We start from the raw sequence: 57532 nt of genomic DNA on the forward strand, positions 1-57532 counted from the left end.
AGCCGCCACTGCAGGAGCCCGCGAATCACGGCCTCGTGCGCGGTGGCCCGCTTGTGCGCCAGGAACATCCAGTACAGCGCGGGCTCGAGGTCCGGACCGTCCGGGCCGGTCCCGTAGTGCGCCAGTGCCCGGCGCAGCTTCGCGACGAAGGACTGCGGCAGGCCCTCGGTGTCCCGGGACTGGAGGAAGGAGTGCAGGTACTCCTGCGGGTTGCGGCCGTCGTCCGGCTCGACCGTGTCCTCGCCCGCGCGCTCGCGCCGGTTGCGCGACAGCGCGGACAGGTCGGTGAAGATGCGCAGCACCGCGGTCTCGCCCGCGAGCACGGCGGGGTCGGCGCCGGGCAGCGCGGCCCGCGCCTTGTCCAGCGTGGAGACGAGCGGGGCGGCCTCGCGGGCGTCGACGTCGTAGCCGAGGACCTGCCAGCGCAGCGCGGTCAGCACGTCCGCGGCGACGTCCGCCGGGTCGTCGGTGACCGACGTGCCCGCCAGCGCGGTGAGATCGGCGCGGTCGCCGCTCGCCTCGACGGCGCCGCCCTCCGCGGCGGGCTCCAGCCGGACGAGCTTCGTCCCGCCCTCGACCTGGGTGTTCGCCGGCACGAGGACCTCGGCCACGGTGCCCGCGAAGGGCGCACGCAGCGCGGTCTCGAGCTTCATCGACTCGACGACGGCGACGACGTCCCCCTCGGCGACCTGCTGCCCGGCCGTGGCCGGGACGGCGACGACCATGGCGGGGGCGGGCGCGCGGACCATGCCCGCCTCGCCGCCGGAGATGCGGTGCACGGCCCCGTCGACCTCGACGAGGTAGTCGCTGCCCTGCGGCGCGGCGAGCACCGAGTAGGTGGTGCCCGCGACGGTGAGCCTGCGCTCGAACCGGCCGACGTGCTCGACGTCCACCTCGACGCGCGTGCCGTCGAGCTCCACGCGGTAGCGCTTGGCCCGGACGCGGGCGACGCGCAGCCGGTAGCTCTCGCCGACGGCCCGGACGTCCGTCTGGTGCCAGGTCTCGGCGCCGACCTCGGGACGGCCGCGCTCGGCGGCGGCGAACAGCCGGTCCTGCTGGCGGGCCACGTGCCCGTCGTGCGCCTCGACGGCGGTGGCGAGCAGTGCGACGTCGAGCCTGCGCGGCGGGGTGTAGCCCTGCGCCATCAGCCCGTCGAGCCAGGTGGTGTCGGTGTCGCCCTCGACGAGCTCGGGGCGCTGCAGCAGGTCGAGCAGGAAGGCCTTGTTCGTGGTGCCGCCGTCGATCACCGCGGCGGTCTGGCGCAGGGCGCGCAGCAGCCGCGCCCGCGCCTCGTCCCGGTCCCGGCCCCACGCGATGATCTTCGCGATCATGGAGTCGAACTGGGCCGGGATGAGGTCCCCGGTCGCCACGCCGGTGTCCACCCGGATCCCCGGGCCCGAGGGCAGCGCGAGGTGCTGGATCAGACCGGGGGCGGGGGCGAACTCGCGCTCCGGGTCCTCGGCGGTGAGCCGGGCCTCGATGGCGTGGCCGGTCCCGCGGGGGGTCTCGGCGGCGATGTCGGCGAGCTTCCCGCCGCCCGCGATGTGCAGCTGCAGCTTGACGATGTCCACGCCGGTGCACGCCTCGGTGACCGGGTGCTCCACCTGCAGCCGCGTGTTGACCTCGAGGAACGACAGCAGCCGCTCCTTGGGCTCGTAGAGGAACTCCACGGTGCCCGCGTTGACGTACCCGGCGGCGCGGGCGAGCTCGGCGGCCGAGCTGCGCAGCAGGGCCTCCTGCTCGGCGTCGAGCGCGGTGGAGGCGGACTCCTCGATGACCTTCTGGTTGCGGCGCTGGACGGAGCAGTCCCGGATGCCCAGCGTCCACACGTCACCCGTCGCGTCGGCGACGACCTGAACCTCGACGTGCCTGCCGCCGGAGATGGCGCGCTCCAGGAAGACGGTCGCGTCCCCCGCGGTCTTGGCCGCCTCGGAGGAGGCCCGCTCGAAGGCCTCGGCGAGGTCGTCGGGGTGGTTCACCTTCCGGATGCCGCGCCCGCCGCCGCCCGCGGTGGCCTTGACCATCAGCGGGTAGCCGATGGCCTCCGCCTTCTCCCGGGCCTCGGCGAGGTCCGCGACGGGCCCGCCGGACCACGCCGCCAGCGGCACACCGACGCGCTCGGCGAGCTTCTTGGCCGCGATCTTGTCGCCCAGGTCCCGCATGACCTCCGGCGAGGGCCCCACGAAGGTGATGCCGAGCGTGCGGCAGAGCTCGGCGAACTCCGCCTTCTCCGACACGAAGCCCCAGCCCGGCCACACGGCGTCGGCACGGGCGACCCGCAGCGCGCGCTCGAGCTCCGCGTAGTCCAGGTAGGGCGACGGTCCGAGGTGGTCGGGGTCGTCCGGGCCGATGAGCACCGCCTCGTCCGCCTCGCGCACGAACATCGCGCGCCGGTCCACGGCGGTGTAGAGCGCGATGGTGCGCAGCGGGTGGTGTCCCGCCGCGTTCCACTCGCGCACGGCGTGGATGAGCCGCATCGCGGGCTCACCGCGGTTGACGATCGCAATCCGGGAGAAACTCACGGAGCCCATCCTGCTATACCGCTCAGGCACCGAAGGCCACCCGAACGTCGTCGCTCGTGGTGGGGGCGACCGCCGCGGGCGCCGCGGGCGCCGCGGGCGTGCGGGGTGCGGGCACCGCGCCGGTCACGCGGGGGAGCACGACCTCCGGGGCCATGATCGACGGGTCGACCGTCAGCACGGCGTAGCCGCCGACGGCACCCGCGCCGAAGCCCGGGGCGAAGACCCTGGTCGGCTCGTCGATCACGCCGTCGCGGACCGCGTCGAACAGGGCGATCGGGATGGACGCGGCCGAGACGTTCCCCATGTCGCCGATGTCGAAGTAGAGCTGGTCGGCGCGCAGACCGGCCTTCTCGGCGAGCTGGACGATCATGGTCCGGTTGGCCTGGTGCGGCACGATCAGCTCGATCTCGTCGAGCACGCCGAGACCGTCGAGCTCGGTGATCATCTGCTCGAGGTAGCGGGCGACGAGCGCCTTCACCTCGGGTCCGTAGACCGTGATGTCGCCTGCGAACTCGGGGTTCGGCCAGATGATCGAGTTCACCTGGGCCGTCGGTCCGGAGGCGTAGGTCTGCACGTACTCGACGTCTCCCGCCGACCCCTCCGCGGCGGGTGCGACGACGAGCGCCGCGGCGCCGTCCCCGAAGATCATCCGGGAGGTCCGGACCGCGCCGATCTTGTCGCTGAACTTCTCGACGCAGACCAGCAGCACCGGGCGGTTCACCTCCTGCAGCTGGCGGATCGCCTCGGCGAGCCCGTACGGCAGGCCCGCGCACGCCGCGACGATGTCCGCCGAGCAGTGCGTCTGCAGGATCCCCAGCTCACCGGACAGCCAGGTCGACATCGACGGGATCAACCGGTCGCTGGTGCAGGTCGCGACGAGCACGGCGCCGATCTCCTCGGGCCGGCGGCCCGCGTGGGCCAGTGCGGCGTCCGCGGCGGCCAGCGCCAGGTCCCCGATGTCGTACTCGGAGTAGCGGCGCCGCTCGATGCCGGTCTTGGTGCTGATCTCCGCGGCGCTCATCGGCGACCAGGAGAAGCTCGAGTTCCGCACGACGTCCTCGTTCTCGCAGACGTGCTCACCGCGCACGATCGCGAGCGCCTCGATCGTCGGCTTGACCGCCTGGTCGGCGATCTTGACCGGCGGGTACGGCGTGGCGGGCGCCGCGGGCGTCGGGGTGTTCCGGGAGGGGCGGGTCCTCAGGGGCGCGCCGTGGCGGACCCGGTCGAGGAACGCCGCCACCTCCCGGGTGCGCGGATGGAAGGCGATGACGACGTCGTCGTCGCCGATCGCGTCCGCCTCGCGCAGCTCGGTCCGCGACCGCGTCCACGGGTACTGGTTGTGCAGCACCATCGCCCACCGGCTCAGCGCCTCCAGCTCCGGGGCGGGCTCGGCGACGTCGTGGATCTCGGTCGTGGAGAAGACGGGGTAGTCCGGCTCCAGCTCGGGCAGGACGAAGGTCAGGGCGCCGGGGGTGTCGAGGAACTCCGACACGGTCGGCTTGACGGCCGCGAGGCCCGTGGCGTGGTGGCGACGGTGCGCCCAGACGTCGAACAGCAGGGCGAAGAGCCGCTCCTCGACCTCGCCGTGCCGCCCGGCGGGCAGACCCGCCCAGGCCGCGCGCACGGCCTCGACCTTCGCGGCGCCGTCGACCCACGGGGTGACGGTGGGGAGGAAGACGTCCTCCCGGGTGCGCGGCAGGTCCCGCCAGCGCGTGGGGCGCTTGTCGTAGAGGGTCAGCGCCCACCGGTTGACCCAGAACAGGTTCTGGCCCAGGTCTCGCAGCAGATCGAAGCGGCGCGTGTAGGTACGTCCGGCGATGTCCGTTCCGGTAGGGGCTTTGGACTCGAAATCGCGCGTGATGACCGCTTCGGCGGCGGCGACCGAGTCCAGTACCGAGAAATCGAGATCCGGTGAGAAGTTGGCCGGGAAGACGAGGCGACCGTGGCGGTTGACCACGAACGGCTTCATACGGTGCCTCCAGTCGGAATTCCGTGTCACGGCGCGCCGAAGTTCCTGGTCTGACCGGCGGCGGACGGCGACGCGGAGACCAGGTGAGAACGTCGGGCGGTGCGAGAACCGTAGCGGGAATTGCACGGAGATCGGAAGGTGACCTGGGTCTACACTCGTCTGCCGATCGTCATTGCTGGGTATCCGATTAAATGTTACCGGTGAGTTGTACCGAATGGTTCTACCGACGGGTCCGTCGGGTCCGCCCAGTTGAGCGGGGTGCACCGTCCGCAATGGACGGAGGGGTCGGCGGGCCGTGGCGGCGGTCGTCGCCGCTCCGTAGGGTCTGCAGGTCATGGCCCGCGTCACGTACCTCACCGCCGAGACCGCCCCGCCCGCCGTCGCCTCGACCGTCGCCAAGATGCCGGCGCTGCACGTCTTCCAGATGCTGGCGCACGCCGAGACGGCCTACCGGCCGTGGCTGCGGTACGGCGGTGCGATCCTGTCCGACCTCGCACTCGACCCGTTGGTGCGCGAGCTCGTCATCCTCCAGGTCGGGCGGCTGGCGGCGCGCTACGAGTGGGAGCAGCACGTGCCGATCGCGAAGGCCGCGGGCGGCACCGACGCTCAGGTCGCGGCCCTGGACCGCGGAGACCTGAGTGTGTTCGACGAGGCGCAGCGCGCCGCGCTCGTGTTCACCGAGTCCTTCGTGCGGGACGGCGAGGTGTCCGATGAGGACTATGCGGCGCTCGCGGCGCGGTTCGCCGAGCGCGAGATCGTGGAGATCGCCCTGACCGCCGCGCACTACCTCGGGCTGGCCCGGATCATGACGGCACTGCGGATCGACCCCGACGCGGCCGTCGGGCCGGAGGGGCTGCCCGCGGCGCGGCTGTAGAGTCGCCGCAATGGAGATCCTCGCCGGCCGGGTGCTGCTGCGCCCGGCCGACCCGGACGTGACCACCGCCTTCTACCGGGACCGCCTCGGCCTCGCGGTCTACCGCGAGTTCCCCGGCGGCACGGTGTTCCACCTCGGCGGCGGTTTCCTGGAGGTCTCCGGACACGCCTCGGAACCGGCCGACCGCCCGCGCGCGGGGGTCGCGCTGTGGATGCAGGTGCGCGACCTCGCCGCCGCGCACAAGGAGATCGTGGACGCGGGGGTGACCGTCACCCGCGAGCCCCGCCGCGAGCCCTGGGGGCTCGACGAGATGTGGATCGCGGACCCGGACGGCGTCGTGATCGGGATCGTCGAGATCCCCCCGGAGCACCCGCTGCGCCGGGACACCCGCTGACCCGAGCGGAACGCGCGGTCCGTCGGTCAGCCGGCGGCGCGCAGGCGGGCGCCCGGGCCCGGCTCGGAGCGCAGGCGATCACCCGGGCCGATCCAGTGGCCGTCGGCGCAGCGCAGCTCGGCGTGCACCTCGGCGCCGCAGCCCTCGTGGCGCGTGACGTTCGGCGGGCCCGCCTCGCCCGCCAGGTGTTCGTCGCCCCAGTCCTTCAGGGCGTTCAGCACGATCCGCAGGTCCCGACCCGCCGGGGTGAGCCGGTACTCGTGGCGTTCGCGGCGCCCGGGCTCGCGGTAGGGCGTCTTCACCACGAGACCGCCCTCGACGAGGCCGGCCAGCCTGCGGGTGAGCACGTTGCGGGCGATGCCGAGGTGCGCGGCCAGGTCGTCGAACCGGCGGACCCCGTTGGACAGGTCCCGCAGCACCAGCACCGTCCAGGCGTCACCGATCAGCGCGGCGGTGCGGGCGACCGAGCAGGTAGCGCTGTCCCACTCGGCGAAGTCGACGGGGTCCGGCATGCGCGCCAGGGTAGTCGCGCACCTGGGTTGTCGCCAGCAACCCGTCCTCAGGCGGTCGCCTCGGCCCGGGCGACCACCGCGACCGGCGCCGGGGTCAGCATCGCGACCACCATGCCGACCAGGGCCGCGCCCGCGGCGGCGAGGAACACCACGCTGAAGGCGCCGCCCGTGGGGTGGACCTCGCCGTCCACGGTCATCACCATCGCCGTGCCCACGGCCGCCACGACCGCGGTGCAGGTCGAGGTGCCGAGCTGGCGCATGAGCGTGTTGAGACTGTTCGCGGCGGCGGTCTCGGTCCGGGGGACCGCCCGCATGATCAGCAGCGGCAGGGCGGAGTAGGCGAGCGTGGCGCCGACGGAGCCGACCGTCGCGATCCCGATGAGCGCCGGGATCGAGCTCGGCAGGAGCGCGAAGCCCGCGTTGCCGAGCACCATGAGCGCCAGCCCGACGACGAGCGTGGTGCGCGGCCCCCGCAGCCGGGAGATCAGCGCGGACGTCGACGAGAAGATCACCATCGCGCCGCCGAGCGGCAGCAGCACCAGGCCCGCCGCGATCAGCGACATGCCGAACCCGTAGCCCGTCTCGACCGGGGCCTGCAGGACCTGGGTGGCCAGCATGAACGTGGCGAACATCGAGAAGCCGATGCACAGCGTGGCGACGTTGGTCCAGAGCACGGCGGGCCGGGCGGACACCCGCAGGTCCACCAGCGGGCCGCGCTTGCGCAGCTCGTAGACGCCCCACAGCGGGAGCAAAACGACGGCCGCGGCGAGCAGCCCCAGGACCCGCGCGCCCGCCCAGCCCCATTCGCTGCCCTTCGACACGGCGAGCAGCAGGCAGACCAGCGCGACGCCCAGCCAGACCGCGCCGAGGACGTCGAACCGGCCGCCGGTGCGCACCCGCGACTCCGGGATCAGCCGCTGGACGAGCACGATCTGCAGCACACCGATCACCGCAGCTCCGGCGAACAGCCAGCGCCAGCTCGTGAACTGGGCGACGAGGCCGGTCAGCGGCAGGCCGATCGCCCCGCCGACACCGAGCGAGGCGCTCATCAGCCCCACGCCGTTGCCCACCCGTCCCGGCGGCAGGATGTCCCGCATCAGGCTCATGCCGAGCGCGATGACCCCGAACGCGGTGCCCTGCAACACGCGCGCGACCAGCAGCACCGCGATGTTCGGGGCCACTGCGCCGATCGCCGAGCCTGCGACGATCAGCGCGAGCGCGACGACGAGCATGCGGCGCTTGCCGTACATGTCGCCGAGCCTGCCGAGCACCGGCGCGGAGACCGCACCGGCGACCAGGGTGGCCGTGACGAGCCAGGCCGCGGTCGAGGGCGACACCGACATCAGGCGGGGGAACTGCGGCAGCAGCGGCACCACCATCGTCTGGATCAGCGAGATCAAGAGGCCGCACGACGCGAGGACCAGGATCGCCACGGTCGGGCTCTCCGGTCGCCCGGTCGCGGTACTGCTGGGCGATTCGGCCACGCCGGCACTCACGGGAGTGATCTCCATCCGTTCGGGGCCCGACCGGGCCACCTTCAGGTGACCACGAGTCGTTGCGAACGGCAAGCGATAACCTTGCGTTTGCCAAGTATCTCTCATGTGCCGCGGCGGTACCGTCCCGCCATGGACGCCTTCGTGCTCCCGCTCGCGAGCCCCGACGCCGTCGTGGAGACGGTGGGCGGCAAGGGGGCGTCGTTGGCTCGCGCGGCCCGCGCCGGGCTGCCCGTGCCCGCGGGCTTCCACGTGACGATCGCGGCCCACCAGGCCTTTCGCACGCGGCCCGACGGCGTGGCGGCGGCGATCCGGGCCGCCTACGCCGAGCTCGGCGCGCCGGCGGTGGCGGTGCGGTCCTCGGCCACCGCCGAGGACCTGCCGGGGCTGTCGTTCGCGGGGCAGCAGGACACCTACCTGAACGTGCGGGGCGCGGACGCCGTGCTCGAGGCCGTGCAGCGCTGCTGGGCCTCCCTGGGGAACGCGCGGGCGGTGGCCTACCGGGCCCGCGCGGGGGTGGCGGACGCGGAGATCGCGGTCGTCGTGCAGGTGCTGGTGGCGGCCGAGGCCGCAGGCTTGCTGTTCACCGCCGACCCCGTGACGGGGGCGACGGACCGCATGCTGATCGACGCCGCGTGGGGGCTGGGGGAGTCCGTGGTCGGCGGCGCGGTCACCCCCGACTCGGTGGTGGCCGACGCGGCGACCGGGGCGGTGCGCGAGCGGCGCACCGGGGACAAGGCGGTCAGGACCGTGCGGACGGAGACCGGGACCGAGGAACGCCCGGTGCCCGACGAGCTGCGGCGGGCCGCCGTGCTCGACGACGTGCGGATCGCCGAGCTCGTGGCGCTGGGCCGGCGGGTCGCCGAGCTGTACGGCGGCCCGACGGACCTGGAGTGGGCGCTCGCGGACGGCGCCTTCGCGGTGCTCCAGGCCCGCCCGATCACCTCGGTCCTCGATCCGTGGAACGACTCCCGCGGTCGCGACCACCTGTGGACCAACACCAACCTCGGCGAGGCGCTCCCCGGCACCCCGACGCCGTTGACCTGGTCCTTCATCCGGATCTTCAGCGCGCACGCGATGACGACGTCCGCGCTGCCCGGCTTCGAGGCGTACGGGCGGATCGGCGGTCGCCCGTACATGGACCTGTCGCAGTCCGCGGCGATCGCGGGGGCGGTCGGGGTGCCGCGGGCGGTGTTCCGCAGGCTCGTCGGCTCCGCGTTCGGCCGGATCCCGCCCGGCGTCGACCTGCCGCGGCCGAGGCTGGAGCGGCGTGCGTTGGTGCGGGCGCTGATCCCCGCGGCGCGGGGGGTGCTGCGCACCGTGCGGCGGGAGAAGCCGCAGGTCACGGCGTTCCTCGAGGGGAATCCCGAGCACTGCGCCGCGCTCGTCGCGCGGATCGCGGACCTCGACGCCCCCGGCCTCGCCGCGCTCTGGGACGCCGAGCTGCGGCCGCTGCTGGAACGGGCGAGCGACATGCTGCAGGTCGCGGGCCGCAGCGACCCGCAGGCACTGCTGGGTGCGCGGTGGATCGTGGAGAAGCTCGCCGGGCCCGCCGACGCCGCCGCCCTCACCACCGGCGCCGACCTGGCGAGCATGGGCCCGGTCGTCGGCGCGGTGCAGGTCGCGCGGGGTGAGCTCACCGCGGAGGAGTACCGCAGGCGGTGGGGCCACCGCGGCCCGGACGAGTTCGAGGTCGGGGCCCCTCCCGGGTCGGGCGCCGCGTCGACCGTCGACGGGGCCGCCGCGGCGGGCGCCCTCCTCGACGCCCGCCGGGCGGCGCGGGACGCGGCGTGGGCGCGGCTGCCCGCCCGGCGCGCCCCGATCGTGCGCCGCGCGGTGCGGTCCTGGAACGCGGCGGCCGAGGGTCGGGAGCGCTCCCGCTCCGAGGTGGTCCGGGTGTTCGCGGTGCTGCGGGCGTGGACGGCCCGCGCGGACGCGATCCTGGAGCCGCCGGTCGCCTTCCTGGAGCTCGTCGAGCTGCTCTCCGGCCTCCGCGGCGCCGCTGAGCTGGGTGAACGCGCCGCCGCTCGGAGGGTCGTGCACGCCCGCTACGCCGCCCTCCCGCCGTACCCGTCGTTCGTCCGCGGCTCCTTCGACCCCTTCGCCTGGGCCGCGGACCCCGACCGCCGCGCCGACGTCTGGGTCGAGGGGGCGCAGCCGCCCGTCCGGAGCGGCGCGATCACGGGTTTCGCGGGGGCCGCCGGCGTCGTCGAGGGCGTGGCGCGGGTGCTGACCTCGGTCGACGAGGGTGCCGCGCTGCACCCCGGTGAGATCCTCGTGACGACCGTGACCAACGTCGGCTGGACCCCGCTGTTCCCCCGGGTGGCGGCCGTGGTCACGGACGTCGGGGCGCCGCTGTCGCACGCCGCGATCGTCGCCCGCGAGCTCGGGATCCCGGCCGTCGTCGGCTGCGGGGACGCGACCACGCGCCTCCACACCGGCGACCGGGTCCGCGTCGACGGGGGCGCGGGCACCGTGACCCTCCTGCCCACGTGATCACCCCCGAGGGGTCTCGTCCGCCCCACTGACCCGCTGGACCAGGGCGAGGAGCTCGGGGACCGCGGGGTGGGTCGGCGGGTCGGGCCAGACGAGGTGGACCGGCAGCGGCGGCGCGTCGGCGATCGGGACGTAGGCCACGCCGGGGAAGCGGTGCAGCACCGCGGTCGCGGCCGCCGTGACCCCGACCGCCCGCCCGGACGCGATCGCCACCAGCCACTCCGCCGTCGAGCCCACCCACGAGACGGACGGGCGCGCGCCCGCGGGCCAGAGCCCGGGCGTCGTCGTGCCGGTCTCGTCGTTCAGCGCGACCGTGCGGGCGGCCAGGTCGGCGAGCAGCACCGACGGGCGGGCCGCCAGCTCGTCGCCCTCGGGGAGCGCGGCCACGCGCCGCTCGTCCGGCAGCCGGGCCGACCGGGTGCCCGGCACCCGCACCCGCCCCCGGACGACGGCGGCGTGCGCGCGCCCGTCGGCCAGCCCGGCGTCCGCGGTGTCGATCTGGACGAGCTCGAGCGGGAGCCCGGGGCGGGCGGCCCGCCAGCGGCGCAGCAGCTCCGGGGTCTGCTCGCCGAGCGCCGACCAGGCGTAGCCGAGGCGCAGGGGAGCGGTGGTCCACTCGGTGAGCCGGGCAGGGTCGAGCACGGCGTCCACCTCGGCGACCACCCGGCGGGCCCGCTCGCGGAAGGCGGTGCCCGCCGCCGTCAGCGCGAGGTGGTGGGTGGAGCGGTCCACCAGGCGCACGCCGAGGTGGCCTTCCAGGCGGGCCAGCGTGCGGGACAGCGCCGGCTGCCCGATCCCGAGCGCGCGCGCCGCACCGGTGATCGTCCCGGCGTCGGCGATCGCGAGGAAGGCCCGGACGTGCCGCAGCTCCGCGCTCATGCCTGCAGAGCATAAACACCGGGAGAACGGCATTTCTCGGCGACGTCGGCGGTCCCTAGCGTCGATGGTGTGGGACGTGTGGGGTTGGTCGTGGGCGGGCAGTTCTCCGTGCAGTTCGGTGCCGCCGTGGCGGCGCTGCTGTTCGAGCGGGTCGGCGCGGGCGGGGCGGTCGCCCTGCGCCTCGGGCTCTCCGGGGCGGCGCTGCTGCTGGTCTGCCGGCCCACCCTGCGCGGGCGCACGCGGGCCGACGTGCTGACCGCGCTGGGCTACGGCCTGGCCCTGGGCGGCATGAACCTGTGCTTCTACGAGGCGATCTCGCGCATCCCGCTCGGCGTCGCCGTGACCCTGGAGGTGCTCGGGCCGCTGACCCTGTCCGTGCTCACCGCGCGGGGGACGCTGCGGTGGGTGTGGGCGGGCCTGGCGCTCGCGGGCGTCGCGCTGCTGGGGGCGGCGGACGCGGGCGCGCTGTCCCCGGTCGGGGTGGCGTTCGCGCTGGCGGCGGGCGCGCTGTGGGCCTGCTACATCCTGCTCGCGCAGCGGGCCGGGCGGACCTTCGCGCGGCTCGACGGCCTGGCCCTCGGGTTCGGCGTGGCGGCCCTCCTCGTGGCCCCGGTCGGGATCGCCGAGGCGGGGGCGGACCTGCTGGACCCGACGGTCCTGGCCCTCGGCGCCGCCGTCGCCGTGCTGTCCTCGCTGCTCCCGTACTCGCTGGAGATCCTCGCGCTGCGCACGGTCCCGGCGAGCACCTTCGCGGTGATCATGAGCCTGTCCCCGGCCGTCGCCGCGCTGGCGGGCGCCCTCGTCCTCGACCAACCCCTCACGGTCCTCTCGGCCGTGGCCATCGCCCTGGTCGTGGCCGCGAACATCGGCGCGATCGCCCGTCCCGCACCCGCCCCCACCCCGGCCCGCCCCGGCCACGGCGCAAGATGACGCCATGGACCGTCCCCTGCGCACCCGGCTGGCCCCCGACGTCGTCTCCGAGGAGTTCCGGGAGTTCTGGACCGAGCGGCACCTCGTCACCCTCGTGACGCTGCGCACCGACGGCACGCCGCACGTCGTGCCGGTGGGCGCCACGATCGACGTCGAGGAGGGCACCGCCCGGGTGATCTGCCGGGGCGGTTCGCAGAAGGCGGTCAACGCGCGGGCCACGGGGCGGGTGGTCGTGTCCCAGGTCGACGGGCGGCGCTGGTCCTCGCTGGAGGGGACCGCCGTGGTGCTCGACGATCCGGAGGCGGTGCGGGACGCCGAAGTACGCTATGCGAAGCGCTACCGCACGCCGCGCGCGAACCCGGAGCGCGTCGTCGTCCTGATCACCGTCGACCGGGTGCTCGGTATGGTCTGATTCGATTCCGAACGCTCGGGAACGCTACGGAGGGAACCCCCTTGTCGGCCGACAACGTCGTGCACCTCTCCCGCTCGCAGGGCGTCACCCAGGCGGACCTCGCGATCGCGAAGCTCGGCACCAGCCGCATCGAGTCCCCGATGGCTCACCTGCTGGACGCGCGCGCGACCACCGAGCACTACGTCGACGAGGACGACCGGGTGCTGCTCGACGACACCGTCGCCGGCATCCGCGCCCGCGGCGTCTCCCTCGACGAGCTGCCCGGCCTCGAACCCTGCGGGCCGCGCCGCAAGATCTACTTCGACCCGTCCAAGACCCGCGCGGGCATCGTGACCTGCGGCGGGCTGTGCCCGGGGCTCAACGACGTGATCGCGGGCCTGGTCCGCTCGCTGACCTACCACTACGGCGTCAAGCGCGTCGTCGGGTTCCGCAACGGCTTCCAGGGCTTCATCTCCTCCTACGGCTACGACGAGGTCGAGCTCACCCCGCAGTACGTCCGGGACATCGCGACGGACGGCGGCACCGTCCTGGGCACCTCCCGCGGCGCCCAGGACCCCGAGGAGATCGTCGACTGCCTCGAGCGGATGCACCTGAACATCCTGTTCGTGATCGGCGGCGACGGGACCATGCGCGGCGCCATGGCCATCGAGCGGGTGGTGCGGGAGCGCAACCTGAAGATCGCCGTCGTCGGCATCCCGAAGACGATCGACAACGACATCCCCTACATCGACCAGAGCTTCGGCTTCCAGACGGCCTTCTCCCGGGCGGCGGAGTCCATCCGCGCGGTGACCGTCGAGGCCAAGTCCACGGCCAACGGCGTCGGGCTGGTCAAGCTGATGGGCAGGCACTCCGGCTTCATCGCCTGCTACGCCTCGCTCGCCCGCTCGGACGCCGACGTCGTGCTGATCCCCGAGGTCCCGTTCTCGCTGGACTCGCTGCTCGACCACCTGCGGGACCGGGTGAGGCAGCGCGGGCACGCGGTGGTCGTCGTGGCGGAGGGGGCCGGGCAGGAGCTGATGGAGGAGGTCTCGTCCACGGACGCGTCGGGCAACCGGCGGCTGGGGGACATCGGCCGCTTCCTGCGCGCGCGGATCGAGGACGACTTCGCGGCGCGCGAGATCGAGACCTCGGTGCGCTACATCGACCCCTCGTACGCGATCCGCTCCGTGCCGGCGAACCCGTACGACAGCGTGTACACGGTGCGGCTGTCGCAGGCCGCCGTGCACGCGGCGATGTCGGGGCGCACGGCCATGGTCGTCGGGCGGGTGCGGCGCCGGTTCGTGCACATCCCGATGGAGCTGGCGGTCAGCAAGCGCAACCAGGTCGACCCCAACGGCGACCTGTGGCAGGCGGTGCTGGAGTCGACGGGGCAGCCCGTGCGGTTCGCGTAGCCTCTCGGCGTGCCCGCGCTGCGCTTCCTCGGCCACTCCACCGTCCGGCTGGAGCTGGGTGGGAAGGTCGTGCTCACCGACCCGGTGCTGACCTCGCGGGTCTCGTTGCTGCGCCGGGTGGTCGCGCCGCTGCGGGCGCAGGACTGGGCGGACGCGGACGTCGTGCTGATCTCGCACCTGCACGGTGACCACCTGCACGTCCCCTCGCTGCGGCTGCTGCGCCCGGACACCCGGGTGATCGTCCCGCGGGGCTCGGCCGAGTGGGTGCGCAGGCGCGGGATCCGCCGGGTCGAGGAGATCGACGTCGGGCAGACGATCGTCGACGACGGCCTGCGGATCACCGCGACCTACGCCGACCACTCCGGGCACCGCTGGGGCCCGCGCTCCACCCGCGGACCCGACTCCCCGGCGCTCGGCCACATCCTCGAGGCGGACGGGCTGCGGGTCTACGCCGCGGGCGACACCGACCTGTTCGACGGCATGGGCTCCTTCGGCGAGCTCGACGTCGCGCTGCTCCCGGTGTGGGGCTGGGGCCCGAACCTCGGGCCCGGGCACCTCGACCCGGAGCGCGCCGCCGCCGCGGTGGACGTGCTGCGCCCGCGGCTGGCGGTGCCGGTGCACTGGGGCACCCTCGCCGTCGCGGGCCTCACCCGCGCCCCGGCCGGACACGGGGAACGCATGCGGGCGCTGCTGCACGACCCGCCGCACCGGTTCGCCGCCGCGGCCGCGGAACTCGGCAACGCCCACCGCGTCCGCATCGCCCGGCCCGGCGAGGACGTGTCGCTGCAGGGGGCCGGGTGAGCACGCTCGCCGTGGACTGGACCGACCCGCAGACCATCGGCTACCCGGCACTCGCGTTCGCCGTGCTGCTCGGCTCGATCGTCCCGGTGGTGCCGACGGGCGCCCTGGTCGGCGCGGCCGCGGCCGTCGCGATGACCACCCACCACCTGTCGCTGCCGCTCGTGCTGGTCGTGTCCGTGCTCGGCGCGTGGGTCGGGGACGTCGTGACCTACGCGGTCGCCAAGATCGGCGGCGAGCGGGCGGTCCGGCTCGTCTCCCGGGGCCGCACCCCCGAGCAGCTGGAGTCCGCGCGGGTGCGGTTCACGCGGTGGGGGTGGCAGCTGATCGTCGTCGGGCGGCTGGTGCCCGCGGGCCGCATCCCGACCCTCGTGGCCGCGGGCACGCTCGGCTACCCCTGGCGGCGGCTGCTGCCGACCGCCCTGGCCGCCTGCGTGGCGTGGGCGATCGCGTACGCCCTGCTCGGCGTGCTCTCGGGCGGGATCTTCGACAACCCGCTGGTGGCGTCGCTGGTCGCCGCCGCGCTCGTCGTGGTGGTCAGCGCGCTCTCCGCAGGTGTCGCGGCGCTGGTCCGCCGCAGGCGCAGCACCACCCCCTGACCGGCGAACGGCGCGTTCGCTCACACCTGGTGAGCGAACGCGCCGTTGGCTGCTACTCGGTGGGGGGCTCGACGTTGCGGCGGAGGATCTTGCCGGTCGGGCCCTTGGGCAGGGCGTCGACGAGCCAGACGCTGCGCGGGTACTTGTACGCGGCGAGGCGCTCCTTGACGAACTGCTGCAGCTCCTCGGCGGTGGCCTCGGCGCCGGGCTTGAGGGCGACGGCGGCGCCGATCTCCTCCCCGAGGTCGGCGTGCTTGATGCCGATCACAGCGGCCTCGGCGACGGCGGGGTGCTCGTAGAGGGTCTCCTCGACCTCGCGCGGGTAGACGTTGTAGCCGCCGCGGATGATCAGGTCCTTCTTGCGGTCGACGATGGTGTAGTAGCCGTCGGCGTCCCGGGTGGCGATGTCGCCGGAGCGGAACCAGCCGTCGGGGATGGCCTCGGCGGTGGCCTCGGGGCGGTTCCAGTAGCCCTTCATGACGTTCTCGCCGCGGATGGCGATCTCGCCGGGCTCGCCGTCGGGTACGTCCCGGCCCTCGTCGTCCACCACACGCATCTCGCAGCCGCGGACCGGGAAGCCGATGGTGCCGGGCTTGCGCTCGTGGCCGGGCTGGTTGAACGAGGCGACCGGCGCGGTCTCGGACAGGCCGTAGCCCTCGAAGACCTGGCAGCCGAAGGTGGACTCGAACTGCTTGAGGATCTCCACGGGCATCGCGGAGCCGCCGGTGATGCAGGTGCGCAGCGAGGACATGTCCGCGCTGCCCGCGTCGGGGCTGTGCAGCATGGCCGCGTACATGGTGGGCACGCCCTCGAACACGGTGACCCCGTCCCGGGCGACCACCTGCAGCGCCTTGGCCGGGTCGAAGCGCGGGATCAGGGTCAGGGTGGCGCCCGCCCGGACGGCGGCGTTGAGGCCGCAGGTCAGGCCGAAGACGTGGAACAGGGGCAGGCAGCCCATGATCACGTCGTCCGGGCCGATCTCGATCAGGGTCTCGCTGGTGGTGGCCGCGTTGGAGGCGAGGTTGTGGTGGGTCAGCTCGGCGCCCTTGGGCTGGCCCGTGGTGCCGGAGGTGTAGAGGATGACGGCGGTGTCGTCGTCCGCGCGCTCGACCGGCTCCTCGACGGGCGTGCCCCGCAGCCCGGTCGGACCGGTGGCCGGGACGACGATCCCGGTGATCCCGACGGCCTCGGCCGCGGTGGGCACGACGTCCCCGGACCCGTCCCAGCCGTAGACGACCTTCATCCCGGAGTCGCCCAGGTAGTACTCCACCTCGCGGGCCTTGAGCAGCGGGTTCATCGGGACCACCACGGCGCCCGCGAGCAGCGCGCCGTAGAACAGGATCGGGTAGGCGGGCACGTTCGGGAGCACGAGGCCGACCCGGTCGCCCGGTTCCACGCCCTGCTCGCGCAGGTCCCCGGCCACGGCCGCGGCGGCGGCGTGCAGGGCGGCGTAGTCCAGCACGTACTCGTCCAGCTTGATCGCCGGGTGCTGCGGCTGCGTGCGGGCGGTCGCGACCAGGTTCGCGGCCAGGTTCGTCATCGTCGACTCCACGGGTGTCGGTTGTGACCGCGATCCTATGACTGACGGGTAACTTCGCGCATCGCTACTCTCCCGCCATGGCGCCGCCCCCCTTGGAGATCGTCGTGGGGGGTCGCACGCTCCCGGTCCCCACCGGGCGGCCGTTCGTGATCGGCCGCGGGCCCGAGGCGGATCTCGACGTCGGACACCCGCGCGCCTCCCGCCGGCACGTCGTCGTCGAGCTGACCCCCCAGGGCTGGCTGCTCACCGACGCGTCCCGCAACGGCACCTGGGTCGACGGCAGGCGGGTCACCTCGCTGTCGCTGGCCGGGCCGGTGTCGGTCCGGCTGGGGGACACCGACGACTCGGCGATCGTCGAGGTGCGGCCCGCCCCGCACGCGCCCGCGGCCCCCGTGGCGGAGGTCCTCACCCGCCAGGGCGGCCAGACGTCCGTCCGGCACGTCGGCACCGGCAGGCTGACGATCGGCAGGCTCCCGGACAACGACGTCGTGCTGGACGACCTGCTCGTCTCCCGCCGCCACGCCGAGCTGCACCGCACCGGCACGAGCTGGCGGATCGTGGACCTGAACAGCGGGAACGGCACGTTCGTCAACGGGGTCCGGGTCACCACCGCCGACATCGGCGCGCGGGACGTCATCGGCATCGGCCACGCCCTGCTGCAGCTGCACGGCGACCGGCTCGTCTCCGCCGAGGACACCGGAGACGTCGGGTTCACGGTGGAGGGCGCGAGCGTCACCACCGACTCGGGCAAGACCCTGCTGCGAGACGTCTCGTTCGCGCTGTCCGGCCGCAGCCTGCTCGCGGTCGTCGGGCCGTCCGGGGCGGGCAAGTCCACGCTGCTGAACGCGCTGACCGGGGCCCGCCCGGCGGACGTCGGCGAGGTCCGGTACGCGGGCCGCGACCTCTACGCCGAGTACGACGAGCTGCGCCACCGCATCGGCCTCGTCCCCCAGGACGACGTGCTGCACCCGCAGCTCACGGTGCGCCGCGCGCTGCGCTACGCCGCCCGGCTGCGCTTCCCGTCGGACGTCCCGGAGGCCGACCGGGAGCGGCGGATCGACGAGGTGCTCGCCGAGCTGACCCTCACCGGGCAGGCCGAGCAGCGCATCGACACCCTGTCCGGCGGCCAGCGCAAGCGCACCTCGGTCGCGCTGGAGCTGCTCACCAAGCCGTCCCTGCTCTTCCTCGACGAGCCCACCTCCGGTCTGGACCCCGGCCTGGACAAGTCGGTGATGCAGACCCTGCGGGGGCTGGCGGACGGGGCGCGGACGGTCGTCGTCGTGACCCACTCCGTGCTCAACCTGGACCTCTGCGACCGGCTGCTGGTCCTCGCCCCCGGCGGGCACGTGGCCTACTTCGGGCCGCCGCGGGAGGCGTTGGAGTACTTCCGCACCCCCGACTACGCCGAGATGTTCCTGCTGTTGGAGCAGGTGCCGGGGGAGCAGCTCGCCCAGCGGTACCGCGCCTCGCGCCAGCACTCCGAGTACGTCGCCCAGCCGACGATGGGGATGCCGCGGATCGTCGAGCGCGCCGCACCGACCGCGGCCCGGCGACAGCAGGGCTTCGGCACCCAGCTGTCGGTCCTGTGCCGCCGCTACCTCGCGGTGATCGCGGCCGACCGGCAGTACGCGGCCTTCCTCGTCGGGCTGCCGCTGGTGCTGGCCGCACTGGCCCGGCTCGTCCCGGGGGACTCGGGCCTGAGCACGCGCGAGGCGGTCCAGCTCAAGGAGTTCCAACCGAGCCAGCTGATGCTCGTGCTGATCCTCGGCGGGGCGCTGATGGGCATCGCGGCGTCCATCCGCGAGCTGGTCAAGGAACGGCCCGTCTACGTCCGCGAACGCGCCATCGGCCTGTCCATCCCGGCGTACCTGCTGTCCAAGCTCTCGGTGCTGGGCCTGATCACGGGGCTGCAGGCGGCGGTCTTCACCCTGCTCGCGCTCGTCGGGCGCCGGATGCCGGACGACGCGGTCCTGCTCGGCTCCGGGCTGCTGGAGGTGCTGCTCGCCGTCGTCGGCGTCACCGTCGCGACGATGCTGATCGGGCTCGTCGTCTCCGCCGCCATCGGCAACGCCGACCGCGGCATGCCGCTGCTCGTGCTGGTGCTCATGATCGAGCTCGTCGTGTCCGGCGGGCTGTTCCCGGTGTTCGACCGGCCGGGACTCGAGCAGTTCGCCTGGCTCGTGCCCTCGCGGTGGGCCTACGCGATGGGCGCGGTCACCGCCGATCTCAACCTCACCGCCCGCGAGGGCCCCGACCCGCTCTGGACCCACGACGCGGCGCACTGGCTGCTCGGCGCGGGTGTGCTGGCGGGCATGGGCCTGGTGTTGGTGGTCGTCACCGGGCTGGTCGTGCGCCGGCTGGACCCCGTCCGCCGCAGGCGCCCGTGAGTGGTAAGTGGTGCCAGAGCGGTACTTACCACTCACGACCAAGGTGGTAGTAGCACTGAGGCCCACGGCCCGGGCGATCCCTAGCGTTCTCCTCACCGACGCGAGAGGACGAGGGACATGCTGTGGATCGGGATCATCCTGCTGGTGGCGGCCGCCGGCTGCCTCTGGGGCGCTGCCCGGTCGCAGCGCAAGGTGCATGCCATGATGGCGGCGGAGACGCTGTCCGTGCCGGAGCTGCTGGAGCTGCAGCGGATCTCCACCGAGCTCACGGGCCCGGGGAACCTCCGCAAGGTCTGCGAGGTGGTCGGTGAGACCGTGCCCGCGCCCGTCGGGATGCTGCGCTCCGAGCTCACCGGCACCGACTGCGTCTGGTACTCCACGCGGGTGCAGCGCCGCTACAAGCACTACGACCGGGACACCGACGGCGACACGCGCGTGAGCACCCGCACCGAGACCGTCTCCGACATGACCTCCCCGCACGGCTGGGCGCTGCTGCGGGACGGGCACACCATCGGTGTCGACCACGGCGGCCGTCGCCCCGACGGTGCCGAGCAGGTCCTGGACCGCTTCGAGCAGGCTCACGACCGGCAGCCCGCCGGCGTCGCCGGGGTCCTGGGGGCGCTGATGGGCGGCGACCGCGACGAGACGATCGGCTACCAGCACACCGAGCACGTGCTGCGGCCCGGCACCCGGATGTACGTCCTCGGCGAGGTCGACGACCGCGACGGCCCGCTGGTCATCCGCCCGCCCCGCGACTCCGCGGTCCCCTTCGTCCTGTCCACGCGCACCGAGGAGGAGCTCACCGACTCCGCCCGCGGCGGCCAGAAGATCTGGGCGTGGATCGCGGCCGTCGCGGCGCTGGTCGGGGTGGCCCTGATCGTGCTCGGCATCGTGTTCTGACCGCGCCTTCGGACGGCGGCTGCGCCGCTCGTGAGTGGTAAGTGGTGCTCTGGCACCACTTACCGCGCACGGGCGGCGCAGCCGCGACCTAAGGTCGGGGGGTGATCGACGAGGAATCCGCCGGGCCCCTGGCCGGGCTCGTGGTGGCCGACTTCTCCCGAGTGCTCGCCGGCCCCTACGCCACCATGGTGTTGGGGGACATGGGTGCCACCGTGATCAAGGTGGAGGGCCCGGGGCACGGGGACGACACCCGGACCTGGCGACCCCCCGTCGTCGAGCGGCCGGACGGGCCGGAGGCGACCTACTACCTCTCGATCAACCGCAACAAGCACTCGATCGTCCTGGACCTGAAGGATCCGGACGACCGGGCCACCGCCCAGGCCCTCGCCGCCCGCGCCGACGTGCTGATCGAGAACTTCATGGCGGGCACCACGGCCCGGTTCGGGCTCGACGAGCCGACCGTCCGCGCCGCGAACCCCGGCGTCGTCTACTGCTCGATCACCGGGTTCGGCGACCGCGGCGGGGCGCAGCTGGGCGGCTACGACCTGGTGGTCCAGGCGACGTCCGGGCTGATGAGCCTCACCGGGGGCGCGGACGGCGAGCCCACCCGGGCGGCCATCGCGCTGTTCGACGTGATGTGCGGGCTGCACGCCAGCACCGCCATCCTGGGGGCGCTGCGCCACCGGGACGCCACCGGCGAGGGCCAGCACCTGAAGACGAACCTGCTGTCCACGGCGCTGTCCTGCATGGTCGACAAGACCTCCGCCTGGGTGGCGGGCGGCGTGGTCCCGACCCGGATGGGCAACGCGCACCAGTCGCTGTTCCCGTACGAGCCGCTGCCGACGGCGGACGGCGACCTGATCGTCATCGCCGCCAACGACCACCAGTTCCGCAGGCTGTGCGGCGCCCTCGGGGTGCCGGAGCTGCTCGCCGACCCGCGGTTCGGCTCCATGGTGGACCGCAACCGCAACCGGGACGAGCTGCGGCCGCTGCTGCTGGAGCGGCTGGCCACCCGCGGCGCCCAGGAGTGGTTCGACGTGCTGAGCGCCGCCGGGGTGCCCTGCGGCCCGATCAACACGGTGGACCAGGGCGTCGCGCTGGCGGAGAGCCTGGGGCTGGACCCGGTCGTCCACCCGGGTGGGGGCGTCGGAACGGTCCGCAACCCCGTGGAGTGGTCGCTGACCCCGCCGCAGTACCGCCGCACCCCGCCCGCACTGGGCGCCGACTCCGACGCCGTGCGGGAGTGGCTGCGACAGCCGCGAGCGAAGCCGTGAGCGGCGATGGTCGCCAGGGCGACCATCGCCGCTCACGAGGTCAGTTGCCCCCGCGGGAGAACGGGTTGAGGCCGCCGAAGGGGTTCTGCTGCTGGGGCACGCTCTGGGTGGTGCCGCCGCTGCTGGTGGTGGCACCGGTGTCCTCGGTGCTCCCCAACGTGACGTCCACGGTGCGGCCCGAGCTCAGGGTGAGCGTGACCCGGTCACCGGGGCTGTAGGAGCCGATCCGGGCGATGAGGTCGGAGAAGTCGCTGACGGTCGCGTCCCCGACCTTCGTCACGACGTCCCCCTGCGCCAGGCCGGCCGCGGCGGCCGGGCCGCCGGCCGTGACCTGCTCGACCGTGGCGCCCGTGGTGGCCGAGTTCGAGCCGCCGGTCGACCCCTGCACGCCGAGGACGGGCTTGGTGGCGTGCCCGGTGTCCATGATCTCCTGGGCGACCCGGCGTGCCTGGTCGACCGGGATCGCGAAGCCGAGGCCGACGGAGCCGGTGCTCTGCCCCGCGGTCGCGATGGCCGAGTTGATGCCGACGACCTGGCCGTCGAGGTTGACCAGCGGGCCGCCGGAGTTGCCCTGGTTGATGGGCGCGTCGGTCTGCAGCCCGTTGTAGACGACGCCGGAGCCGTCCTCGCCCTGGACCGCGACGGTCCGGTTGAGGGCGGACACGATGCCGGTGGTGACGGTGCCGGTCAGGCCCTGCGGCGAGCCGATCGCCACGACCTGCTGCCCGACGGCGACGTCCGCGGACCGGCCGAGCGTCGCGGCGGTGAGCCCGGAGACGCCGTCCAGCTTGATCACCGCGAGGTCGTAGCTCGGCGAGGTGCCGACGAGCGTCGCGGTGTGGGTGCTGCCGTCGGACAGGGTGACCTGGATGCGGCCCGTCGAGCCCGCGACGACGTGGTTGTTGGTCAGGACGTCCCCGTCGGCGGTGAGGATCACCCCGGAGCCCTCGGCGGTGCCCTGGGAGGTCGTCACCCGGATGTCGACGGTGCTGGGGGTGGCCTTCGCCGCCGCGGCCTGCACGCTCCCGTCGATCGGGGTGGTGGACGCGTTCGTGGCGGGCTGCCCGGTCAGCGTGCTGCTCGACGCCGCGGAGGGCCGGTCGAGCAGGGCGTACGCGCCGCCGAAGCCCGCGCCGCCGCCCACCAGGCCCGCGATCAGTGCCGCGACCACGATCCCGGTCATCGGCCGCGACGGCTTGCCGGGCTTGTCGCCCTCGAGCACCGCGGTGGTGCCGGACGGCGGGTCGGTGGGGCCGTCTCCGGCGGTGCCGGGCATCCCCGGCGCGCCGTAGGTCGGCTGGGAGCCCGCGTACGGGCCGTACGCGGGGCTGCCGTAGGGCCTGCCCTGGTCTCCGCTCACGCTCTGGGCGTACCCCGGGGTGCCGTACACCGAACTCTGTCCGTAGGCGTACGGCGAGCCGGAACGGGCCTCGTAGGAGGCGCCGTCGCTGCCGCCCGGGACGGTCTGGGTCTGCTGGGTGGAGGAGTCCCCGGCGCTGGTGGCGTGCGGTGCAACGTCCCCATCGGGCCGGGTCTGACCCCGCTGCTCGTCGGTCATGGCCATGACTGTGAGCCCCGAAGCTGAGACTTCCCTGTGGTTGTTCTGGGAAACGGGCGTCATGACGGTCGTGCGCGGCGATCGTCGCTCCGGCGACGATCGCCGCGCACGGTCAGAGGAGCTCGACGATGGTCGCGTTCGCGGTGCCGCCGCCCTCGCACATGGTCTGCAGGCCGTAGCGGATCGACTTGTCCCGCATGTGGTGCAGCAGCCGCGTCATGAGGATCGTGCCCGAGGCGCCCAGCGGGTGCCCGACGGCGATGGCGCCGCCGAGGGGGTTGAGCACCTTGTCCTCGGCGCCCAGCTCCGCCTGCCAGGCCAGCGGGACGGGGGCGAAGGCCTCGTTGACCTCGAACGCGCCGATGTCGGAGATCGACAGGCCGGAGCGCTTGAGCACCTTCTGGGTGGCGGGGATGGGGCCGGTGAGCATCATCAGCGGGTCCGCGCCGGAGACCGCGCCGGAGTGGTAGCGCGCGATCGGGGTCAGGCCCAGCTCCCCGGCCCGCTCCGGGGTGGTGATCAGCACGGCGGACGCGCCGTCGGAGATCTGCGAGGCGTTGCCCGCGTGGATCACCCCGTCCTCGGTGAACGAGGGCTCGAGGGCGGCGAGCTTGTCCGGGGTGGTCCCGCGGCGCAGCCCCTCGTCCGCGGTGAAGTCCTCCTTGCCCGGGATGCGGGCGAGCTGGCCCGCGAAGGCGCCCGAGTCGATCGCCGCGGCGGCCAGCTCGTGCGACCGGGACGCGTACTCGTCGAGCCGCCGCCTGCTGAAACCCCACTTCTTCGCGATGCGCTCGGCGCCCACACCCTGGTTGAAGTCCCCGCCGGGGAACTCGCCACCGGTCAGGTCGGCCGCGTACCGCTCCCGGACCAGCGGGCCGAACGGGCGGCCCAGGTCGCGGCCCGCGCCGAGTGGCACCCGGGTCATCGACTCGACGCCACCGGCGACGACGACGTCGTACTGGCCGGCCATGACCATGCCCGCGGCGAAGTCGAAGGCGGACTGGCTCGACCCGCACGCCCGGTTGACGGTGATGCCGGCGACCGTCTCGGGCCAGCCCGCGGCGAGCACCGCGTAGCGGCCGATCTGCGCCGCCTGGTCGCCGACCTGGTTGACACAGCCCCACACGACGTCGTCGATGGTCTCCGGGTCGATGCCCGTGCGTCGCTGGAGGTCCTGCAGCACGTATCCGGCCAGGTCGGCGGGGTGGATGTCGGCGAGCGTGCCGTTGCGCCTCCCGATGGGGGTGCGCACCGCGTCGACGATGACGGCGTCGGGCATGGGTCCTCCGTGTGTCGGCTCTCCTGAACGAACGTACGACACGTACCGACACGCGACACGGTGAAGCAGCTCACTCGGGGCTGGACGCCGGTCTGGATCGATGGGGTACAGTGCCTCCAGCGAAGGGGAGTAGCTCCCAACTTCGCGGTCGACATACTGGCGCCCCATGGCTCCCGGCCGCGAGGCCCGACTTCGGTCGGGCGAGCGAGACCTTCGATCCGGCATTGTCCGGGTCGAAGTGGTCCTCCCTTCGGCCCGGCCCCAGATCGAGGGGTAGGGAAACATGAACGGCGTGCTCAGCGCCTTCCTGATCAGCTTCGGCGTGATCTTCGTGGCCGAGCTGGGAGACAAGTCCCAGTTGATGGCCCTGACGTTCGCCACGCGCTACCGCGCCTGGCCCGTGCTCGTCGGCATCACCATCGCCACCTCGGTGGTGCACCTCGTGTCCGTGGCCGTCGGGTACGGCCTGGGTGCCACCATCCCGACCGGGTGGATCGCGCTCTCGGCGGCGCTGGCCTTCCTGGTGTTCGGTGCGTGGACGCTGCGCGGCGACCGGCTCACCGAGGAGGAGAAGCAGAAGGCGGGCCAGACCACCCGGTCCGCGTTCGTCGCCGTCACGGCGTCCTTCTTCCTGGCCGAGCTCGGCGACAAGACGATGCTCGCCACCATCACGCTGGCCACCCAGCACGGCTGGTTCGGCGTGTGGCTGGGCTCCACCCTGGGCATGGTCGCCGCGGACGCGCTGGCCATCGTGGTCGGTCGCGCGCTCGGCAAGCGGCTCCCGGAGCGGACCATCCGCTACGGGGCGGCGGTCGGCTTCTTCGTGTTCGGCGTGGTCCTGCTGTGGGAGGCGATCGTCGAGCTGACCGGCCGTGACCCGTGGGTCGTCGCCTCCGAGTCGCTGAACCACCACACCGGCGCCTGGATCGCGGTGGGGCTGATGCTCGTGGCGATCGCCGTCATCGCCGTCGGACGGCGGTGGGCGCGCGCGGGCTCGCGGCGCTCGGCCCCGCCCGCCGGGCGCGCCTCGTGGTGGTCGCGCGCACTGCTCGGCGCGGCCCTGCTGCTCGGCGTGGTCGCCCCGCTGCTCGTGGCGTTCGACGTGATCGAGCCGATCGCGTGGTTCAGCGCGCCCGGCTGGATCGTGACCGGCGCGGGCCTGGCGCTGCTGGGGCTGGCGCTCGTGCTCGCGGCCCTGTTGCAGATGGGGTCCGCGCGCAGGCGCCACGGCCGGTCCCTCGCCCTGACCAGCGACGGCCTGTACGCCAAGGTCCGCAACCCCGCCTTCACCGGCATGGTGGTGGCGATGGCGGGTGCGCTGGTCATGGCGCCCACCGCGCTCGGGGTCCTGGCCACGGTCCTGACCGTGGCCGCGGTGCAGATCCAGGCCCGCGCCGTCCGCGAGCCCGGTCTCACCGAGGCCCTGGGGGAGGAGTACGCGAGCTACGTCTCACGGACGGGCCGCTTCCTCCCGCGCGTGCGCACCCCCCGCACCCCCCACCCCGAGCGGACCACCTCCCACCTGTGAGCGGCGATGGTCGCCCTGGCGACCATCGCCGCTCACGCAGCGGTCAGCTGTACCAGGTCGGCTCCGGGATCTCGTCGGTGAGCACGAGGGCGCCCACCTCGCGGCGCTTGTAGGCCACCGGGTCGTGCAGGGTGTGGGTGCGGACGTTGCGCCAGAAGCGGTCGAAGCCGAGCTCCGACGTCGTCGCCCGGGCGCCGAGGCCCTCGAAGACCCGGCTCGTCACCTCCAGGGCCACCTCGGTGGCCCGCGCCTTCACCGCGGCCACCCGGACCTCGTGCTCCCCGCGCTGTCGGGGCGTGACGGCGTCGGGCTGCCGGTGGATCGGGAGGGCCTCCTCGGCGACCCGGTCGGCGAAGGCCTCGACCGCCCAGAGCTTCGCGGTCAGGTCGCCGTAGAGGTCGAGCTGGTAGGGCTCGTCGACGGCGCGGTCCCGGCCGCCGTGCAGCCACGGACGGGTGTGGGTGCGGGTGTAGGCGGCGGCCTCCTCGAGGGCGCCGCGGGCGATGCCCAGGTAGAACGAGACGAACACCAGCTGGATGGTCGGCACGTTGAGGGTGTTGTACGTGCGGGCTTCGAAGACCTTGTCGCGGAAGCCCGCCGCCTCCGCCCACGGCACCCGGACGTCCGAGATCGTCACGCTGCCGCTCTCGGTGAGCCGCTGGCCGATGTTGTCCCAGTCGTCGTGGAAGGTCAGGCCGGGCTGGGCGCTCGGCACGATCGCGAAGACATGGGTGTCGGTCCCCTCGAGCACGCCCTCGAGGACGGTGACGTCGGAGACCCTGCTGCCGGTCGAGAAGGACTTGCGTCCGGAGTAGACGATGCTGTCGCCCTCGTCGCGGATCAGGACGTCCGCGTCCCGCGGGTTGACCGCGCCGCCGAAGAACCAGCGGTTCCGGGTGGCCTCGGCCTCGACGGCCGCGATCTGCTCGGGGGTGCCCACGAGCCGGGCGGCCCAGAACCACAGCAGGTGGTAGCCCAGGAGCTGGCCGATGGAACCGTCCCCGGCGGCGACCTCCCGGATCACCCGGTAGGCCAGCGGCCACTCCTGGCCGCCCCCGCCGTGCTCGGTCGGACCGAGCAGCGTGACGAGTCCGGAGTCCTTGAGCAGCGCCACCTCGTCGTAGGGGGTCTGGCCCGCGCGGTCGCGGTCGGCGGCGTCCTCGGCGAGGATCCCGCGCACCTCGCGGGCGCGGTCGAGCCACTCGTCGGGGGTGGTCGGGGTGTGGGCGAAGCGGGCTTCGAGCGTGGTCATGACAGAGTCCTTTGTGGAGTGTGTGGGTGCGCGCGCCCGCCCGCCCGCGGGACGCAGGGGCGTCGGGCGGTCGGGAGCGCACACCGGCGACCCGAGCGAGCGGGCGTCCGGCGCGGACGGGCGGTGCGCGGGAGATGTGGGTGGCGGTCGCGCGTGTCGTGCAGTCCGTGCGGCACGATCAGCGAAAGTGTGCGGTGACTGCGGTCGAGACCGCACTCAGCGCACGGTTCTCGCGATCGTGCAGCAGTGAGCGCACGAAACGTGCGACCTGAGGTGGCCCGGACAGGACGTGGTGACGGCGCGGGCGTGGTCGATGACCCGGCGCCGGGTCAGCAGCGGCACGTCAGTTCACGAGCGCGGGCTCGAGCGCCGCTTCCTTCTCGCGGATGATCGGCAGCACCTTCTCGCCGAAGTACTCGATCTCCTCCTGGAAGTGGAGGAAGCCCAGGAGCAGCAGGTCGGCGCCGCGGCGCTTGTACTCGATCGCCCGGTCCGCGATCTGCTCCGGCGTGCCGATCAGCTGGGTGCGGAACCCGTCGTTGTACTGGACGAGGTCCTCGAAGGTCGAGTCCGCCCACATCCCGCGCTTGTCCCCGGTGGACGAGCCGGCCTGCTGCACGGCGTCCCGGAAGCCCTCGACGGCGGGCCGGTTCGCCTTCGCGACGATCTCGCGCAGCTGCTCCCGGGCCTCCTTCTCGGTGTCCCGGGCGATGACGAACCCGTTGAGTCCGAACCGGACCGTGCGCCCCGCCTCCGCGGCGTGCGCGCCCACCTCGAGCACCTGCTCGGTGAACCCGTCGTAGTCCTTGCCGTTCGAGAAGTACCAGTCCGCCACCTGGCCGCCGTTGCGGCGGGCGGCCGTGGAGTTGCCGCCCTGGAAGATCTCCGGGTGCGGACGGCCGGGCACGTCGACCGGCTTGGGCTTGAGGTCGAAGTCGTGGATCCGGTAGAAGTCCCCGCGCAGCTCGGCCTGGTCGCTGGTCCAGATCTCGCGCAGGGCCCGGATGAACTCGGCGGAGCGGCGGTAGCGCTCGTCGTGCTCCAGCCAGGGCTCGCCGAGTGCGGTGAACTCCTGCTTGAACCAGCCGCTCACCACGTTCACCGCGGCGCGGCCGCCGGAGAGGTGGTCCGCCGTCGCGATCCACTTGGCCAGCACGCCCGGGTGCCAGAGCCCGGGGTGCACCGCGGCGATGACCTTGAGCTTCTCGGTGGCCAACAGCAGGGCCAGCGAGAAGCTGGTGGACTCGTGCTGGTGGTCGGCGCCGTAGGACGCCATGTACCGGACCTGGGACAGCGCGTACTCGAACCCGACGCGTTCGGCGGTCTGCGCGAGCCGCCGGTTGTAGTCGATGCCCCAGTCGGTGCGTTGCTCGATCGTGGAGGTGACGAGCCCGCCGGAGACGTTGGGGACCCAGTAGGCGAACTTCAGTGGTGTGGACACGGTGCTCCTGTCGAAAGGCGGGAAGGCGGCATTCGACTCAGCGACAGGCGCAGGACACCACGGTCAGGTGATCGACGTGCCGACGACGCGTCAGCAGGAACCCGGCCATGTCTCGACTCCACCACGTCCGGGCGCCCGGGTCAAACGGTGTCCACATGTCGAACGCGTCCGAACCATTGAGCCGTTCGGTGGAGCCTCGGTCCAGTGGTCGGGACGGGTGAAATGCGTGCGGAGGCCCGCGTGTTCCCCGGACATGACGACGACGGAGCTCGACTGGACGACCTGGCACGCCGAGCGCGAGGAGCAGTTGCGGCTGCCGCACGGCTGGCTGAGCCTCACCGCGCTGGAGTGGGTCCCCGAGGAGCCCACGAGCTATCCCGGCCTGCCCGGGACCTGGCGGGCGACCGGTGCGGGCGTCGAGCTCACGGCCGCCGCGGCGGACGGGCTGGTCGTCGGCGGGGCGCCGGTCGACGGCACCGTACTGCTGGAGCCGACGGACGGGCTGCCCGGCGAGCTGGTGCAGGTGGGGGACCGCACGGTGGAGGTGGCGCGCCGCACGAACGCCTACGCCCTGCGGGTGCGCGACCCGCAGGCGCCCACCCGGACCGCGTTCACCGGCGTCCCCACCTTCCCGGTGGAGGACCGCTGGATCGTCGACGCCCGGTTCACGCCCTACCCGTCCCCCCGGCGGATCACGGTCGGCGCGGTGGTGGAGGGCCTCAACCACTTCCCGACCGCGGTGGGCACCGTGCGCTTCACCCTCGACGGCGTGCCGCAGGAGCTGGTGGCCCTGGCGGGCAAGCCGGACGGGCTGTCCCTGCACTTCCGGGACGCGACCTCCGGGGTGAGCACCTACGGCGGCGGCCGCATCCTCAAGGTCGGGGAGCCCGGCCCGGACGGTCACCTGCGGCTGGACCTCAACCGCGTCGTGAACCTGCCGTGCGCCTTCACCGCCTTCGCCACCTGCCCGCTGCCGCCCGCGGAGAACACCCTGACCGTCCCGGTGGCGGCGGGGGAGCGGCTGCCGGCCTGAGCCGGTAGGGCACCCGACGGGAGGGGTCGGCTCGGGGATGCCAGAGTAGGGCTGTGAGTGGAACGACGGCGGTCGACGAGACGCCCGTCCCCGCCACCGATCTCGCGGACGACCGCCGGGGCAGGCTGCTCCGGCTCGTCCGGCGGGCGCCGTTGACCGTCGGGCTCGTCGTGGTGTTGTGGACGCTCGGCGCCCTGACCGGCAGCCTGCTGCACGGCCCCGCGCCGGAGCTGGCGGCGCGCGTCGGGGCGGGGCTCGGCCCGCTGCGGGACGGTGCCTGGTGGGGGCTGGTGACCTCCGCCCTGTGGTGCCAGGGCCTGGCCTCCTACCTGCTGTCGACGGCGATGGTGCTGGCCCTGCTGCCCGTCGCCGAGCGCCGGATCGGGAGCCGCCGGACCGCGGTGCTCGCGGTCGTCGTGCAGGTGGGCGGGTCGCTGGTGGGGCTGGGCGCGGTCGCCCTGCTGGACCGGCTGGCGGACGGCCGGTGGGCGGACCAGCTCGCCGCATCGACGGCGGTGGGCCCCGGGACCGCGGTCGTCGGCTGCGTGTTGGCGGTCAGTGCCGGGCTGCCCGCGCTGTGGCGCCGCAGGTTGCGGTTGGTGCTGGTCATCGCGCTGGTCATGCTCGCGCTGTACTCCGGGCTGATCGGCGACCTGCTGCGGCTCGCGGCGGGGCTGCTGGGTCTGGCCCTCGGTGCCGTGGTGTTCGGGCGGCGGCGCGGGGCCCGGCGTTCCCGCCCGACCCGCGCGGAGACCCGGGTGCTGGTCGCCCTCGTGGTCGCCGCCTCGGCGCTCGGGCCGTTGATCGCCGCCTGGGCGCAGACCCGGGTGGGGCCGCTGTCGGTGCTGCGGTTCGTGTTCGCGGCGACGGCGCCGGACCCGGCGACGGTCGCCGGGGTGTGCACCGACGGGTCGCCGCGCGAGTGCGCGGAGCTGCAGTCGCGGCTGCGCTTCTCCGGGCTCGGCCCCGCGTTGCTGTCGATCATGCCGGTGCTGTTGCTGCTGGTCGCGGCGGAGGGACTGCGCCGGGGCAGGCGCGCGGCGTGGGGGGTGGCGCTCGGGCTGAACCTGGGGCTCACCGCCCTCGGTCTGGTGCTCGCGGCGAGCCCGATGCAGCAGCGGATCGTGCTCGGCGCCGGGGTGCACCTGCACGCGTTCGTGCTGGTCGCGCTGCCGCTGCTGCAGCCCCTGCTGGTGGCGGTGCTCCTCGTGGCCTCCCGCCGCGTGTTCGACGTCCACGCCCCCGTCGGGACCTACCGCGGCCTGGTGAAGTCGGTGGTCGGGGCCGCGGTGGTCGCCGCGGCGGCGTACGTCTCGCTGGGGTTCCTGCTGCGCGACGGGTTCGACCGGCCGCCCGGGGTGGCCGCGCTGCTCGCCGACGTGCCGCTGCGGCTCGTGCCCGGCGGGTACCTCGTCGGGTTCCCGCCGGCGTTCCTGCCCGTGGACTGGCCCGCGGTGGTGCTGTTCGAGTGGACCGGGCCGGTGTTCTGGCTGGTGGTGGTCGTGGCGGCGGCGCGCACCCTCGCCCGGCCGCGGCTGCGCTCCGCCGAACCGGACGGTGACCGGGTGCGCGCGCTCGTCGCCGTCGGCGGCGGGACCCTGGCCCACATGGCCACCTGGGCCGGGCACACCTACTGGTTCACCGAGGGCGCGGCGGTCGCCTACCGGGTGATCGGCGGGGTCGCGATCACCACCGGCGGGCCCGTCGGGGAGCGCAACCCGCAGGCCGTGGCGGGCTTCGCCGCGCACTGCCGCGACCAGGGCTGGACGCCGTGCTTCTACAGCGTCGACGCCCGGGTCGCCGGGGACGCCGAGGCCCTGGGCTGGCGCACGGTGCAGGTGGCGGAGGAGACCGTGCTGCCGCTCGGCTCGCTCGCCTTCACCGGGCGGAAGTGGCAGGACGTCCGCACGGCGCTGAACAAGGCGGGCAAGGCGGGGATCACCGCGGAGTGGACGACCTTCGCCGAGGCGCCCCTCGCGGTCACCGACCAGATCCGGGCCATCAGCGAGGAGTGGGTGGCGGACAAGGGGCTGCCCGAGATGGGCTTCACCCTCGGCGGGCTCGACGAGCTGGCGGACCCGGCCGTGCGGCTGCTGGTGGCCGTCGACACCGAACGGACGGTCCACGGCGTCACGAGCTGGCTGCCGGTGCACCGGGACGGCGTGATCGTGGGCTGGACGCTGGACTTCATGCGGCGGCGCTCGGACGAGGCGGCCTTCCGCGGGGTGATGGAGTTCCTGATCGCCTCGGCCGCGCTGAGCTGCCAGGCCGAGGGTGCGGAGTTCCTGTCGTTGTCCGGCGCGCCGCTGGCCCGCCTGGACCGGGGCGAGCGCCCGCCCGCCCTACAGAAGCTGCTCGACGGGGCCGGCCGCCGGCTCGAGCCCGTCTACGGGTTCCGGTCGCTGCTGGCCTTCAAGGCGAAGTTCCAGCCCGAGTACCGCCCCTGGTTCCTCGCCTACCCGGAGACGGCGGCCCTCCCGGCGATCGGCAACGCCCTGGCCAGGGCCTACCTCCCCGACCTGACTCCCCGCCAGACCGCAGGCCTCGCCCGCGCCCTCTTCCGCTGACCCCCGCATCGTGGAGCCACAACTGTCGGATTCGGGCCCCGAAACGACAGTCGTGGCTCCACGATGCGATCGGTCAGGCGTCGACCTTCGTGCGTGACGCCTTGCGGATCAGCGGGAACAGCAGGAGCGCGGCGATGATGGTGTACACCGTGATCGCGAGGGGGGTGCTGACCAGCGTGGTCACGTCACCGTCGGCGATCTGGAGGGCGCGGCGCAGCTGGAGCTCGGCGTCGGGGCCCAGGATCACGCCGATGATGGCGGGCAGGACCGGCAGGCCGTAGCGGCGCATCACGAAGCCCACGACGCCGATCACCAGCAGCACCAGCAGATCCACCGCCTGCCCGGACACCGCGTACGCCCCGATGCAGGCGAAGAACAGGATGCCCGCGTAGAGGTAGGGCCGCGGGATCCGCAGCAGCTTCGCCCACAGCGGCGCCAGCGGCAGGTTCAGCAGCAGCAACAGCACCAGCCCGATGAACAGGCTCGCGATCAGCGTCCACACCAGGTCGGGCTCGTTGGTGAACAGCAGCGGGCCCGGCTGGATGCCGAACTGCTGGAACGCCGCGAGCATGACGGCGGCGATCGCCGTCGTCGGCAGCCCGAGGGTGAGCATGGTGGACAGCGTCCCCGCCGACGACGCGCTGGCCGCCGACTCCGGACCCGCGAGGCCCTCGATCGCGCCCTTGCCGAACTCGTCGCGGTGCTTCGACAGCCGTCGCTCGGTCACGTACGCCATGAAGGTGGACATCTCGGCGCCACCCGCGGGGATGGACCCGAAGGTGAAGCCGATGAACGGCCCGCGCACCCAGGGCTTCCAGGCCCGCTTGACGTCCGCCCGGGACAGCCACGGCCGCCCGACGGGGATGATCTCCTGGTGCGTGCGGCGCAGGTGCGCCGCGACCCAGAGGGCCTCGCCGACCGCGAACAGCCCGACCGCGACGATGACGACGTCGATGCCGTCCGCCAGCTGCGGGACGCCGAAGGTCAGCCGCGCCTGCCCGCTGATCGGGTCGAGCCCGACGAGGCCGATCGTCAGCCCGATCGCCAGCGAGGCGAACCCGCGGACCCGCGAGGCGCCCAGCACGCCCGCCACCGCCACGAACGCGAGCACCATGATCGCGAAGTAGTCCGGCGCCCCGATGTTCACCGCCACCGAGGCGATCAACGGGGCCAGCAGCACGATCCCGATCGCGCCGAACACGCCGCCGACGAAGTGCCCGATCGCCGCCGTGGCCAGCGCCTGGGCGCCGCGTCCACTGCGCGCCATGGGGTTGCCCTCGATCGCCGCCATCACCGAGGCGCTCTCGCCGGGGGTGTTGAGCAGGATCGACGTGGTGGAGCCGCCGAACATCGCGCCGAAGTAGATGCCGGCGAACATGATGAACGCGCCGGTCGGGTCGAACGCGTAGGTCACGGGCAGCAGCAGCGCCACCGCCATGGCCGGACCGATGCCCGGCAGCACCCCGACCGCGGTGCCGAGCAGCACCCCGATCGCGGCGAACAGCAGGTTCCCCGGGGTCAGGGCGGCCGCGAAGCCGCCCATCAGGTTCGCGAGGGACTCCATCATGCCCCGAACACCCCCATCAGCGGGCCGCCCGGCAGGTCCACGCCGAGCAGGCCGTCGAACACGATCCAGGTGACGAGCGAGACCCCGGCGGCGATGAGGACGTCCCGGGCGGGAGTGCGGGAGCCCAGGGTCGCCGCGGCGCCCCAGAACAGCACGGTCCCGGCGATCGGCCAGCCCAGGATCGGGATCAGGGCGGCGGTCGCGACCAGGACCCCGGCCAGCTTCCCGACGGTGCGCAGGTCGGCGGGGGTGCCCAGGTCGACGTCCTCGCCCGCCTCCGCCTCGCCGTGCCCGCCGCGGAGCACGTCGACCGCGAGCAGCGCCGACAGCAGCAACAACGCCCCGCCCAGCACGAACGCGATCGCGCGCGGCCCCAGCGGGTCGGACACCGAGCCGCCGCTCTCCAGCGCGGTGTCCACGACGACCAGCACGCCCACCGCACCGAGCACGATCGACACGCCCAGCTCGGAGTGCGCGCGCCACCACCCGGCCCGCTCGACGGGCCGCTCCTCGGTGATCGTCATGATGTCAGCCCCAGTTCCCGAAGCACACCGGCCACGCGCTCGTTCTCGCTCTCCAGGAAGGCCCCGAACTCGGGCCCGGGCTGGTACGCGTCGGTCCAGCCGTTGCGCTCCAGGGCGGCGGCCCACTCCGGGGTGGCGACCAGCTCGGCGTAGGCCGCCTCGAGCTCGGCGCGGCCCTCGGCGGACAGGCCCGGCGGCGCGACCATCCCGCGCCAGTTGGTGAACTCGACGTCCAGCCCGGACTCGCGCAGGGTCGGCGCGTCCACGCCGGGGATGCGCTGCCCGGCGGTCACCGCGAGCACGCGCAGCTCGCCCGCGTCGATCTGGTCGGCGTACTCCCCGAGGCCGGAGACGCCGAAGGCCACCTTGCCGCCGAGGACGGCGGCCAGCAGCTCGCCGCCGCCGTCGTAGGACACGTAGTTGACGGTGCGCGGATCGAGCCCCGCGGCCTTGGCCATCAGCATGGGCGCCAGGTGGTCCGGCCCGCCGGGCGAGGAGCCGCCGCCCACCGGGACCCGGCCCGGGGCCGCCTTCCACTCCGCGAGCAGCTGCGGCAGCGAGGTGTAGGGCGAGTCCTTCCCGACGACGACGATCTCGGTCTCCTGCGTGAGCCGCGCGATCGGCGTGGTGTCGGCCAGGGTGGAGGGCGAGGAGTTGGTGTAGACGCTGCCGACCACGCCCAGCCCCATCGACATGACGAGCCGGTCGTTGCCGCTCTCGTTGACCGTGCGGCCCAGGCCGACCGTGCCGCCCGCGCCGGGGAGGTTGAACACCTCCACCGAGCCGGTCAGGCCGGACTCCTCGAACGCCTTGGCCGCCGTGCGGGCGGTGACGTCGTAGCCGCCGCCCGGTGAGTTCGGCACCAGCATGCGCAGCCCGCGCAGCTGGGTCCCGTCGCCGCCCCCGGTCAGTGCCCCCACCGCGGGCGGCACCAACAGGACCGCGGCGGCCGCGGCGACGATCGCCACGATCGCCGACCATCTCGTGCGGGATCTCTCCCGTGTGGACACCGTTGTCTCCCCTCGTCGTCGAAGTGCGCTCATCGTGCGGGTCGGGAGTGACGGCTGTCTCGCTTCTGTCCGCAAGGGTGGTTGTGGTCGTTCTGGTCATGGACCGGACGGTCGTAGGGTGCTCCTGTGCGACGACGCCGAGCGGTCCGCGGGAGCAGACGCCCGCTGGCCCGCCAGTTCCTGGTCTGGCAGCTCGTCGTCGTCGTGATCCTGCTGGCGGCGGTCGCCGCGCTCGCGGCCGTCCAGTCGCACAGCGCCTTCGAGGAGACCCAGGGCCGGCGCATGCTGTCGGTGGCCGAGGACGTCGCGGCCACCCCCGGGATCCGGGCCGGGCTCGTCGAGCGCAACGTCGACCTGCTGGCGAGCTTCGCCCGCAGCGCGGAGAACCTGTCCGGGGCGGACCGCGTCGTGGTGGTGGACGCGGGCCGGGTCGTCCGCAGCTCCCCGGACCCCGCCGAGCTGGGCACCGCGTTCGAGGTCGGCGAGTCCACCGCGTTCGCGGGCCGCGCCTGGACCGGTGAGCAGGGGCGCTCGGTCGTCGCCGAGGTGCCGGTGGTCGTGGCGGGCGGCGAGGTGGTGGGCGTGGTGTCCGCGGGCATCCGGGCGCCGACCCTGTTCGAGGCGCTGGCGCCCGCCCGCGGTGAGGTCGCCGCGCTGCTCGGGCTCGCGCTGGTGCTGGGCGTGGGCGGGTCGCTGCTGCTGGCCCGGCGGGTGCGGCGGCAGACGCTCGGGCTCGAGCCCGCCGAGATCGTCGAGCTGGTGCAGCGGCGCGAGGCGATGCTGCTGGGGGTGAAGGAGGGCGTGGTCGGGCTCGACGGCGGCAAGGTCACCTTGATCAACCCCGCGGCGCACGCGCTGCTCGGGCTGCGGGTCGGGGACGCGCTGGACGGCCTCGACACCCGGCTCCGGGACGTGCTGACCGGCGCGGTCCGCGGCGAGGACCAGGTCGTCGTGCACGGCGGGCGGGTGCTGGTGCTCAACCGCAACGAGCTGGACGCCGGCGCGGTGGTGACGTTGCGCGACCGCACCGAGCTCGCCGCCCTGCAGGACCGGCTCGACGCCTCCCGCAGCCTCACCGACACCCTCCGCGCCCAGGCCCACGAGTTCACCAACCGGCTGCACACCATCGCCGGGCTGACCGAGCTCGGCGAGCACGACGAGGTGCGGCGGTTCGTCAGCGGGGTCGTGGCGGCGGCGGAGGGCTGGCGCCGCGAGGTGGTGGACCGCGTCGCCGAGCCGGCGGTGGCGGCGCTGCTGGTGGCGAAGGCCTCGCTGGCCCAGGAGCGGGGCGTGGAGCTGCGGTTCGCCGCAGGCGCCCACCTCGACGCCTCGGGCGACCCGGCGCTCGGCGGCGACCTCGTCACCGTGCTGGGCAACCTGGTCGACAATGCGCTCGACGCCGTGTCGGGCCGCGGACCCGACGGCTGGGTCGAGATCGACATCGCCGAACGGGAGGGCGCGGTGCACGTGCGGGTGCGGGACTCCGGGCCGGGGGTGGCCTCGGACCTGGCCGAGGAGGTGTTCCGGCACGGGTTCACCACCAAGGCCGCGGAGTCGCCCGGCGGCCGCGGGCTGGGGCTCGCGCTGGTCCGCGAGGTGTGCCTGCGCCGGTCCGGCAGCGTCGCCGTCTCGGGTTCGACGTTCACGGCGGTCCTCGCGTGAGGGTGCTGGTCGTGGACGACGACTTCATGGTCGCCAAGGTGCACAGCGGGTACGTGGGGCGCATCGAGGGTTGCACGGTGGTCGGGGTGGCGCACACCGGCGCCGACGCCGTCGAGCAGGCGCGGGAGCTGCGGCCCGACCTCGTCCTGCTGGACGTCTACCTCCCCGACATGTCCGGCATCGACGTGCTGCGGGCGCTGCGGACCGGGGCCCCGGACGATCCGTCCGTCCTGGTGATCACCGCCGCGGACGACGCCGCGACCGTGGCCGCCGCCCTGCACGGCGGGGCGCTGCACTACCTCGTGAAGCCGTTCGACTCGCGGGCCCTGTCCGAGCAGGTCGAACGCGCCCGACGGCTGCGGGGCAGGCTGGCGGGGCTCGACCGGGCGGGGCAGGAGGACATCGACCGCCTCTTCGGCGCGGGCTCGACCCGGCTGCCCAAGGGGCTCACCGGTGAGACCGCCGCCCTGGTGGAGCGGGTCCTGCGCGAGCACGGCGGCGACCTCTCGGCCACCGAGTGCGCCGAGCAGACCCGGCTGTCCCGGGTGAGCGCGCGACGGTACCTCGAACACTTCGTGGACACCGGCGCGGCGCAGGTCCACCTGCGCTACGGCGGCACCGGGCGGCCGGAGCGCCGCTACACCTGGGCGCGCTGACCCTGTGAGTGGCGATAGTCGCCATCGCGACCATCGCCACTCACAGGGTGGTCACTCGCAGGGTGTGCTTCAGGATCGTCGCCGCCAGCTCCGGGACCAGCGCGGGTGCCAGGGCGTGGCCCAGGCCCTCCACGCGGACCAGCTCGGCGCCCGCGATCGTGGACGCGAGGTGCGCGGCGTGCGGGGGCGGGTTCACCGGGTCCTCCGGGGCCTCGATCACCAGGACCGGGAGCGTGGTGGCGCTCAGGTCCCGCTCCAGGCCGCTCGGATCGGCGACGGCGTGGGCGGCGGGATTGTCCTCGCGGCCGGAGTGGGCCATCACGCGTTCCTCGAGGGCGCGGAACCACTCGGCGTCGAACTCCAGCCCGGTGCCGTGCAGCAGTCGCCAGTGCTCCACCCGCCAGTCCAGCTCCTGCTCGAGGGTGCGTTCGTCGGTGAACTCGCCCCACATCCGCAGCAGGGCCGGGTCGGGGCCGGGCAGCTCCACGGACCCCCACCCGCTCAGCGCCGCCGTGCAGAACACCGTGGCCGAGCGCAGCCGGTCCGGATGGTCGGCGAGCAGCAGCTGCACCAGCGTGCCGCCCAGGGACATCCCGACGGCGTGGGCCCGGTCGACGCCGAACGCGTCGAGCACGGCCACGGCGTCCGCGGCCAGGTCCGCGATCGCGTAGGGCCGCTCGTCGAAGGCGTGGGTGGAGCGGCCGGTGTCCCGGTGGTCGTAGCGCAGGACCCGGTGGTGCTCGGCGAGCCGCTCGACCAGCTCCGCGGGCCAGGCCGCGGACGAGGTGTTCGCCCCCATCACCAGCAGCAGGGGCTCGCCCGCACCGACCGACTCCGCCCACACCGTGACCCCGGGTGCCACCTCGATGTCCACCCGCCCACCCTAAGGACCCCCCGCAGACGCCGCCGCCCCGGTCCGGCGGGAGGCCGGACCGGGGCGGAAGGCGGTGCCTACGGCTTACTTCAGGGCGTCCAGCAGCGCCTGGCGCTGGCGGTCGCCCAGGCCCGCGGCCCGGCGGGACGCGTCGATGCCGGTCTGCTCCAGCAGCGCCGTGACCTTGGCGGGGCCGTAGCCGGGCAGGCTCTTCAGCAGGTCCGCCACCTTGGTCTTGCCGACGATCTGGTCGGTCTTCGCCCGGTCCAGGACCGCGGGGATGGTCTCGGTGCCGTTGGCGATCTTCTCGCGAAGCTCCTTGCGCGCCGTGCGAGCGGCCGCGGCCTTCTTGAGCGCCTCCGCGCGCTGCTCGGGGGTCAGCGTGGGCAGTGCCATGGTGTGCTCCTCTCGTCTCCCATCGACCACCCTGCTCGGGGTGCGTCGGTGGTCGTACCTGGTACAGCGTGGCCCAAAGAGTGCCAGACGCCGCGCAACGACGCGCACGGAACCCCCACGTCAGAGCCTCGTCGAGGACTGTGACGGTGTTACGGAACCGTCAGCGGCCGGTTCCGGTCGGCGGGCGGTCACCACGGCCCCCACCTGGGACTCCGCCCGTCGGACGTCCCAGAGCGTGCGAACGGAGGTGATCCGCGCGTGTCGGACGGCCACCACGGAGATCCCCAGGACCCGCGCGGGTCGCCCTGTGGCGGGCACGCCGGGGAGCAGCCAGGACAGCTCGCGGTCGTGGGTGAAGGTCCAGCGGAGCTCGTCGACGACCCGGCGGGTGTCGACGGTCCGGGAGACCCGCTCGACGGCGAGGTCGGCGGGCAGGGCCAGACCGGCCAGGTGCTCGGCGATCTCGGCGGGCGAGTTCCCTCCCGTCATCGCCGGCATGTCGACCAGGGTCGCGGCGTCGTCGAGCAGGGCGAGCGCCGCCGCGACGTCCCGGTCGACGTACACGGCCCGCCGGAACAGGTCCCACGTGCGCTCGACCTCGCGCATGAGCACCTGCATGGCGGGCGTCATCAGGCGGCTTCGTGCTGCTCCGCGACCGCCTTCGCACCCGTCATGTCGATCAGGCGGTGGCCGCGGTTGCGGGCGTAGCGCAGCGAGCGGACCCAGTTGTAGAGGGTCCCGAGCCGGTTGCCCCAGCCGATCAGGAACGCGACGTGGACGTAGCACCACAGCAGGTAGGCGGGCCACCCGGTGAGCTTGAGGCCCATCGCGTCCGCCACGGCCTGCCGGGCGCCGATGGTCGCCATCGAGCCCTTGTCGAAGTACTTGAACGGCGCCGGGGTGGTCGTGTCCCCCTTGAGCCGGTTCACGATCTGCTTGCCGACGTAGGTGCCCTGCTGCATGGCCACCTGCGCCACGCCCGGGAGCCGGTCGACGGTGGAGACCATGTCACCGATCGCGTACACGCCCTCGGCGTTCGGCACGGAGCAGTCCGGGTCGACCGCGAGGCGCCCGGCGCGGTCGGTCTCGGTGCCCGTGGCCTTCGCCAGCGTCGTGGCCAGCGGGGACGCCTTGACCCCCGCCGCCCAGATCTTCGTGCGGCTGACGATGGTGTCGACGCCCGCGGGGCCCTTCACCGTGATCGACTCGGCGTCCATGTCCGTGGCGGCGGTGTTCAGCCGGATCTCCACGCCCATCTTCTCCAGCCTGCGCTGGGTGTACCGCTGCAGCTTCGGGTCGAAGGGCGGGAGCACGGACGGCGCGGCGTCCAGCAGGATGATCTTGGCCTGCCGGGTGTCGATCGAGCGGTACTCCTCGGGCAGCACGTACTGCGCGAGCTCGGCGAGCTGACCGGTGATCTCGACGCCGGTCGGCCCGGCGCCCACCACGACGAACGTGAGCAGCGCCTCCCGCTCCTTGTCGTCGGTGGAGAGCTCGGCCAGCTCGTAGGAGCCCAGGATCTGGCTCCGCAGCATGCGGGCGTCCTCGATGCTCTTCATGCCCGGTGCGTACTGCGCCCACTCGTCGTGGCCGAAGTAGGCGTGCCCGGCACCGCCCGCGACCACGAGGTAGTCGTAGGGCAGGTCGATGTGCTGTGCGTTGGGCCCCAGCGACCGCACGACCCGGTTGTCCACGTCGATGTCGTAGACCTCGGCCAGCAGGGTGCGGGTGTTCTTCTGCCCCTTCACCACGCGGCGCAGCGCGGGCGCGATCAGGCCGGGGGAGAGGATCCCGGTCGCCACCTGGTAGAGCAGCGGCTGGAACAGGTGGTGGTTGGTGCGGTCGACGAGCGTCACGTCCACGTCGGCACCCGCCAGGGCCTTCGCCGCGCGCACGCCGCCGAACCCACCGCCCACGATGACGACCTGCTTGCGGTCTCCGGTGCTGCTCGACTCGGCCACGGAAGATCTGCCCCTCTGGGATCGCCGGCACGTACCGGACACTGGTGTACCGCAGCCCGGGCATCGTCGCAGGACCGCGCGCAGCAGAGAGCGTAGACGCCGCCGTGCACGCCGTGTGTTGCCCCGGGGTGTCCGGTGCGCGAACGGGGTGTCAGTTCCCGCCGGTGTCCGGTCCCTGGTCGGTGGCGCCGGCCGCGGTGGCCGCGCACGACTGCGCGAGGTCGCTGGGCGCCGCCCGGCCCTCCGCCGTCTCGTCCGAGCCCGAGGTCGCCGTCGACTCCGCCCGGGGGGAGGTGGTGGGCGCCGAGGGCGCCGCCGCGGACGTGGGCGCGGGTGCGGGCGGGTCGAGGGCCTCCTGGACGACCCGGCGCATGTACTCGACGTCCGGGCGGCCGGTGTTGAACTTGCCGTCCGGTTCGGACGGGTCCGGCAGGCTGGGGTCGAAGGCGATGCTCTGCAGGCTGAACCCCTCCCCGGCCAGCGCGGCGAGCGCGGGCAGGACCTGCTGGGGGATGTTGGTGTCGACGTTCTCCTTGGTGGCCGTGGCCACCGACTGGAAGTTCGCGATCAGGTCCGCGGGGCTCTTCTGCTCCAGCACCGAGTTGATCAGGCACCGCTGCCTGCTCATCCGGTCGTAGTCGGTGCTGTCGCGGCGGGAGCGGGCGAACCAGAGGGCCTCCTCGCCGTCGAGGTTCTGGACGCCCGGCTGGATGTAGCCGTCCGGCTTGACGTGCCGCCCGTCCGCGGTGACCCCGTTGATCGGGATCGGCGTGGGCCCGACGTTCACCGTGACCCCGCCCATCGCGTCGACCAGGCTGGAGAACCCGGCCATGTTGACCTCGAGGTAGTAGTCGATGGGCAGGCCGGTCATGTAGGAGATCGAGTCCTGCAGCAGGTTCAGCCCGATGTCGTCGGTCGGCCCCTTCGGCGCGAGCGCCGGGTGCTCGTGCGCGTAGGCGTACACGGCGTTGAGCAGGTAGTTCCCCGAGAGCGGGTCGCTCGGGTCGTGGAAGCCGTTCGGGAACTCCTTCGCCATGGGGGTGCCCGGGGTGAACTCGGCGCGCTGGATGTTGCGGGGCAGGCCGAACAGGGTGGTGCGTCCGGTCGTGGTGTCGATGCTCGCCAGCATCATGGTGTCCGTGCGGGTGCCGGTGCGGTCGGGTCCGGCGTCGCTGCCCAGGAGCAGGACGTTCAGCCGGTCCTTGCCGAGCGCCACGGTCGCGTCGGTGCCGCCGGGGCCGCCGTCGAACAGCTCGTTGAGCAGGGACCGCGAGGAGTTGGCGAGGTCCGCGGCGTAGCCGAACGGGACCGCCACGGCCATGCACAGCACCGCCGCGGTGCCGGTGCCGAGGATCTTCTTGCCCAGCCCCATGTTCCGCGGGCGGGCCAGCGCGTACGTCCGGGCGACGACGGCGACCCACGCCAGTCCGATCGCGAGCGCCGCGAGGGCGGCCGCGGCGAGGACCGAGGTGGACAGCACCGACTCGACGAGGGTGGTGCGGCGCAGCGTGAACGCGACGACGAGCGCGGCCGCCACGAGCAGGAGGAACAGGCCGAGGATGACCGCCCCGGTGCGGGTGCGGCGCAGCAGGAGGTGCCCGGAGCCGGGGACGAGGGTCGACGCGGCGGTGGTGGCCAGCGCCGCGCCGAGCGTCCGGCGGGCGGTGCGGTCGCGCCGCTTCGCGGCCGGGGAGGCCGCGGCGGTCTCGGCCGTCGCCTCGGCCCGCCTGCGGGCGACGCGATCGGTGGCACGGTCGGTGGCGCGAGCCTCGGTGCCGGTGCCGGTGCCGGTGCCGGTTCGGGAGCGGCCGCCCCAGTCGGCTCGGTCGGCTCGGTCGGTGAGCGCGGTGGGTGCGTCCGAGGCGCTGCCCGCGCCGACGGGGGCGCGGCGGTTCTGGGGTGGGACGCCCGGTGGGGCGCCGCGGCCGCTGCGCCCCACCGGGCGCGCGGTTCCGGGGCGGTCGTCGCCGTCGCGGGGACCACTGTCGCGGGGACCGCGCGGGGGCGCCGAACGGTCGCCCGTGGGGCGGCCGGGGCCGCCGGGGGCGGGGACGACCGGCCCGCCGCGGGAGGCGCTGCGGTCGGAGCTGCTGCGGTCGGCGCCGGTGCCCGCCGGGCCGCGGGGCGTGCTGCGGTCGAGGGCGCCCGGTCCGGCGGCCGCCCGCCGGTCGCCGGGAGCAGAGCGGTCGCCGGGAGCGGAGCGGTCGCCGGGAGCGGAGCGGTCGCCGGGGGTGCTGCGGTCGCCGGGCCGGTCGCCGGGCGCGGAGCGGTCGCGGGGACCGTTCGGGTCGAGCGCGGGGCGGCGGTCGGAGCCGGGGGAGCCGGGGCCGGGGCCCGCGGGTGCGGGTCGGCTGTCAGGGCTGCGCAGGCCGTTCGGGTCGGGGCGGCGGGGTGCACCGGGCGCGCCGGATCCGCTGCGGTCGCGCCCCCCGGGTGCGCCGGGACCCCCCGGTGCGCCGGGACCCGGGCCGCCGGGACCCGCACCGCCGGGACCCGGGCCGCCCGGACCCGCACCGCCCGGACCCGAGCCGCTGCGTTCGAGGCTCTGGGCGCCGGGGTCCGCACCGCCGCGCACCGATCCACTGCGCTCGGGGGCGCCGCCGGGTCGGCTCGGGGCCGCCGGTCCGCGGGCTCCACCGCCGGGCCCGCTGCCCGTCCCCCCGCGTCCCGGCGGTGCGTAACCCGCCGGGCCGCTGCGGTCGGGACCGGGCATTCCGCGGCCGTGCGAGGGGGCCCCGGGACCCCGCGGCGCCACGGCCCCGCCGGGGCCCGGGACGCCCGGCCGCTGCTGGGCGTGGCGGCCCGAGGTCCAGGGCGGGTCGGCGCGCGGCGGTGGCTCGGGGTGCGACCGGTCGGCGCGCCGGGGCCAGGGCTCGTCCGGGCGGGGCGGGCGTCGGTCGCGGTGCCCGTCGGGACCGCGGTGCCCGTCGGGACCGCGGGGGTCGGCGGCGCGGGGGTCGGCGGCGCGGGCGTCGGGGGAGGGGGGCGCCTCGACCGGGCGTGCGTCGGAGCGTCCGCGTCGCGGGTCGTCGGCCACCGGGACACCCCTTTCTGCACATGCGGCTGCGGTCGGGCCGGCACGTGAGTGGCTCGGAGTGGTCACGGCAGACGCGGGGGTGCTCCTGCCGTCCTCACGGTCGGAATCTCCACGGCGAGATGGCCGAGACGATACTGCCCGTCACCACCTCGGTTCGGGCGCCCCTACCGGTTGCCGGCGACGACGGCCCCGAGCGGCCCACGGCGTTCGCCCGGGTGGGCCGAACGCGACCGGCTCGGCGGCCGTCCGGCGCAGCTCACTACGGCTGTCGCGCTGTGGGCACGACCGATGCGGCGACCGGGACCCGGCCGCCTCGCGCGAGCCGGACAGGAGGGGTCGGCCGGGGCGAATCGTGACGATCCGTGACCTTCTGCTCGCTCGCCGGTTCAGCGGATGCGGGCCAGCGGGCCCGTCGGGCCGTCCTCGCGGGGCGGGCGGCCGCGCAGGATCCGCTTGAGGGCCGCGGTGTGCCTGCGGGAGACCGGCAGCTCCGGGGTGCCGGGGCCGTGCCCGATGCGGACGACGTAGCCGGAGCCGGACAGCCGCAGCTCGGTGATCAGCGGCAGCGCGACGAGGTAGGCGCGGTGGATCCGGACGAACCCCGCCTCGCGCCAGCGCTCCTCGAGCACCGACAGCGGGATGCGGACGAGGTGGCTGCCCTCGGTGGTGTGCAGGCGGGCGTAGTCGCCCTGGGCCTCGACGAAACGCACCGAGGAGCGGGGGACGAGCTTGGTGGTGCCCGCCAGCTCGACGGGGATCACCTCGTCCTCCGGCGGCTGCGGCGCCGGGGGGCGACCGGCCGGGGCGGGGGCGCTGGGCGCGGAGGCGGGCCGGACCCCGGCGCGGCTGGCGATGGTGCGGTCGATGGAGCCCGCGAGCCGCTCCGAGCGCAGCGGCTTGAGGAGGTAGTCGACGGCGCCGATCTCGTAGGCGTCCACGGCGCGGTCGTCGTGGGCGGTCACGAAGACGACGGGGGGCGGCGCGGCCATGGCCGACAGCACCCGGGCGAGCTCGAGACCGTCGAGTCCCGGCATCCGGATGTCGAGGAACACCAGGTCCACACCGGACTCGCCCGGGTTGGCACCCGGTCGCGAGCCCAGGATCCGCAGCGCCTCGGTGGCGTCCGGCGCCGTCAGCACCGTGCCGACCCGTGCGTCCTCTCCCAGCAGATGGGCGAGTTCCTGCAACGCAGGCTCCTCGTCGTCGACGGCCAGGACCGTCAGTCCATCCGAGAGCTGGGTGCTCACGTGGCCTCCTCCTCGCGGGTTCGCGGCGGGCGACGGGCCGGAGAACGTGGTCCGTCACCGACGCCGGAGAGTCCATCCCCGACACCAGTGGGTGACTGCGGGCACAACGCTAGCGAAGGGCGTTCCGTCCCTCGACGACCGGTCGACGGCTATCCCGTCCCGCGCGGTGGACGGCACGCCGCCCGGCGCGCCGCGGGGGCCGTGCCTGCCCGCGGACCGCCGGGGAACACCAGACGACCGCTCACCGTTGAGATGATTGCCGTTGCAACAAGAGGGGGAGAGATGCAGTTCGGGATCTTCACGGTCGGGGACGTCACCCGGGATCCGACGACGGGCGTCACGCCGTCCGAGCACGAGCGGATCCGCGCGATGGTCCGCTACGCCCGGCACGCCGAGGCGGTGGGGCTGGACGTGTTCGCCACCGGCGAGCACCACAACCCGCCGTTCGTCCCGTCGTCGCCCACCACGCTGCTCGGCTACATCGCCGGGAGCACGGAGCGGCTGGTGCTGTCCACGTCCACCACGCTCATCACGACGAACGACCCGGTCAAGATCGCCGAGGACTTCGCCATGCTGCAGCACCTGGCGGGCCCCGAGCGGGTCGACCTGATGCTCGGCCGCGGCAACACCGCCCCGGTGTACCCGTGGTTCGGCCAGGAGATCGAGAACTCGGTGCCGCTCACCGTCGAGAACTACCAGCTGCTGCGGGCGCTCTGGGACGCCGAGGGCCCGATCGACTTCGAGGGCCGCTTCCGGGCCCCGCTGCACGGGTTCGTCTCCACGCCGCGCCCGGTCGACGGCGTCGCGCCGTTCGTCTGGCACGGCTCGATCCGCACGCCCGAGGTCGCGGAGATCGCCGCCTACTTCGGCGACGGCTTCTTCGCCAACAACATCTTCTGGCCGCCGGAGCACTACACGCGGCTGATCGGGCTCTACCGGCAGCGGTTCGAACACCACGGGCACGGCCCGGCGAACACCGCGACGGTCGGGCTCGGCGGACAGTTCTTCATGCGCCGCAACAGCCAGGACGCCTGGAACGAGTTCCGGCCGTACTTCGACGAGGCCCCGGTCTACGGCCACGGCCCCTCGATGGCGGACTTCACCGAGCGCACCCCGCTGACCGTCGGCAGCCCGCAGCAGGTGATCGACCGCACGCTCACCTTCCGCGAGCACTTCGGCGACTACCAGCGCCAGCTGTTCCTCGTCGACCACGCGGGCCTGCCGGAGAAGACGGTGCTCGAGCAGCTCGACCTGCTCGGCGAGATCCTCCCGACGCTGCGCGCGGAGTTCGAGGCGCGCCGTCCGGAGGGGGTCCCGTCGGACCCGCCCACGCACGCCGAGCGGGTCGTGGCGCGGGCCGTGCCGCAGCCCGTCTGACGGCTCGGGCGTCACCGAGCGTGTCCCCCAGAGGGCCCATGGCGCCCGAGACGTGCGGGGGAGCGCGATGGTTCCCGGTTGTGACCTTGACCCTTCGTCACCGAAATCGGTTGCCGCGCAGCGGGAGGAAGGGCAGCCTGGTCACGTGGTCGACAACGGTGGTGAGCGTCGGGCGCCTCGCGCGCCCCGCTCGGTGCTGCGCGTCGGCCACGTCGTGCACGGCTGGTGTCGCGGTCGTTGACCGCCGTCCCCGTCGTCGCTTCCGGAGAACGAGATGCGCAACCAGAAGCGCCTGATCCGTCGTCGCACCGTCGACCACCTGCGGACGTCGAGCGCGCTGTGTCGGTCCACCACGTCGGCCACCGCACCAGCCACCCTGATCCGTCCGCCCCGTAGGAGCACGTCATGACCGCCCCGACAGACGACCGCACGGCACCGAGGCCGTCGGTCCCCAGTCAGGAACCCCCGACCGTCCGGCTGCCGAAGCCCACCCGGGACGACCGCCGCACGGAGATCGTCACCCGCCTGCTGGACTCCCTCGAGGACCTGGTGACCCGGCACCGGGCCCTGTCGGGTGACCCGTACCAGGTGGACCTGCACGCCGAGCTGATCGCCGCCGAGGTGGCGCACGAGCTCTCGGTGACGCGGTCGGCCCTGCGTCGCAACCCGCCGCTGCGCCGCGCCGACTAGATCCCCGCCCCGAACGGCCCGCGACCTCTCCGGTCGCGGGCCGTTCGTGTGTCCAGGTGTGTCCCGTCGCTTCGGACAGGGTCTGCCCGCAACCCACTATGGCACTGAGTGCCGAAATAGTAGGGTGGCGGCCACCAGAGACGTCCAGCTGCGAAGGGGCAGGCGAGATGGCCAGCACGAAGGAATGGTTCGAGACGGTCGCCGAGGCCCAGCGGCGAGCGAAGAAGCGGCTGCCGCGGTCGGTCTACCTGGCGTTGGTCGCCGGGACCGAGAAGGGCCTGACGATCTCGGACAACGTCGCGGCCTTCGACGAGCTGGGATTCCGCCCCCGCATCGCCGACGCCCCCGCCGAGCGGGCCAAGGGCACCACGGTCATGGGCCAGGAGCTCTCGATGCCGGTGATCATCTCGCCGACCGGCGTGCAGGCCGTCTACCCGGAGGGCGAGGTGGCGGTCGCTCGCGCCGCGGCCGGGGCGGGCGTCGCCATGGGGCTGTCGAGCTTCGCCTCCCGCAGCATCGAGGACGTCGCCGCGGTCAACGACAAGACGTTCTTCCAGATGTACTGGGTCGGCTCCCGCGACCAGCTGCTCGCCCGCGCGGAGCGGGCCAAGGCCGCGGGCGCCAAGGGTCTGATCATGACTCTGGACTGGTCGTTCGACTCGGCGCGGGACTGGGACGCCCCGATGATCCCGGAGAAGGTGGACCTCAAGGCGGCCCTGCACTTCGCGCCCGAGGTGCTGCGCAAGCCGCGCTGGCTGTGGGACTTCGCCAAGAGCGGGAAGCTCCCCGACCTCACCACCCCGAACCTCGCGATCGGGGACGAGAAGCCGCCGACCTTCTTCGGCGCCTACTTCCAGTGGATGCAGACCCCGCCGGTGACCTGGGAGGACGTCGCCTGGCTGCGGGAGCAGTGGGGCGGCCCGTTCGCCGTCAAGGGGATCATGCACCCGGACGACGCGCGCAGGGCCGTCGACGCCGGCGTCACCGCCGTCTCGGTGTCCAACCACGGCGGCAACAACCTCGACGGCACCCCCGCCTCGATCCGCGCCCTGCCCGCGATCGTCGACGCCGTGGGCGACCAGATCGAGGTGCTGATGGACGGCGGCGTCCGCCGCGGGTCCGACGTGGTGAAGGCCCTCGCCCTGGGTGCCAAGGCCGTGCTGATCGGCCGCGCCTACCTGTGGGGCATGGCGGCGGCGGGCCAGCACGGCGTGATGAACGTGCTCGAGGTCCTGCGCCAGGGCATCGACTCCACCCTGCTCGGCCTGGGCAAGTCCGGCATCGACGAGCTCTCCCGGGACGACCTCGTCATCCCCGAAGGCTTCGCCCTGAGCCCGAAGCCCTGACCCCCCCGCAGTGTGGAGCCACGACTGTCGTCTTCGGTGCCCGAAACGACAGTCGTGGCTCCACAACGGCTCAGGGTGGCGGGAGGTCGGCCGTGACCTGCATGCCCCCCTCGGGGGCGTGGGCGGCGGTGATCCGCCCGCCCATCCGGGTGACCAGGCCGTGCACCAGGGCCAGGCCGACGCCACCCGCACCGACGGGCCGGTGCCCGCGGTAGCGCTCGTGCAGGGTGCCGCGCTCGAACACCACGGCGTAGTCCTCGGGGGCGAGCCCCGGCCCGCCGTCGCGGACCTCCAGCACCCCCGGCGCCCGCGCCGCGAGCACCAGCGGGCGGCCCGCGGGCGTGACGCGCAGGGCGTTCTCGGCGAGCCCGTCGAGCACCTGGCGGAGCCGGCGGGGGTCGGCGGCGACCGGGACCGGCCCACCGACCTCCACCCTCAGCACCGCGCCCGTCGCCCGGCAGCGCTCGACCCACACCGGGGCCGCCTCGGTCACCAGCGCCGTGAGGTCCACGGGCATCGTGTCGATCCGGAAGTCGTCCGCCTCCAGCCGCGCCAGCTCCATCAGGTCGTCGACCAGCCGCTCCAGCCGCCGGGACTCCGCGAGGATCGTGCGCCCGGCCGTCGGGCCGTCGGCCACGCCGTCGACCAGGGACTCCGCGAACCCGCGCACGGCGGTCAGCGGGGTCCGCAGCTCGTGGCTGACCGACAGCAGGAACTCGCGCCTGCGGCCCTCGCTGCGCGCGAGCGCGTCGGCGAGGTCGTTCACCGCCGCGGCGACCTCGGCGACCTCGCTCGGCCCGCGGACCGGGACCCGGACGTCCCGCCTGCCGGTGCGCAGCGCGTGGGCGGCCCGCGCCGTCCGCCGCAGCGGCCGGGCCGCGAGCCCACCCACGACGAGCCCGACCACGATCGCCACGCCCGCGCCGGACAGCAGCGCGAAACCCAGGTTGCGCCGGATCATCCCGTTCGGCAGCGGCCCCGCGTCCGCGCTGCGGACCAGCGCGAACCCACCCCCCGGTGACGGGCGCGCCTCCACCACCCAGCCCCCGACGCTCGCGGACACCGGCGCCGTCACGGGCGAGCCGTCGACGCCCGCCCGGCGCAGCACCTCCCGGACCGCGGGGTCGGGGGTGCCGACGAACGCGGGCCGGTCCCCGCCCACCGCGACGACGGCCACCCCCTGCCCCCGCAGCACGGCCACCACCTGCCGCAGACCGGCCCACGGCCGCGCCGCCGCATCGGGGTCGGCGAGCTGGGCGGCGACCACGTCGGCCTGGTCGGCGAGCACCGCGCGGGTGACCTCCTCGGCGGTCCGCGAGATCAGCCGCAGCGACACGAGCGCGGCGACCAGGACGGCGACCACCGCGACGAGCAGACAGCAGGCGGCGATCCGCCACGCCAACCCGGTCCGTGCCGCCCGCGCCGGGACGACCGCGACCGTCGTCACGGGGCGTCCGCCCCGTAGCCCACCCCGCGCACGGTGCGGATCGGGCTGCCGGGGCCGAGCTTGCCGCGCAGCTGGGCCACGTGCACGTCCACCGTGCGGGTGCCGGGGCCCGTCGTGTATCCCCAGACCGCGCCCAGCAGCTGCGCCCGCGAGAAGACCCGGCCGGGGCGGCGCAGCAGGTGGGCGAGCAGGTCGAACTCGGTCGAGGTCAACGCCACCTCGACGCCCCCGACGGTGACCCTGCGGCGGTCCACGTTCATCGTGACGCCGCCGAGCTCGAGGACCTCCTCGTCCGTCGTGGGGCGGGCGGCGGCGCGCCGCAGCACCGTCCGGACCCGGGCGACGAGCTCGCGGGGGCTGAAGGGTTTGGTGACGTAGTCGTCGCCGCCCATCTCCAGGCCCACGATGCGGTCGACCTCGTCGTCCCGGGCCGTCACGAACAGCACCGGGGTCCAGTCGTCCTCGGCCCGCAGCCGCCTGCAGACCTCGATGCCGTCGAGCCCGGGGAGCCCGACGTCGAGGACCACCGCCGCAGGCCGCAGCCGGCGCACCGCGGCGAGACCACCCTCCCCGGTCTCCTCGACGTGCACGCCGTACCCGTCCCGACGCAGGTAGAGGCGGACGAGGTCCGCGATGGCGCGGTCCTCCTCGACGACGAGCACGAGGCCCCGGTCGGTCATGGCCCGATCGTGCCGGCGACCTCAGCCCCCTTGTTCGTCGAGGTCGAGGTCGTGCTCCACGGCGTCGAGCTCGGACTCGATCCGGGAGAGCCGGGCGTCCGCGCTCTCCGGCGTGTCGGCGCCTGCGGTCGCGGCCGGTGGCGGCGGTGGGGTCGACGTCGACCCGGTGCTGCACCCCGCGAGCAGCAGCGTGCCGACCACACCGAGCAGGAGCGCACCCCGTCTCACTTCCCGCAGTCCCGCGTCTGGATGTCCGTCAGCTGGTGCTGCAGGTTCTGCAGGTCCTGCAACCGCTGCGGGCGGTCCTGCACGCGGGCGTCGAGCAGGTCGGCGAGTGCGGTGCGCCCGGCGGCGCGCGCCTTGGCGGCCCGGGCCTGCAGAGCGGCGGTGGACCCCTTGGTGGAGGCGTCGCCGTCGATCCGCGCGATGAGCTTGCCGACGCGGTCGAGGGCCTTCGGGATCCGCTGGGTGCAGACGGCGCCCGACCCGGACGACGGGGCCGCGGACGAGGTGGTCGGCGGCGCCGTCGACCCGCCGTCGGCCAGGGCGATGCCCGAACCCGCAGCCAGGCCGGCGACCAGGACGCCACTCACGATCAGTGTTCGCTTCATGCGGACCACGATCGTGCCCGCGGGTGCACCCTCGGTGCGGGGAGTGTTCGAGTCAGGTAAGCGCCCTCCCCACTGCCTCAGGTGAGCGCCAACCCCCGCGCCGCCAGGACCCGGCGCTCGAGGGGGCGGAACACCAGCAGCTCGATGCCGATGCCGACGACGAGGATCAGCAGCACCGCGGAGAACACCCCCGCGATGTCGTTGAAGTCGCTGCCCTGCTTCAGGTACGCGCCGAGCCCCAGGCCGAGCGCCGGGCCCGCGGCGATGATCTCCGCGGCCATCAGCGAGCGCCAGGCGAAGGCCCAGCCCTGCTTGCAGCCCGCCAGGTACCCGGGCAGGGCGGCGGGCAGCAGCACGTGCCGGGCCGCGGCGAGCCCACGCGCGCCGAGCACCCGCCCGGCCCGCGGCAGGATCGGCGGGATCTGGTCGATGCCCGCGACCAGGCCGTTCGCGATGGACGGCACGGAGCCCAGCAGCACCACGAAGTAGATCGTGGCGTCCGTCAGCCCGAACCACAGCACCGCGGCGGGCACCCACGCGACCGACGGCAGGCTCTGCAGCCCGGACAGCAGCGGCCCGATCGCCGAGCGCACCACGGGCACCTTCGCCACCAGCAGCCCCAGCGGGGTGGCGATGACCAGCGCGATCAGGAAGCCGAGGAAGGCCCGGCTGATGGAGGTCCACAGGATCGACCAGATGCTGCCGTCCGCCACGATCTGCAGGAACGAGTCCCACACGGCGGCGGGCGAGGGCAGCTGGTACTCCGGCAGGACCGCCGTCGACCAGACGATCTGCCAGACGACGACGATCAGCACCAGCGCGACGACCGGCGGCAGGACCGAGCTGCTCAGCCGCCGCCACCAGGACGTGCGGCGGACGGTGGGGGTGTCCAGTGCGTCGAGGCCGGCGAGGGTGTCCCGGTCGGTGTCGCGCTGGTCGAGCTCAGGCGGCATGGCTCGTGATCACCTGTCGCAGCCGGCCCGTGATCTCCTCGTGCAGGACCTTCTCGTCCCCGTCGACCTGCCACTCGCGCACCACGGTGCCCGGGCGGGAGGACAGCAACACCACGCGCTGGGCCAGCCGGACGGCCTCCCGCACGTCGTGGGTCACGAAGACGATCGTGGTCCCGGTGGCCTCCCAGACGCGCAGCAGCTCACCCTGCAGCGCGTCCCGGGTGATGGCGTCCAGCGCGGCGAACGGCTCGTCCATCAGCAGCAGGCCCGGCCCCTGCTGGCCGCGCGCGGTGGCCGCGGCCAGCGCGCGAGCGAGCGAGACCCGCTGGCGCATGCCGCCGGACAGCTCGTGCGGACGCTTGTCGCCCACCCCGTCGAGCCGGACGAGGGCGAGCAGCTCGGCGGCCCGCTCGCGGCGAGCGGCCTTGCCGAGGCCCGCGAGCTGCAGGGCCAGCTCGACGTTGCGCGCGGCGGTCAGCCACGGCATCAACGCCGCCTCCTGGAACATGAACGACGGCCGGGCGGCGCGCACCGAGAGGGTGCCCGTCGTCGCCTCGTCCAGCCCGGCGATCAGGTTGAGCAGGGTGGACTTGCCGCAGCCCGAGGCGCCGAGCAGGCACACGAACTCGCCCTCGGCCACGCGCAGGTCGATGTCGCGCAGCGCGGTCACCGCGGACCCGCCCGTCCCGAACGTCTTGCCGACACCGGACAACTCCACCGCAGTGCTCACGGTCTCGCGCTGCTCCATCTGCACCGTCACGTGGGTCACCCCTGCTTGTCGAGGCCCGCGGCGTTCACCGCGGGCTTGCCGTCCGCCTGGCGGACCGAGTTGAGCGCGGTCAGCTCGAACAGGCCGTGGACGTCCGTCTCCGTGGGGGTGGCCCCGGCGGTGACGCTGTCCTTGGCGAGCTGCGGGAAGGTCGAGGCGAGCGGGTCGCTGTCGAAGCTCAGCTCGGTGAACGCCCGGTCCAGCACGGCGGGGGCGAGCGCCGAGTTCGTGATCGCCTTGATCGAGTCGTTGGTGATCGTCTTCGCCTGGTCGGGGCTCGTCGTGGCGAAGTCGATCGACCGCTGCAGCCCCTTGACCAGCGCCTCGACCGTCTGCGGGTGCTCCTGCAGGAACTGCGTGCGCACGATCAGCACCGTGGTCGGGAACCTGCCGTCCGGCCACAGGCTCTTCTCGTCCACCAGGACCTTCGCCCCGGCGTCGACCAGCCGCGAGCTCCACGGCTCGGGCAGCCACCCGCCCGCGACCTGGCCCTGCTTGAACAGGTCCAGCGTGCGCGGGTTGTCGATGTTCTGGACGGTGACCTTGTCCGGGCCCTCACCGATCTGCAGGTTCTGCTCGCCGAGCCACTTCTTCAGCGCGACGTCCTGGGTGTTGCCCAGCTGCGGCGTCGCGATGATCTTGCCCTTGAGCTGCTCCGGCGAGGTGATGTCCGGGCTGGTGACGAGCTGGGCGCCGGCCTGGGTGGACCCCGAGATCAGCCGGATCGCCTCGCCGTTGGACTTGGCGAAGGCGTTGATGGCGGGGCTGGTGCCGATGAACCCGGCGTCGAGCGAGCCGCCGAGCAGGGCGTTCACCTCGTCCGGTCCGGCGTTGAAGGTCTGGGTGGTCAGCGTGGTGTCGCTGCCCAGCTCCTCGGCGTAGAAGTTCTGCGCCACGCCGATCAGCGCGGGGGCGTGGGTGATGTTCGGGAAGTATCCGAGGCGCAGCTCGGCCGCGGGGGTGGTGTTCTGCGCCGGGGTGGAGGAGGCGGGGGTCTCCGCGGCGCGGGAGCAACCGGCGGCGAGGCCGACGGCCGCGAGGGCGGCGGCGCCGACCGTGACGAGGCGGCGCAGGGCGGGGGCGTGCATGGCGGGGTTCGGGATCCTTCCGGGGGACGCGCGGGCACCCCGGATCGCCGGGGTCCCGGCGGAGGTCGACGCACGGGTGCTGGGCAGGGGAGACGCGGCTCCCTACCGACACCCCTCGTCGAACGCGTGGCTCCGGCGCGACGGCCAGAACCGCTCCAGATCGAAGGACCGCAGGGTGCGCACACGAAGGGTGCGCGGCGCGGTCGTCGTCATACCCCAATGGTGGACGCCCGTGGTGGACCGGACAAGCCGACGTCCGCGTACCGAGAGCGGGCCCGTAATGACCGGACATCTCGACGCGGGTTTCCTGGCGTTTCGCCCGGTTCCGGGCGCGGTGGTGTCCGGTCAGGTGCGCAGGGTCCAGCCAGCGCCGGTAGGTGGGCAGGTCGTTCGCGAGGGCGAACGCCGCGCCGATCTCCGCGCGGGCGCCGTCCGGGTCGCCGGTCAGGGCGAACACGACCCCCGCGACGACCGCGGCGTCGTCCCCGACCGTGGGACGGATCTCCTCGGCGACCGCCCGCGGGGTGGTCCACGTGGTGAGCACGCCGTCCGCCCGGTCGCGCGCCAGCCGCAGCATCCGGGGTCCGTGCGCGGCGAGCAGCACCGGCGGCGCGGACACCCCCGGCGCGACGACGCCGCCGCGCCCGGTCAGCACCCGACCATCCAGGTCGGCCGCGGCGCCGGCCAATGCGGGCCGCAGGATCTCCAGGTACTCCTCGGTGTGGGTGCCCGGCCGGTCGAACGCCGGCCCGTACCGGTCCTCGACCGCCGGGCCGTGGCTCGGCCCGATCCCGAGGGTCAACCGCCCGCCCGTCGCCGCCTGCGTGGTGAGGGCCTGGGCGGCGAGCGCGAGCGGGTGCCGCGGGTAGGTGGTGGTCACGGCCGTGCCGAGGCCGATCCCGCGATCGCCCGCGGCGGCGAACACGGTGAGGGCGTCCCAGCCGGCGCGCTCGCCGATCCAGGCCGTGTCGTAGCCGGCCGCGGCCGCCTTCTCGATGTCGGCGACCACCTCCGGGAAGGGGCGGTGTTCGTCGATCCACAGTCCGATGCGCATGTCCCCAGCCCACTCGCGGCCGCCGCGCCGAGCAACGAGCACCTACCCTGTGCAGCGATCACGATCGGTGATGGAGGTGCCCGTGGAGGTCCGGCAGCTGCGCTACTTCGTCGCGGTCGCGGAGGAGCTGCACTTCGGTCGCGCGGCCGAGCGGCTGGGCATCGTGCAGCCCGCGGTCAGCCAGCAGATCGGGCGCCTCGAACGCGAGCGGGTCCGCGGCGAGGTCCCGGGGACGCGGTCGGTGCGGCTGTGGGAGGAGCCGTTGCGGGTGATGCTGCCCCGCGCCCACCCGGCGGCGGGCGGCCCGGTCGCGGTCCGCGAGCTGAAGGACCTGCGGCTGCGGCTGCCCGCCGACCCGGCCCTCGAGGCCGCGGTGCTCGGCCGCTGCGCCGAGGAGGACTGGACCCCGAACGCGGGCGAGAGGTCCGGTCGGTCGAGGACACCGCGGTGGAGATCGCGGCGGGCGACCGGGACTGGACGGTCGTCTACGGCGAGCAGGCCGGGCTGGCCTCCTGCGGCGCCATGCTGCAGCCCTTCGACCCGCCGCTCACGGTCCCCGGGCTGCTCCTGCTCCCCGCCGACGGCGCCCGGGAGTGCGCCGACGCGCTGGCCGCGGCCTTCTCCTGACGCCGGGTTCAGGCGGAGGTCGTCGGCGCCCCCTCGAAGAGGGCGGCGTAGCGCTGCCGGAGCCGGTACTTGAGGATCTTGCCGCCGACGGTGTCCGGCAGCGACTCGGCGAACACGACGGCCTTCGGGGTCTCGTAGCCCGCGAGCCGCGCGCGGCACCAGGCCACGAGCTCGTCCGCCTCGGGCTCGTGCCCCTCCCGCGGCACGACGACGGCGGTCACCGCCTCGCCCCAGTGCGCGTGCGGCAGCCCGATCACCGCCGCCCGCAGCACGTCCGGGTGCTCGTGCAGCACCGCCTCGACCCGGATGCTCGACACGTTCTCCCCGCCCGACTTCACGATGTCCTTGTAGCGGTCGACCATGATCCGCAGGCCGCCGTCGTCCACCGCGGCGGAGTCCCCGGAGTGGAACCAGCCGCCGCGGAACGCCTCCCGGGTCGCCTCGACGTCCTTGTAGTAGCCGGCGGTCATGATCGGCGAGCGGTACACCGCCTCGCCCGGTTCGCCGTCGCGCACGGGGTCGCCCGCGGCGTCCACGACGTCCGAGGCCAGCAGCCCGCTCGGGAGCCCCACGTAGTTGACGGCGGGCGCGGTGCGGGCGTGCACCTCCGGCCAGCGGCTGGGCCAGAACCGGTGGCACGCGATGGCCTCGGTCTGCCCGAAGATCCCCAGCGCGACGAAGCCCTCCGCCGTGCGCGCCGACAGTCGCTCCAGCAGCGCGGGTGCCAGCGCGCCCCAGCCGTAGACCAGGATCGTCAGCGAGCGGACGTCCAGGTCCGGCCGCTGGTCGAGGGTGTCCGCGAGGGCCGCCACGAACTGCGGCGACCCGGCCCACAGCGCGGTCGCCCCGCTCTCGGCGACGGCCTGTGCGACCGGTCCGGGGGCCGGGCGCCTGCCCAGGGTGAGGGTGCCGCCCGCGAGCCAGGTCGAGAAGGTGAAGATCTGGTCGCCGACGTGGTAGATCATCGGCAGGAACGTGCAGAGCCGCAGGTCGGAGTCGTGGCGCACGCCGCGGGTCAGTGACACCGTGAAGTTCAGCGCGGCCAGGTGCGTGGCGGAGTGGGTGACCATCACGCCCTTCGGCATCGCCGTGGTGCCGGAGGTGAACAGCAGCTGCCAGACGTCGTCCCCGTGGATCTCGACCTCGGGCTCGGTGTCCGGGTGGTCGGCGAGCAGGGTCCGCAGGCTCGGGCTCCCCGCGACCGGGCCGCCGCCCACGGTGATCGTGGTGCCCACCGCGAGTCCGGTCACGGCGAACACCTGCTCGACCCGGCCCCACAGCTCGGCGTCGACCACCGTGAACCGCGGCTCGGTGCGCCGGACCAGGTCCTCCACCACGTCCGGCGCGAGCTGCGGGTTCAGCGGCACCGCGACCATGCCCGCCTTCGCGATCCCGATCTTCACCAGCAGCGCGTCGACGCTGTTCTCGCAGATCAGCAGCACCCGGTCGCCGGGCTGCAGACCCGCCGCCGCCAACGCGTGGGCGACGCGGTTCGCCACCGCGTCCGCCTCGCGGTAGGTGACCGACGGGAACTCGCCGAAGGCGCCGTCGGCGGCGACGAGCGCGGGGGTGTCCGGGTGGCTCCAGGTCAGGCGCTCGAAGACGTCCCCGACCGAGGTCCGCTCCCAGCGGTGCACCGCGCGGCGCCCCCGCAGGGTCTCGACGTCGATCGTCGCGGCGTCGGGCAGCGCGGTGCCGTGCGGGATCTCAGGCAGCATGCCGCCCAGAATGCGTGATGCGGGTCACCTCCGGCAAGAACCGAGTCACTCCGGATTCACTTCCGGATTCACGTCGATGCCCAGACACGCGTGGGTCATCACGTCGAGCCGCGCCGCGAGGCGCTCGTCGGCGAGGCCGCTGCGGAAGAACAGCGTGGACTGGATCGCGCCGATGGCCGCGTGCACGGCCAGGCGGACCTCGCCGTCGGA

Annotated in this window: 48 protein-coding genes and 2 pseudogenes (2 of these 50 only partly in view); 21 read left to right on the forward strand and 29 right to left on the reverse strand. The window is 74.0% G+C overall.

Annotated features, from left to right (window positions below; translation table 11 throughout):
- Positions 1–2522 carry the beginning of an ATP-binding protein gene (locus tag BLS43_RS19835; RefSeq protein WP_425438558.1) on the reverse strand. The gene continues 3004 nt to the left of window position 1, outside the view, so the window shows 2522 of its 5526 coding nt (coding positions 1–2522); its start codon is at positions 2520–2522; the stop codon falls past the left edge of the window.
- Between the two features lie 22 nt (positions 2523–2544).
- Entirely contained in the window at positions 2545–4491 is a 1947-nt protein-coding gene (locus BLS43_RS19840; RefSeq protein WP_093087213.1) for a 3-oxoacyl-[acyl-carrier-protein] synthase III C-terminal domain-containing protein, read from the reverse strand.
- 334 nt (positions 4492–4825) lie between these two features.
- Between BLS43_RS19840 and BLS43_RS19845 the strand changes: the two genes are divergently transcribed.
- Positions 4826–5365 carry a carboxymuconolactone decarboxylase family protein gene (locus tag BLS43_RS19845; protein ID WP_093087215.1) on the forward strand — a complete coding sequence of 180 codons (540 nt, stop codon included), beginning with the start codon at positions 4826–4828 and terminating at the stop codon, positions 5363–5365.
- 10 nt (positions 5366–5375) lie between these two features.
- Positions 5376–5759, forward strand: coding sequence for a VOC family protein (locus tag BLS43_RS19850; protein ID WP_093087217.1), 384 nt, complete (start codon positions 5376–5378; stop codon positions 5757–5759).
- 26 nt (positions 5760–5785) lie between these two features.
- Here the strand turns inward: BLS43_RS19850 and BLS43_RS19855 are convergent, their stop codons facing one another.
- Together BLS43_RS19855 and BLS43_RS19860 are read right to left on the reverse strand one after the other, a co-directional pair.
- A complete protein-coding gene (locus BLS43_RS19855) occupies positions 5786–6271 on the reverse strand; it encodes a winged helix-turn-helix transcriptional regulator (protein WP_093087219.1) in 486 nt (161 codons plus the stop codon).
- 47 nt (positions 6272–6318) lie between these two features.
- On the reverse strand, positions 6319–7704 hold the full coding sequence (locus tag BLS43_RS19860; protein ID WP_245707613.1) for an MFS transporter: 1386 nt from the start codon (positions 7702–7704) through the stop codon (positions 6319–6321).
- A 192-nt stretch (positions 7705–7896) separates the two neighbouring features.
- On the opposite strand from BLS43_RS19860, the gene BLS43_RS19865 reads away from it, so the two are divergent.
- Positions 7897–10260 carry a PEP/pyruvate-binding domain-containing protein gene (locus BLS43_RS19865; protein ID WP_093087221.1) on the forward strand — a complete coding sequence of 788 codons (2364 nt, stop codon included), beginning with the start codon at positions 7897–7899 and terminating at the stop codon, positions 10258–10260.
- Here BLS43_RS19865 and BLS43_RS19870 read toward each other — a convergent pair whose 3' ends face one another.
- Complete coding sequence (locus tag BLS43_RS19870; protein ID WP_093087223.1) at positions 10261–11139, reverse strand: LysR family transcriptional regulator; 879 nt, start codon at positions 11137–11139, stop codon at positions 10261–10263.
- A gap of 69 nt (positions 11140–11208) precedes the next feature.
- Between BLS43_RS19870 and BLS43_RS19875 the strand changes: the two genes are divergently transcribed.
- From BLS43_RS19875 to BLS43_RS19895, 5 genes are read left to right on the forward strand one after another with little or no spacing between them, the layout of a single operon-like run.
- Positions 11209–12069 carry an EamA family transporter gene (locus BLS43_RS19875; protein WP_093087225.1) on the forward strand — a complete coding sequence of 287 codons (861 nt, stop codon included), beginning with the start codon at positions 11209–11211 and terminating at the stop codon, positions 12067–12069.
- A 4-nt stretch (positions 12070–12073) separates the two neighbouring features.
- Positions 12074–12481, forward strand: a complete 408-nt coding sequence (locus BLS43_RS19880) for a TIGR03618 family F420-dependent PPOX class oxidoreductase (protein WP_093087227.1) — start codon at positions 12074–12076, stop codon at positions 12479–12481.
- A 41-nt stretch (positions 12482–12522) separates the two neighbouring features.
- A complete protein-coding gene (locus tag BLS43_RS19885; protein ID WP_245707615.1) occupies positions 12523–13872 on the forward strand; it encodes an ATP-dependent 6-phosphofructokinase in 1350 nt (449 codons plus the stop codon).
- 18 nt (positions 13873–13890) lie between these two features.
- Positions 13891–14673 (forward strand): MBL fold metallo-hydrolase, encoded by a 783-nt coding sequence (locus BLS43_RS19890; protein WP_093087381.1) that lies wholly within the window; start codon positions 13891–13893, stop codon positions 14671–14673.
- Complete coding sequence (locus BLS43_RS19895; protein WP_342741173.1) at positions 14670–15269, forward strand: DedA family protein; 600 nt, start codon at positions 14670–14672, stop codon at positions 15267–15269. Before BLS43_RS19890 ends, BLS43_RS19895 begins: the two co-directional genes overlap by 4 nt.
- 52 nt (positions 15270–15321) lie before the next feature.
- Here the strand turns inward: BLS43_RS19895 and BLS43_RS19900 are convergent, their stop codons facing one another.
- A complete protein-coding gene (locus BLS43_RS19900; RefSeq protein WP_093087385.1) occupies positions 15322–16809 on the reverse strand; it encodes a long-chain-fatty-acid--CoA ligase in 1488 nt (495 codons plus the stop codon).
- Between the two features lie 77 nt (positions 16810–16886).
- On the opposite strand from BLS43_RS19900, the gene BLS43_RS19905 reads away from it, so the two are divergent.
- The 3 genes from BLS43_RS19905 (at position 16887) to BLS43_RS19915 (ending at position 21370) form a co-directional block, all read left to right on the forward strand.
- Positions 16887–19196: an FHA domain-containing protein gene (locus BLS43_RS19905; protein WP_093087229.1), complete on the forward strand. Its 2310-nt coding sequence runs from the start codon at positions 16887–16889 to the stop codon at positions 19194–19196.
- 117 nt (positions 19197–19313) lie between these two features.
- On the forward strand, positions 19314–20096 hold the full coding sequence (locus BLS43_RS19910) for a GIDE domain-containing protein (protein WP_093087231.1): 783 nt from the start codon (positions 19314–19316) through the stop codon (positions 20094–20096).
- 101 nt (positions 20097–20197) lie between these two features.
- Positions 20198–21370 (forward strand): CaiB/BaiF CoA transferase family protein, encoded by a 1173-nt coding sequence (locus tag BLS43_RS19915; RefSeq protein ID WP_245707616.1) that lies wholly within the window; start codon positions 20198–20200, stop codon positions 21368–21370.
- Positions 21371–21410: 40 nt separating this feature from the next.
- On the opposite strand, the gene BLS43_RS19920 is transcribed toward BLS43_RS19915, so the two are convergent.
- Positions 21411–22928: a trypsin-like peptidase domain-containing protein gene (locus BLS43_RS19920; protein ID WP_245707617.1), complete on the reverse strand. Its 1518-nt coding sequence runs from the start codon at positions 22926–22928 to the stop codon at positions 21411–21413.
- 112 nt (positions 22929–23040) lie between these two features.
- Positions 23041–24207, reverse strand: a complete 1167-nt coding sequence (locus BLS43_RS19925) for a thiolase family protein (RefSeq protein ID WP_093087232.1) — start codon at positions 24205–24207, stop codon at positions 23041–23043.
- 283 nt (positions 24208–24490) lie between these two features.
- Between BLS43_RS19925 and BLS43_RS19930 the strand changes: the two genes are divergently transcribed.
- Complete coding sequence (locus BLS43_RS19930; protein ID WP_093087234.1) at positions 24491–25735, forward strand: TMEM165/GDT1 family protein; 1245 nt, start codon at positions 24491–24493, stop codon at positions 25733–25735.
- Between the two features lie 43 nt (positions 25736–25778).
- On the opposite strand, the gene BLS43_RS19935 is transcribed toward BLS43_RS19930, so the two are convergent.
- Both BLS43_RS19935 and sfnG read right to left on the reverse strand, forming a co-directional pair.
- Positions 25779–26987 (reverse strand): acyl-CoA dehydrogenase family protein, encoded by a 1209-nt coding sequence (locus BLS43_RS19935; protein ID WP_093087236.1) that lies wholly within the window; start codon positions 26985–26987, stop codon positions 25779–25781.
- Positions 26988–27330: 343 nt separating this feature from the next.
- Positions 27331–28428 carry a dimethylsulfone monooxygenase SfnG gene (gene sfnG / locus BLS43_RS19940; protein WP_093087238.1) on the reverse strand — a complete coding sequence of 366 codons (1098 nt, stop codon included), beginning with the start codon at positions 28426–28428 and terminating at the stop codon, positions 27331–27333.
- A 253-nt stretch (positions 28429–28681) separates the two neighbouring features.
- Here sfnG and BLS43_RS19945 point away from each other — a divergent pair, with 253 nt between their 5' ends.
- Together BLS43_RS19945 and BLS43_RS19950 are read left to right on the forward strand one after the other, a co-directional pair.
- Positions 28682–29461 (forward strand): DUF1684 domain-containing protein, encoded by a 780-nt coding sequence (locus BLS43_RS19945; protein WP_093087240.1) that lies wholly within the window; start codon positions 28682–28684, stop codon positions 29459–29461.
- Positions 29462–29514: 53 nt separating this feature from the next.
- Complete coding sequence (locus BLS43_RS19950) at positions 29515–32028, forward strand: bifunctional lysylphosphatidylglycerol flippase/synthetase MprF (protein WP_218129906.1); 2514 nt, start codon at positions 29515–29517, stop codon at positions 32026–32028.
- 73 nt (positions 32029–32101) lie between these two features.
- On the opposite strand, the gene BLS43_RS19955 is transcribed toward BLS43_RS19950, so the two are convergent.
- The 3 genes from BLS43_RS19955 to BLS43_RS19965 are packed head-to-tail and all read right to left on the reverse strand — an operon-like array spanning position 32102 to position 35087.
- A complete protein-coding gene (locus tag BLS43_RS19955) occupies positions 32102–33592 on the reverse strand; it encodes a tripartite tricarboxylate transporter permease (RefSeq protein WP_093087242.1) in 1491 nt (496 codons plus the stop codon).
- Positions 33592–34119 carry a tripartite tricarboxylate transporter TctB family protein gene (locus BLS43_RS19960; protein ID WP_093087244.1) on the reverse strand — a complete coding sequence of 176 codons (528 nt, stop codon included), beginning with the start codon at positions 34117–34119 and terminating at the stop codon, positions 33592–33594. Before BLS43_RS19960 ends, BLS43_RS19955 begins: the two co-directional genes overlap by 1 nt.
- On the reverse strand, positions 34116–35087 hold the full coding sequence (locus tag BLS43_RS19965) for a Bug family tripartite tricarboxylate transporter substrate binding protein (protein ID WP_245707618.1): 972 nt from the start codon (positions 35085–35087) through the stop codon (positions 34116–34118). The genes BLS43_RS19960 and BLS43_RS19965 overlap by 4 nt, the downstream gene beginning before the upstream one ends.
- A gap of 168 nt (positions 35088–35255) precedes the next feature.
- Between BLS43_RS19965 and BLS43_RS19970 the strand changes: the two genes are divergently transcribed.
- Both BLS43_RS19970 and BLS43_RS19975 read left to right on the forward strand, forming a co-directional pair.
- Positions 35256–36791, forward strand: coding sequence for a sensor histidine kinase (locus tag BLS43_RS19970; RefSeq protein WP_093087247.1), 1536 nt, complete (start codon positions 35256–35258; stop codon positions 36789–36791).
- Entirely contained in the window at positions 36788–37447 is a 660-nt protein-coding gene (locus tag BLS43_RS19975) for a response regulator (protein WP_093087249.1), read from the forward strand. The genes BLS43_RS19970 and BLS43_RS19975 overlap by 4 nt, the downstream gene beginning before the upstream one ends.
- 40 nt (positions 37448–37487) lie before the next feature.
- Here the strand turns inward: BLS43_RS19975 and BLS43_RS19980 are convergent, their stop codons facing one another.
- The 6 genes from BLS43_RS19980 to BLS43_RS20010 form a co-directional block, all read right to left on the reverse strand.
- Complete coding sequence (locus tag BLS43_RS19980) at positions 37488–38321, reverse strand: alpha/beta fold hydrolase (RefSeq protein WP_245707619.1); 834 nt, start codon at positions 38319–38321, stop codon at positions 37488–37490.
- An 84-nt stretch (positions 38322–38405) separates the two neighbouring features.
- Entirely contained in the window at positions 38406–38717 is a 312-nt protein-coding gene (gene mihF, locus BLS43_RS19985) for an integration host factor, actinobacterial type (RefSeq protein WP_093087251.1), read from the reverse strand.
- 120 nt (positions 38718–38837) lie between these two features.
- Positions 38838–39347: a nuclear transport factor 2 family protein gene (locus BLS43_RS19990; RefSeq protein WP_093087253.1), complete on the reverse strand. Its 510-nt coding sequence runs from the start codon at positions 39345–39347 to the stop codon at positions 38838–38840.
- Positions 39347–40678: an NAD(P)/FAD-dependent oxidoreductase gene (locus BLS43_RS19995; RefSeq protein WP_093087255.1), complete on the reverse strand. Its 1332-nt coding sequence runs from the start codon at positions 40676–40678 to the stop codon at positions 39347–39349. The genes BLS43_RS19990 and BLS43_RS19995 overlap by 1 nt, the downstream gene beginning before the upstream one ends.
- A gap of 151 nt (positions 40679–40829) precedes the next feature.
- Complete coding sequence (locus BLS43_RS20000; protein WP_093087257.1) at positions 40830–43253, reverse strand: LCP family protein; 2424 nt, start codon at positions 43251–43253, stop codon at positions 40830–40832.
- Positions 43254–44101: 848 nt separating this feature from the next.
- Positions 44102–44962: a LytR/AlgR family response regulator transcription factor gene (locus tag BLS43_RS20010; protein WP_093087261.1), complete on the reverse strand. Its 861-nt coding sequence runs from the start codon at positions 44960–44962 to the stop codon at positions 44102–44104.
- 282 nt (positions 44963–45244) lie between these two features.
- On the opposite strand from BLS43_RS20010, the gene BLS43_RS20015 reads away from it, so the two are divergent.
- From BLS43_RS20015 to mftD, 3 genes are all read left to right on the forward strand, one after another.
- Entirely contained in the window at positions 45245–46339 is a 1095-nt protein-coding gene (locus BLS43_RS20015) for a CE1758 family FMN-dependent luciferase-like monooxygenase (RefSeq protein ID WP_093087263.1), read from the forward strand.
- Between the two features lie 405 nt (positions 46340–46744).
- On the forward strand, positions 46745–47029 hold the full coding sequence (locus BLS43_RS20020; protein ID WP_093087265.1) for a hypothetical protein: 285 nt from the start codon (positions 46745–46747) through the stop codon (positions 47027–47029).
- 167 nt (positions 47030–47196) lie between these two features.
- A complete protein-coding gene (mftD, locus tag BLS43_RS20025) occupies positions 47197–48375 on the forward strand; it encodes a pre-mycofactocin synthase MftD (RefSeq protein WP_093087267.1) in 1179 nt (392 codons plus the stop codon).
- Between the two features lie 70 nt (positions 48376–48445).
- On the opposite strand, the gene BLS43_RS20030 is transcribed toward mftD, so the two are convergent.
- The 8 genes and pseudogenes from BLS43_RS20030 to BLS43_RS32095 all read right to left on the reverse strand — a co-directional run.
- Positions 48446–49822 (reverse strand): sensor histidine kinase, encoded by a 1377-nt coding sequence (locus BLS43_RS20030; protein ID WP_245707620.1) that lies wholly within the window; start codon positions 49820–49822, stop codon positions 48446–48448.
- Positions 49819–50502 (reverse strand): response regulator transcription factor, encoded by a 684-nt coding sequence (locus tag BLS43_RS20035; RefSeq protein WP_093087269.1) that lies wholly within the window; start codon positions 50500–50502, stop codon positions 49819–49821. The genes BLS43_RS20030 and BLS43_RS20035 overlap by 4 nt, the downstream gene beginning before the upstream one ends.
- 21 nt (positions 50503–50523) lie before the next feature.
- Positions 50524–50730: a hypothetical protein gene (locus tag BLS43_RS20040; protein ID WP_093087271.1), complete on the reverse strand. Its 207-nt coding sequence runs from the start codon at positions 50728–50730 to the stop codon at positions 50524–50526.
- Positions 50727–51113 carry a hypothetical protein gene (locus BLS43_RS20045; protein ID WP_143030131.1) on the reverse strand — a complete coding sequence of 129 codons (387 nt, stop codon included), beginning with the start codon at positions 51111–51113 and terminating at the stop codon, positions 50727–50729. Before BLS43_RS20045 ends, BLS43_RS20040 begins: the two co-directional genes overlap by 4 nt.
- Positions 51114–51190: 77 nt before the next feature.
- On the reverse strand, positions 51191–52066 hold the full coding sequence (locus tag BLS43_RS20050; RefSeq protein ID WP_093087275.1) for an ABC transporter permease: 876 nt from the start codon (positions 52064–52066) through the stop codon (positions 51191–51193).
- Positions 52056–52814 carry an ABC transporter ATP-binding protein gene (locus tag BLS43_RS20055; protein WP_093087397.1) on the reverse strand — a complete coding sequence of 253 codons (759 nt, stop codon included), beginning with the start codon at positions 52812–52814 and terminating at the stop codon, positions 52056–52058. The genes BLS43_RS20050 and BLS43_RS20055 overlap by 11 nt, the downstream gene beginning before the upstream one ends.
- Before the next feature lie 17 nt (positions 52815–52831).
- Entirely contained in the window at positions 52832–53923 is a 1092-nt protein-coding gene (locus BLS43_RS20060) for an ABC transporter substrate-binding protein (RefSeq protein ID WP_093087277.1), read from the reverse strand.
- Positions 53924–54251: 328 nt separating this feature from the next.
- Positions 54252–54977, reverse strand: a pseudogene (locus tag BLS43_RS32095) (LLM class flavin-dependent oxidoreductase); the annotation flags it as partial.
- A gap of 82 nt (positions 54978–55059) precedes the next feature.
- On the opposite strand from BLS43_RS32095, the pseudogene BLS43_RS31250 reads away from it, so the two are divergent.
- Both BLS43_RS31250 and BLS43_RS31255 read left to right on the forward strand, forming a co-directional pair.
- Positions 55060–55227 (forward strand): annotated as a pseudogene (locus BLS43_RS31250) (LysR family transcriptional regulator); the annotation flags it as partial.
- A 197-nt stretch (positions 55228–55424) separates the two neighbouring features.
- Positions 55425–55604, forward strand: coding sequence for a hypothetical protein (locus BLS43_RS31255; RefSeq protein ID WP_176921426.1), 180 nt, complete (start codon positions 55425–55427; stop codon positions 55602–55604).
- Between the two features lie 8 nt (positions 55605–55612).
- Here the strand turns inward: BLS43_RS31255 and BLS43_RS20075 are convergent, their stop codons facing one another.
- Complete coding sequence (locus BLS43_RS20075) at positions 55613–57322, reverse strand: AMP-binding protein (RefSeq protein ID WP_093087279.1); 1710 nt, start codon at positions 57320–57322, stop codon at positions 55613–55615.
- Between the two features lie 45 nt (positions 57323–57367).
- Positions 57368–57532 carry the final stretch of a TetR/AcrR family transcriptional regulator gene (locus tag BLS43_RS20080; protein WP_093087281.1) on the reverse strand. Its footprint extends 453 nt past the window's final position, so the window shows 165 of its 618 coding nt (coding positions 454–618); the start codon falls outside the window, past its right edge; it ends in the stop codon at positions 57368–57370.

The organism is Pseudonocardia oroxyli (assembly GCF_900102195.1).
Taxonomy (GTDB): Bacteria; Actinomycetota; Actinomycetes; order Mycobacteriales; family Pseudonocardiaceae; genus Pseudonocardia; species Pseudonocardia oroxyli.

Coding starts and splice junctions, on each gene's coding strand:
- mihF (WP_093087251.1), bottom strand. CDS start 38,717: ATGGCACTGCCCACGCTGACCCCCGAGCAGCGCGCGGAGGCGCTCAAG.
- BLS43_RS19850 (WP_093087217.1), top strand. CDS start 5,376: ATGGAGATCCTCGCCGGCCGGGTGCTGCTGCGCCCGGCCGACCCGGAC.
- BLS43_RS19930 (WP_093087234.1), top strand. CDS start 24,491: ATGAACGGCGTGCTCAGCGCCTTCCTGATCAGCTTCGGCGTGATCTTC.
- BLS43_RS20035 (WP_093087269.1), bottom strand. CDS start 50,502: ATGACCGACCGGGGCCTCGTGCTCGTCGTCGAGGAGGACCGCGCCATC.
- BLS43_RS19910 (WP_093087231.1), top strand. CDS start 19,314: ATGCTGTGGATCGGGATCATCCTGCTGGTGGCGGCCGCCGGCTGCCTC.
- BLS43_RS20015 (WP_093087263.1), top strand. CDS start 45,245: ATGCAGTTCGGGATCTTCACGGTCGGGGACGTCACCCGGGATCCGACG.
- BLS43_RS20045 (WP_143030131.1), bottom strand. CDS start 51,113: ATGAAGCGAACACTGATCGTGAGTGGCGTCCTGGTCGCCGGCCTGGCT.
- BLS43_RS19880 (WP_093087227.1), top strand. CDS start 12,074: ATGGACCGTCCCCTGCGCACCCGGCTGGCCCCCGACGTCGTCTCCGAG.
- mftD (WP_093087267.1), top strand. CDS start 47,197: ATGGCCAGCACGAAGGAATGGTTCGAGACGGTCGCCGAGGCCCAGCGG.
- BLS43_RS20020 (WP_093087265.1), top strand. CDS start 46,745: ATGACCGCCCCGACAGACGACCGCACGGCACCGAGGCCGTCGGTCCCC.
- BLS43_RS19920 (WP_245707617.1), bottom strand. CDS start 22,928: ATGACCGACGAGCAGCGGGGTCAGACCCGGCCCGATGGGGACGTTGCA.
- BLS43_RS19840 (WP_093087213.1), bottom strand. CDS start 4,491: ATGAAGCCGTTCGTGGTCAACCGCCACGGTCGCCTCGTCTTCCCGGCC.
- BLS43_RS19900 (WP_093087385.1), bottom strand. CDS start 16,809: ATGACGAACCTGGCCGCGAACCTGGTCGCGACCGCCCGCACGCAGCCG.
- BLS43_RS19935 (WP_093087236.1), bottom strand. CDS start 26,987: ATGACCACGCTCGAAGCCCGCTTCGCCCACACCCCGACCACCCCCGAC.
- BLS43_RS19955 (WP_093087242.1), bottom strand. CDS start 33,592: ATGGAGTCCCTCGCGAACCTGATGGGCGGCTTCGCGGCCGCCCTGACC.
- BLS43_RS19945 (WP_093087240.1), top strand. CDS start 28,682: ATGACGACGACGGAGCTCGACTGGACGACCTGGCACGCCGAGCGCGAG.
- BLS43_RS20055 (WP_093087397.1), bottom strand. CDS start 52,814: ATGGAGCAGCGCGAGACCGTGAGCACTGCGGTGGAGTTGTCCGGTGTC.
- BLS43_RS20050 (WP_093087275.1), bottom strand. CDS start 52,066: ATGCCGCCTGAGCTCGACCAGCGCGACACCGACCGGGACACCCTCGCC.
- BLS43_RS20075 (WP_093087279.1), bottom strand. CDS start 57,322: ATGCTGCCTGAGATCCCGCACGGCACCGCGCTGCCCGACGCCGCGACG.
- BLS43_RS19865 (WP_093087221.1), top strand. CDS start 7,897: ATGGACGCCTTCGTGCTCCCGCTCGCGAGCCCCGACGCCGTCGTGGAG.
- BLS43_RS19870 (WP_093087223.1), bottom strand. CDS start 11,139: ATGAGCGCGGAGCTGCGGCACGTCCGGGCCTTCCTCGCGATCGCCGAC.
- BLS43_RS19855 (WP_093087219.1), bottom strand. CDS start 6,271: ATGCCGGACCCCGTCGACTTCGCCGAGTGGGACAGCGCTACCTGCTCG.
- BLS43_RS19845 (WP_093087215.1), top strand. CDS start 4,826: ATGGCCCGCGTCACGTACCTCACCGCCGAGACCGCCCCGCCCGCCGTC.
- BLS43_RS19960 (WP_093087244.1), bottom strand. CDS start 34,119: ATGACGATCACCGAGGAGCGGCCCGTCGAGCGGGCCGGGTGGTGGCGC.
- BLS43_RS19990 (WP_093087253.1), bottom strand. CDS start 39,347: ATGACGCCCGCCATGCAGGTGCTCATGCGCGAGGTCGAGCGCACGTGG.
- BLS43_RS20060 (WP_093087277.1), bottom strand. CDS start 53,923: ATGCACGCCCCCGCCCTGCGCCGCCTCGTCACGGTCGGCGCCGCCGCC.
- BLS43_RS19925 (WP_093087232.1), bottom strand. CDS start 24,207: ATGCCCGACGCCGTCATCGTCGACGCGGTGCGCACCCCCATCGGGAGG.
- BLS43_RS19905 (WP_093087229.1), top strand. CDS start 16,887: ATGGCGCCGCCCCCCTTGGAGATCGTCGTGGGGGGTCGCACGCTCCCG.